At 38.9% G+C, this 57671-nt stretch carries 59 protein-coding genes (2 of these 59 running past the window's edge); 48 read left to right on the top strand and 11 right to left on the bottom strand.

Annotated elements, in window-relative coordinates:
* The 22 genes from MKY65_RS17995 to MKY65_RS17890 form a co-directional block, all read left to right on the top strand.
* On the top strand, window positions 1-845 hold the 3' portion of the coding sequence (locus MKY65_RS17995) for an HNH endonuclease (protein ID WP_339179235.1). The gene continues 4 nt to the left of window position 1, outside the view; only the last 845 of its 849 coding nucleotides appear in the window; the start codon falls outside the window, past its left edge; the stop codon is at window positions 843-845.
* 112 nt (window positions 846-957) lie between these two features.
* Entirely contained in the window at window positions 958-1266 is a 309-nt protein-coding gene (locus MKY65_RS17990) for a P27 family phage terminase small subunit (protein ID WP_339179231.1), read from the top strand.
* On the top strand, window positions 1263-2894 hold the full coding sequence (locus MKY65_RS17985) for a terminase TerL endonuclease subunit (protein ID WP_339179229.1): 1632 nt from the start codon (window positions 1263-1265) through the stop codon (window positions 2892-2894). The genes MKY65_RS17990 and MKY65_RS17985 overlap by 4 nt, the downstream gene beginning before the upstream one ends.
* 185 nt (window positions 2895-3079) lie before the next feature.
* Window positions 3080-4222, top strand: a complete 1143-nt coding sequence (locus MKY65_RS17980; RefSeq protein ID WP_339179227.1) for a phage portal protein — start codon at window positions 3080-3082, stop codon at window positions 4220-4222.
* A 61-nt stretch (window positions 4223-4283) separates the two neighbouring features.
* Complete coding sequence (locus MKY65_RS17975) at window positions 4284-4991, top strand: head maturation protease, ClpP-related (protein ID WP_339179225.1); 708 nt, start codon at window positions 4284-4286, stop codon at window positions 4989-4991.
* A gap of 20 nt (window positions 4992-5011) precedes the next feature.
* Complete coding sequence (locus tag MKY65_RS17970) at window positions 5012-6169, top strand: phage major capsid protein (protein ID WP_339179223.1); 1158 nt, start codon at window positions 5012-5014, stop codon at window positions 6167-6169.
* Window positions 6170-6247: 78 nt separating this feature from the next.
* The gene (locus MKY65_RS17965; protein WP_339179221.1) at window positions 6248-6748 is read left to right on the top strand and encodes a phage tail protein; all 501 of its coding nucleotides are present in this window, start codon (window positions 6248-6250) and stop codon (window positions 6746-6748) included.
* Window positions 6749-6750: 2 nt separating this feature from the next.
* Window positions 6751-7050 carry a phage gp6-like head-tail connector protein gene (locus tag MKY65_RS17960; protein ID WP_339179219.1) on the top strand — a complete coding sequence of 100 codons (300 nt, stop codon included), beginning with the start codon at window positions 6751-6753 and terminating at the stop codon, window positions 7048-7050.
* Window positions 7043-7414, top strand: coding sequence for a phage head-tail adapter protein (locus tag MKY65_RS17955; RefSeq protein ID WP_339179217.1), 372 nt, complete (start codon window positions 7043-7045; stop codon window positions 7412-7414). The genes MKY65_RS17960 and MKY65_RS17955 overlap by 8 nt, the downstream gene beginning before the upstream one ends.
* Complete coding sequence (locus MKY65_RS17950; RefSeq protein WP_339179214.1) at window positions 7411-7803, top strand: HK97-gp10 family putative phage morphogenesis protein; 393 nt, start codon at window positions 7411-7413, stop codon at window positions 7801-7803. The genes MKY65_RS17955 and MKY65_RS17950 overlap by 4 nt, the downstream gene beginning before the upstream one ends.
* Complete coding sequence (locus MKY65_RS17945; protein ID WP_339179212.1) at window positions 7803-8186, top strand: hypothetical protein; 384 nt, start codon at window positions 7803-7805, stop codon at window positions 8184-8186. Before MKY65_RS17950 ends, MKY65_RS17945 begins: the two co-directional genes overlap by 1 nt.
* Before the next feature lie 38 nt (window positions 8187-8224).
* Entirely contained in the window at window positions 8225-8830 is a 606-nt protein-coding gene (locus MKY65_RS17940) for a major tail protein (protein ID WP_339179210.1), read from the top strand.
* A gap of 114 nt (window positions 8831-8944) precedes the next feature.
* Window positions 8945-9265: a hypothetical protein gene (locus tag MKY65_RS17935; protein ID WP_339179208.1), complete on the top strand. Its 321-nt coding sequence runs from the start codon at window positions 8945-8947 to the stop codon at window positions 9263-9265.
* Between the two features lie 240 nt (window positions 9266-9505).
* Window positions 9506-14782 carry a peptidoglycan DD-metalloendopeptidase family protein gene (locus MKY65_RS17930; RefSeq protein ID WP_339179206.1) on the top strand — a complete coding sequence of 1759 codons (5277 nt, stop codon included), beginning with the start codon at window positions 9506-9508 and terminating at the stop codon, window positions 14780-14782.
* On the top strand, window positions 14782-15666 hold the full coding sequence (locus MKY65_RS17925) for a phage tail domain-containing protein (RefSeq protein ID WP_339179204.1): 885 nt from the start codon (window positions 14782-14784) through the stop codon (window positions 15664-15666). Before MKY65_RS17930 ends, MKY65_RS17925 begins: the two co-directional genes overlap by 1 nt.
* Before the next feature lie 17 nt (window positions 15667-15683).
* Window positions 15684-17522 (top strand): hypothetical protein, encoded by a 1839-nt coding sequence (locus tag MKY65_RS17920; protein WP_339179202.1) that lies wholly within the window; start codon window positions 15684-15686, stop codon window positions 17520-17522.
* Window positions 17523-17586: 64 nt separating this feature from the next.
* Window positions 17587-18828, top strand: a complete 1242-nt coding sequence (locus MKY65_RS17915; protein ID WP_339179199.1) for a hypothetical protein — start codon at window positions 17587-17589, stop codon at window positions 18826-18828.
* On the top strand, window positions 18825-21071 hold the full coding sequence (locus tag MKY65_RS17910) for a phage tail protein (protein WP_339179197.1): 2247 nt from the start codon (window positions 18825-18827) through the stop codon (window positions 21069-21071). The genes MKY65_RS17915 and MKY65_RS17910 overlap by 4 nt, the downstream gene beginning before the upstream one ends.
* Entirely contained in the window at window positions 21052-21258 is a 207-nt protein-coding gene (locus MKY65_RS17905; RefSeq protein ID WP_339179195.1) for a hypothetical protein, read from the top strand. Before MKY65_RS17910 ends, MKY65_RS17905 begins: the two co-directional genes overlap by 20 nt.
* Window positions 21258-21473: a hypothetical protein gene (locus tag MKY65_RS17900; protein WP_339179193.1), complete on the top strand. Its 216-nt coding sequence runs from the start codon at window positions 21258-21260 to the stop codon at window positions 21471-21473. The genes MKY65_RS17905 and MKY65_RS17900 overlap by 1 nt, the downstream gene beginning before the upstream one ends.
* A 91-nt stretch (window positions 21474-21564) precedes the next feature.
* On the top strand, window positions 21565-21999 hold the full coding sequence (locus MKY65_RS17895; protein ID WP_339179192.1) for a phage holin family protein: 435 nt from the start codon (window positions 21565-21567) through the stop codon (window positions 21997-21999).
* A 57-nt stretch (window positions 22000-22056) separates the two neighbouring features.
* A complete protein-coding gene (locus MKY65_RS17890) occupies window positions 22057-22854 on the top strand; it encodes a peptidoglycan recognition family protein (protein ID WP_339179189.1) in 798 nt (265 codons plus the stop codon).
* 22 nt (window positions 22855-22876) lie between these two features.
* On the opposite strand, the gene MKY65_RS17885 is transcribed toward MKY65_RS17890, so the two are convergent.
* From MKY65_RS17885 to MKY65_RS17865, 5 genes are all read right to left on the bottom strand, one after another.
* Window positions 22877-23164 (bottom strand): cysteine peptidase family C39 domain-containing protein, encoded by a 288-nt coding sequence (locus tag MKY65_RS17885; RefSeq protein ID WP_339179188.1) that lies wholly within the window; start codon window positions 23162-23164, stop codon window positions 22877-22879.
* A 13-nt stretch (window positions 23165-23177) separates the two neighbouring features.
* On the bottom strand, window positions 23178-23321 hold the full coding sequence (locus MKY65_RS17880) for a hypothetical protein (protein WP_339179185.1): 144 nt from the start codon (window positions 23319-23321) through the stop codon (window positions 23178-23180).
* Window positions 23318-23470, bottom strand: coding sequence for a ribbon-helix-helix domain-containing protein (locus tag MKY65_RS17875; RefSeq protein ID WP_339179184.1), 153 nt, complete (start codon window positions 23468-23470; stop codon window positions 23318-23320). The genes MKY65_RS17880 and MKY65_RS17875 overlap by 4 nt, the downstream gene beginning before the upstream one ends.
* Before the next feature lie 101 nt (window positions 23471-23571).
* On the bottom strand, window positions 23572-24123 hold the full coding sequence (locus MKY65_RS17870) for a DUF4428 domain-containing protein (RefSeq protein WP_339179183.1): 552 nt from the start codon (window positions 24121-24123) through the stop codon (window positions 23572-23574).
* Window positions 24124-24188: 65 nt separating this feature from the next.
* Window positions 24189-24392, bottom strand: coding sequence for a helix-turn-helix transcriptional regulator (locus MKY65_RS17865; RefSeq protein ID WP_339179180.1), 204 nt, complete (start codon window positions 24390-24392; stop codon window positions 24189-24191).
* A gap of 218 nt (window positions 24393-24610) precedes the next feature.
* Here MKY65_RS17865 and MKY65_RS17860 point away from each other — a divergent pair, with 218 nt between their 5' ends.
* The gene (locus MKY65_RS17860) at window positions 24611-25738 is read left to right on the top strand and encodes an FtsK/SpoIIIE domain-containing protein (RefSeq protein ID WP_339179178.1); all 1128 of its coding nucleotides are present in this window, start codon (window positions 24611-24613) and stop codon (window positions 25736-25738) included.
* Window positions 25680-26267: a replication-relaxation family protein gene (locus tag MKY65_RS17855; RefSeq protein ID WP_339179176.1), complete on the top strand. Its 588-nt coding sequence runs from the start codon at window positions 25680-25682 to the stop codon at window positions 26265-26267. Before MKY65_RS17860 ends, MKY65_RS17855 begins: the two co-directional genes overlap by 59 nt.
* 616 nt (window positions 26268-26883) lie before the next feature.
* Here MKY65_RS17855 and MKY65_RS17850 read toward each other — a convergent pair.
* The gene (locus MKY65_RS17850) at window positions 26884-28245 is read right to left on the bottom strand and encodes a PQQ-dependent sugar dehydrogenase (protein WP_339179175.1); all 1362 of its coding nucleotides are present in this window, start codon (window positions 28243-28245) and stop codon (window positions 26884-26886) included.
* 897 nt (window positions 28246-29142) lie between these two features.
* Window positions 29143-29286 carry a hypothetical protein gene (locus MKY65_RS17845; protein WP_339179172.1) on the bottom strand — a complete coding sequence of 48 codons (144 nt, stop codon included), beginning with the start codon at window positions 29284-29286 and terminating at the stop codon, window positions 29143-29145.
* 50 nt (window positions 29287-29336) lie between these two features.
* Here MKY65_RS17845 and MKY65_RS17840 point away from each other — a divergent pair, with 50 nt between their 5' ends.
* Window positions 29337-29582 carry a helix-turn-helix transcriptional regulator gene (locus tag MKY65_RS17840; RefSeq protein WP_339185298.1) on the top strand — a complete coding sequence of 82 codons (246 nt, stop codon included), beginning with the start codon at window positions 29337-29339 and terminating at the stop codon, window positions 29580-29582.
* Window positions 29583-29591: 9 nt separating this feature from the next.
* The gene (locus tag MKY65_RS17835; protein ID WP_339179170.1) at window positions 29592-29813 is read left to right on the top strand and encodes a hypothetical protein; all 222 of its coding nucleotides are present in this window, start codon (window positions 29592-29594) and stop codon (window positions 29811-29813) included.
* 75 nt (window positions 29814-29888) lie between these two features.
* Here the strand turns inward: MKY65_RS17835 and MKY65_RS17830 are convergent, their stop codons facing one another.
* A complete protein-coding gene (locus tag MKY65_RS17830) occupies window positions 29889-31202 on the bottom strand; it encodes an LLM class flavin-dependent oxidoreductase (RefSeq protein ID WP_339185296.1) in 1314 nt (437 codons plus the stop codon).
* A gap of 226 nt (window positions 31203-31428) precedes the next feature.
* Window positions 31429-32358, bottom strand: coding sequence for a hypothetical protein (locus MKY65_RS17825; RefSeq protein ID WP_339179168.1), 930 nt, complete (start codon window positions 32356-32358; stop codon window positions 31429-31431).
* A gap of 299 nt (window positions 32359-32657) precedes the next feature.
* Here MKY65_RS17825 and MKY65_RS17820 point away from each other — a divergent pair, with 299 nt between their 5' ends.
* The 21 genes from MKY65_RS17820 to MKY65_RS17720 all read left to right on the top strand — a co-directional run bounded on the left by MKY65_RS17820 (window position 32658) and on the right by MKY65_RS17720 (window position 55761).
* On the top strand, window positions 32658-33311 hold the full coding sequence (locus MKY65_RS17820) for a GntR family transcriptional regulator (RefSeq protein WP_042530443.1): 654 nt from the start codon (window positions 32658-32660) through the stop codon (window positions 33309-33311).
* A 307-nt stretch (window positions 33312-33618) separates the two neighbouring features.
* Window positions 33619-34737, top strand: a complete 1119-nt coding sequence (locus MKY65_RS17815; RefSeq protein ID WP_339179163.1) for a zinc-binding dehydrogenase — start codon at window positions 33619-33621, stop codon at window positions 34735-34737.
* 100 nt (window positions 34738-34837) lie between these two features.
* Window positions 34838-35671: an N-acyl homoserine lactonase family protein gene (locus tag MKY65_RS17810; RefSeq protein WP_193063509.1), complete on the top strand. Its 834-nt coding sequence runs from the start codon at window positions 34838-34840 to the stop codon at window positions 35669-35671.
* Window positions 35672-35759: 88 nt separating this feature from the next.
* Window positions 35760-37205 carry an aldehyde dehydrogenase family protein gene (locus MKY65_RS17805; protein ID WP_339179160.1) on the top strand — a complete coding sequence of 482 codons (1446 nt, stop codon included), beginning with the start codon at window positions 35760-35762 and terminating at the stop codon, window positions 37203-37205.
* 88 nt (window positions 37206-37293) lie between these two features.
* Window positions 37294-38421: a zinc-dependent alcohol dehydrogenase family protein gene (locus MKY65_RS17800; protein WP_339179158.1), complete on the top strand. Its 1128-nt coding sequence runs from the start codon at window positions 37294-37296 to the stop codon at window positions 38419-38421.
* Between the two features lie 397 nt (window positions 38422-38818).
* Window positions 38819-39670, top strand: coding sequence for a CoA ester lyase (locus tag MKY65_RS17795; protein ID WP_339179157.1), 852 nt, complete (start codon window positions 38819-38821; stop codon window positions 39668-39670).
* 33 nt (window positions 39671-39703) lie between these two features.
* On the top strand, window positions 39704-40855 hold the full coding sequence (locus MKY65_RS17790; RefSeq protein WP_339179156.1) for a CaiB/BaiF CoA-transferase family protein: 1152 nt from the start codon (window positions 39704-39706) through the stop codon (window positions 40853-40855).
* Between the two features lie 18 nt (window positions 40856-40873).
* Window positions 40874-41401, top strand: a complete 528-nt coding sequence (locus MKY65_RS17785) for a MaoC family dehydratase (RefSeq protein WP_042530453.1) — start codon at window positions 40874-40876, stop codon at window positions 41399-41401.
* Between the two features lie 65 nt (window positions 41402-41466).
* A complete protein-coding gene (locus MKY65_RS17780) occupies window positions 41467-42666 on the top strand; it encodes an acyl-CoA dehydrogenase family protein (RefSeq protein WP_339179154.1) in 1200 nt (399 codons plus the stop codon).
* 52 nt (window positions 42667-42718) lie between these two features.
* Complete coding sequence (locus MKY65_RS17775) at window positions 42719-44068, top strand: MmgE/PrpD family protein (protein ID WP_339179152.1); 1350 nt, start codon at window positions 42719-42721, stop codon at window positions 44066-44068.
* A gap of 65 nt (window positions 44069-44133) precedes the next feature.
* On the top strand, window positions 44134-44976 hold the full coding sequence (locus MKY65_RS17770; protein ID WP_339179151.1) for a fumarate hydratase: 843 nt from the start codon (window positions 44134-44136) through the stop codon (window positions 44974-44976).
* A 28-nt stretch (window positions 44977-45004) separates the two neighbouring features.
* The gene (locus tag MKY65_RS17765; protein WP_339179150.1) at window positions 45005-45568 is read left to right on the top strand and encodes a Fe-S-containing hydro-lyase; all 564 of its coding nucleotides are present in this window, start codon (window positions 45005-45007) and stop codon (window positions 45566-45568) included.
* A gap of 20 nt (window positions 45569-45588) precedes the next feature.
* A complete protein-coding gene (locus MKY65_RS17760) occupies window positions 45589-45951 on the top strand; it encodes a VOC family protein (RefSeq protein WP_339185294.1) in 363 nt (120 codons plus the stop codon).
* A gap of 549 nt (window positions 45952-46500) precedes the next feature.
* Entirely contained in the window at window positions 46501-47526 is a 1026-nt protein-coding gene (locus MKY65_RS17755; protein WP_042530465.1) for a TAXI family TRAP transporter solute-binding subunit, read from the top strand.
* Between the two features lie 316 nt (window positions 47527-47842).
* Complete coding sequence (locus MKY65_RS17750) at window positions 47843-49864, top strand: TRAP transporter permease (protein WP_339179148.1); 2022 nt, start codon at window positions 47843-47845, stop codon at window positions 49862-49864.
* Between the two features lie 105 nt (window positions 49865-49969).
* Window positions 49970-51412, top strand: coding sequence for an SLC13 family permease (locus tag MKY65_RS17745; protein WP_339179146.1), 1443 nt, complete (start codon window positions 49970-49972; stop codon window positions 51410-51412).
* Window positions 51413-51935: 523 nt separating this feature from the next.
* Window positions 51936-52727 (top strand): sirohydrochlorin chelatase, encoded by a 792-nt coding sequence (locus MKY65_RS17740; protein WP_339179143.1) that lies wholly within the window; start codon window positions 51936-51938, stop codon window positions 52725-52727.
* The gene (locus MKY65_RS17735; RefSeq protein ID WP_339179140.1) at window positions 52645-53133 is read left to right on the top strand and encodes an NAD(P)-dependent oxidoreductase; all 489 of its coding nucleotides are present in this window, start codon (window positions 52645-52647) and stop codon (window positions 53131-53133) included. Before MKY65_RS17740 ends, MKY65_RS17735 begins: the two co-directional genes overlap by 83 nt.
* Window positions 53130-53942 (top strand): formate/nitrite transporter family protein, encoded by an 813-nt coding sequence (locus MKY65_RS17730; protein WP_339179138.1) that lies wholly within the window; start codon window positions 53130-53132, stop codon window positions 53940-53942. The genes MKY65_RS17735 and MKY65_RS17730 overlap by 4 nt, the downstream gene beginning before the upstream one ends.
* A 227-nt stretch (window positions 53943-54169) precedes the next feature.
* Window positions 54170-55342, top strand: coding sequence for an IS200/IS605 family element RNA-guided endonuclease TnpB (gene tnpB, locus MKY65_RS17725; RefSeq protein ID WP_339179135.1), 1173 nt, complete (start codon window positions 54170-54172; stop codon window positions 55340-55342).
* A gap of 83 nt (window positions 55343-55425) precedes the next feature.
* Window positions 55426-55761 (top strand): hypothetical protein, encoded by a 336-nt coding sequence (locus tag MKY65_RS17720; protein WP_339179133.1) that lies wholly within the window; start codon window positions 55426-55428, stop codon window positions 55759-55761.
* 169 nt (window positions 55762-55930) lie between these two features.
* Here the strand turns inward: MKY65_RS17720 and MKY65_RS17715 are convergent, their stop codons facing one another.
* Together MKY65_RS17715 and MKY65_RS17710 are read right to left on the bottom strand one after the other, a co-directional pair.
* Window positions 55931-56479 carry a DUF6155 family protein gene (locus MKY65_RS17715; protein WP_339179131.1) on the bottom strand — a complete coding sequence of 183 codons (549 nt, stop codon included), beginning with the start codon at window positions 56477-56479 and terminating at the stop codon, window positions 55931-55933.
* Window positions 56480-56499: 20 nt separating this feature from the next.
* Window positions 56500-56862, bottom strand: coding sequence for a hypothetical protein (locus tag MKY65_RS17710; RefSeq protein WP_339179130.1), 363 nt, complete (start codon window positions 56860-56862; stop codon window positions 56500-56502).
* Between the two features lie 345 nt (window positions 56863-57207).
* Between MKY65_RS17710 and rfbA the strand changes: the two genes are divergently transcribed.
* On the top strand, window positions 57208-57671 hold the 5' portion of the coding sequence (gene rfbA, locus MKY65_RS17705) for a glucose-1-phosphate thymidylyltransferase RfbA (protein WP_193063530.1). The gene runs 469 nt beyond the window's last position; only the first 464 of its 933 coding nucleotides appear in the window; the start codon lies at window positions 57208-57210; its stop codon lies beyond the right edge, outside the window.

The raw sequence follows: 57671 nt of genomic DNA, 5'->3' as shown, positions 1-57671 counted from the left end.
ATAATAACACAATTGATGTTAATCAACAAATCATTTCTTTGCGCGAGGACGGATTGATGCAAAAGGAAATAGCGAACGAGTTATCAATCACCAGGGATAAAGTGAGATATGTTTTGAATAAAGCAGGAATGACAAACTATGAACGTAGTAAAGAGTGTTTGAATTGCGGTGAATCATTCCGAAGCGTAGGCCATCATGCCAGGTTTTGTAGTGGTAGGTGTAGAAGCAAACACCATAAACAAACAACATTGAAAAAAAGAGAGTGCAAACGTTGTGGTAAAAAGTTTAAGTCATACAAATCATTATATTGCTCTGGCGAATGCAGAAGGAAACCAGAGAAACATAAAGTAGAATATATTCCTAAACCAAAACACAAAGAGATATGTATGAACTGCAATCAAGAATATGAAACACATAAAACCACGAGTAAGTATTGTAGTTACGATTGTAGTTATGAGTACAAAGTTAAGCAGAAACCTGTTCATAGTTTAAGATGCAAAGAATGTAGTAAGCATTTTTCTTCTACGAATAAAAGAAAACTGTATTGCTCAACTGATTGTAATAATAAATTCTTTAACAGGAAGAAAGAAACTTTAAGGCGAGAACGAATAAAACGAAATGGAAAGGTTGATTGGGGAATATCAATAGAACGATTAATGAAAAGAGACAGAGGTATTTGTTATCTGTGTGATGAATCGGTTAATATCAATTTGGATTCTAATCAGGATTACTATCCAAGTATCGAACACGTCAAACCAATTGCAAAAGGCGGAACGCACACTTGGGATAATGTAAAACTCGCACACAGAAAATGTAATTACGAAAAATCCGATAAGATAATTTAAAATAGTCCCCCCGGTTCCGGACTTTGCTAAAATATTCTGACAATGAGACCGGGGAGAGGATTCGACTTCCGAGATTCACAGGAAAAATAATACACATTAGGGGGGTGAGTACATGGCGGTAAGTATTCCTAAACTAAAAAAGCAGCTGATGGAAAGAATAGATGTGGATGATTTAATGCAGGTTGAAAAAGTCGAAAGGTATATACAGCATGTGGAATCATACAGACGGATGGATGCAACAATCAAAAAAGAAGGGGAATCTGTTACGACGGTAAACGCCTCACAAACATTTGTGAAGGCTCACCCTCTGCTGACAGAACGTAACAAAGCAAACGCTGCTTTGTTAAGTATAGAAAAGTCATTTGGTTTTACGCCAGAGGTTGAAGAAGAACCTGCGCGCTCTGCTGACGATTTGATATGATTACGAACAAGCATGTGGAAGAATATATCAGCCTTTATATGGACGGTAAGATTAAGTTGAATAAAGAGCGCATTCTCTTAATCGAACATCTACAAAAACACGTCCTTAATAGGGATGATTTGTATTTTGACGAAACAAAAATTGAAAACTTCATAGCCTTTACTGAAAAATGGTATTTTCCTTTACAACCATTCCAGAAATTCATAGCAGCGTTTGTCTTTTTATTTTATAAAGACGGCGCTGTTTTTTATGAGCAATTTTTAATTATGATGGCGAGAGGCGGAGGGAAAAACGGACTTATTTCAGCGTTGGCGCATTTTTTCATTAGTCCACTGCATGGGATTGATAAATATAATATATCGATCGTAGCGAATAGTGAACTACAGGCGAAAACATCATTCCGAGAAATATATGATGTTATTGAGGGTGAAAAGGTTTTAGAAAATATGTTTTATCGTACAAAGGTTGAAATACTTGGCAATGATACGAAAAGCATTGTCCAGTACCATACATCCAACGCGAATACAAAAGATGGTCTAAGAGACGGTTGCATAATATACGATGAAATTCATCAGTACGAAAATTACGATACAGTGAATGTGTTTTCTAGTGGGTTGGGTAAAGTAGACAACGGCAGAGAGTTTTTTATTGGCACGGATGGGTTTGTTCGCGAGGGTTTTTTGGACAAGACAAAGGAACGCGCTATGAACATCTTGGAAGGCAAAGAATTAGAAGATCCGATGTTTCCGTTTATCTGTAAGATTGATGACCCGAAAGAAGTAGATGATTTTACTGCTTGGGAAAAAGCGAATCCGATGTTTTGTGAACCGATGAGTAGTTACGGCAAGGGTTTATTAAGGAAAGTTAAAACACAGTTCAAGCAGCTCGTAAACAACCCCAGCAATCGCATGGAATTTATGACAAAGCGAATGAACCTCCCGGAAGTTGACCCAACACAAACAGTCGCTTCATGGGAAGACATAAAGGCGACTAACAGACCGATGCCGGAATTAGAACATAAAACGTGTGTAGGTGGATTAGACTTCGCCAGTATTAAAGACTTTGCTGCAGTAGGATTATTGTTTAAAGTCGGCGATGATTACATCTGGAAAACTCATTCATTTGTCCGCAAAGGATTTTTGAATAACGTAAAATTAAAAGCGCCTATTTACGATTGGGAGCATGACGGGTTATTAACCGTTGTGGATGAGCCTGTTATTGATATCAAGCACATTGTTAATTGGTTTTGCGATATGCGAGAAAAATACGGGTTACATCGAATAGTGGCAGATACATTCCGTTTGGATTTAGTCAAAACAGCATTGGAAGCAGAAGGGTTTGAATTAATATATATTCGAAATCCTAAAGCAATCCACTCCCTCTTGGCTCCAAGGGTAGAGACGTTATTTGCTAATCATAATATCATTTATGGAGACAATCCATTAATGCGTTGGTTTACAAATAATGTATATGTAAAGATAAAAAAAGATGGAAATAAAGAGTACTTGAAAAAAGATGAGATTCGGAGAAAAACAGACGGATTCCAAGCTTTCATCCATGCCTTGTGGCAAGCAGATAATATCTTGGAAGAAGAAGAGGAATTCTTCTTAGATGAAATTAGTTTTTAAGGGGTTTGATTTTATGGAGACTATTTTTGAAAGGTTCGTATCCAAACAAACGCAGGAGGAACAGAAGCTCCTAAAGTCTTGTCCGGAGTATCGAGAAGCAATAAAAGAAACCTGTCGATATAATCAGTTCGCACTGAAAGAGTCAGTTAAAGATGTGTTCAAAGTGCTGGTAAGGAGGTGAGACATTGGGGTTATTTGATTTACTCAGGAAAAATAAAGAACTGGAACAGATGTATGACCTAGATTTAATCGATTCCACCTCCGAACGTATACAGCAAAAAAAGTTAGCTGTACAAACGTGTGTGGATTTTATCGGAAGAACCATCAGTCAGTCAGAGTTTAGGATTCGAAAAGATAAGAAAACTGTTAAAGATGAAATGTATTATAAATTAAACGTCAGACCGAATCAGAACCAATCAGCGGCTATATTTTGGCAGACTGTTATCCATAAGCTGATACATGACACTGAGTGTTTAATCATTAAATCGGATACAGATGATTTATTAATTGCGGATGATTACAATCGCATCGAATATGGGCTTGTGGAAGATTTATTTAAAGATGTGACAATAAATAACTTCACTTTTCAAAGGACGTTTCCTATGAGTGAGGTTATTTTTATTGAGTACAGCAATGTAAATTTATCAAGATTAATAGATACCGTTTATGATGATTACGGCGAATTGATTGGTAGATTGTTGGAATTTCAGAAACACAAAAACCAGATACGAGCAACTGTAGATGTAAGCACTACAGTGAGAAAAGATGAGGACGGGCAAAACCCTTTACAAAAATTCATAGACAAGCTTTATGGGTCAATCAAGACAAAAGCTTTTGCTATTGTCCCACAACAACAAGGTTTTAAGTATGAGGAGCATTCAAAGGGCGCTGTTGGTTCTGGTCAATCTGTGGAGGATGTCACAAAAGCCACGAACGACTTTATGAATCAAGTGGCAAAAGCATTGGGAATCCCTCCCTCTCTCATTCACGGGGAGATGGCTGATGTGGAGAAACAGACAAGAAATTTCATGTTTTTTTGTATAGACCCGATTATCGAAAAGATTAGCGATGAATTAAATAATAAATTCATTGAGAAAAAGGATTATTTAAACGGTGAGAATCTGGAAGTAGTCAGACCAAGCTATCGTGACATATTCGATCTAGCTACCGCCATTGACAAGATAATCGCTACTGGTGTCATGAATGGCGATGAAATGCGGGATAAATTTAAATTACCAGAAACCGGTGAGGAAATTCATTCTAGGTATGTGATGACAAAGAACTACTCCGAGGTTGTGGAAAGTAATGAAGAATCACAGGAAAGGTAGGTGGTCACTATCTCCTAGCTACAGGTAGTAGCCTTTGTATATTTGAAGGGGGTGAGAATAAGTGAACAAACCGGATATGAACAAATTAATTAATCTTAAAAGAGATATTCGTTTTGAAGCAAAATCCGATAACGAATATAAACTGTCTGTTTACGGATTTATTGGCGGGTGGAGAAACAGCGCTGAAAGTGTTTCAGAACAAATACAGCAAACCTCAGCAGAAAAAATTCACGTTCACATCAATTCAGGCGGAGGGTCTGCATTTGATGGCGTGGCTATCTGTAATATCTTAAAACAGCATGATGCAGAAATTATCGTGCATATTGATGGTTGGGCAGCAAGTGCTGCGTCTGTTATTGCGATGGCAGGCGATAAAGTCATTATGCCAAGCAACACAATGATGATGGTACACCAAGCCAGCACCATCGAATATGGTAATGCTGATGTGTTTGAAAAGACGGCTAAAGACTTGCGTAAGGTTGATACAGCATTACGTGCTTCGTATAAAAAGCGTTTCGTTGGTTCCGATGACGAATTAATCACATTGTTAAAAGATGAAACCTGGTTGACTGCAGATGAAGCTGTTGCATTAGGATTAGCCGATGAGGTAGCAGAAGAAATTGAAATTGATGATACACAAGAGGAAGAAGAAACCGTTGAGAATTTTAAAGATGATTTAGTATCGAAATACACTGCACAACAAAATAACAAACCACCAGAACCAGAGCCTACTCAAAAAAACATGAGTAAGCTCTTTTTAAATTTATAAAATAAGGAGGTCATTACCTAATGACAATTAAATTCAATAATTTTGAAGAAAAGAAACAGGCATTTGCTGATGCCACACAGAATGGAACTGAAAAAGAACAAGCAACTGCGTTAAATAATATGCTTGAAGCACTTGCGAACGATGTGCGCGGGCAGATTTTAAATGAAGTAAACATGCAAAATGCTGATGCTATGGTTATGTCTCAGCGTGGCCAAAACGTATTGACATCCGAAGAATCGAAGTTTTTCAACGCTGTAATTGAAGAAGGAGGATTTAAAGACACGGATACGCTTCCTAAAACCACACAAGAGCGTATCTTTGAGGATATCACGAATAACCATCCTCTTTTATCAGCAATCGGCATCCAGAACCTTGGAGCAGTTACGGAATTTATTTATTCAAATGATCCAACTGGACAAGCTGTATGGGGTCCGTTGTTTGGTGATATCAAAGGACAATTAAACGCAAGCTTCCGTAAAGAAAAAATTGAACAGCTTAAATTAACTGCTTTTGTACCAATTGCAAAAGACATGCTTAAATTGGGCCCTGCATGGGTTGAGCGTTATGTACGCACAATTATCGCGGAAGCAATGACTGTCGGTCTAGAGCGCGGATATGTTGAAGGAGGAGGTCCATCTCAAAATGAACCTATCGGTTTACTTAAAGAGGTTGGCACTAACGGAGCTGTTACAGATAAGGAATCTGCGGGTACTCTTACTTTTAAACCGGGTCGCACCACCATAAATGAACTTAAAGGCGTTGTGAAAAAGTTAGCTGAACGTTTGAAATCAGACGGTTCTATAGCTGACCGTCCACGTAACGTAGCTGGAAAAATCGTTATGGTGACTAATCCGTTTGATACGTTTGATATTCAAGCAAATGCAACGGTGCAGACTGCAAGTGGTGTCTACACTACTAATCTTCCTTTTAATCCGATTATGACGGAATCTGTATTTATTCCAAGAGGCAAAGCGCTGTTTTTTGTTAAAGATGAGTACGTTGCAGCCGTTGGTGGTGGCGTTGAAGTTAAACGGTACACTGAAACATTAGCGTTGGAAGATGCTGACCTGTTTACTGCTAAGCAGTTTGCTACAGGTAAACCAAAAGATAACAATACTGCACAATTGTATGATTTGGATGTAGATATCTCTAATGATGATGGTGAGTCGGGGGAGTAACAACCCCCGATATTAATAATGTCACGCCAACGACTGACGGGGCAGTCATTAATTTATCTTAAGTAAAGGAGGATTAGAATGCCTTTTAAAATTTATAGAGGTGATGAAGTGGTAACAGAGGGTGAAAGCCCTCTTAGCATCACCGGATTAGAATCAAATACAGAAGTTGCTGCTGGAGATTATCAAGCAGTCAGGGTAGAGGGTGATAAGGAATCCGAAAGAGTAAATATCCCTGCATTTAAGACGTTGCCTATTGATGTAACAGAGGTTTCATTATCTCCAAAGACATCCAACGCAGAGGCTGGCACAGCTGGGAATCGTCAATTAAACGCAACTGTATCACCAAGCAATGCAACAAATAAATCCGTATCATATGCGATTAGTCCGGATGCTGACGGTTTAGCTGTAAGCGGTAGTGGAAACATTACATGGACTGAAAGCACGCCAGCAGGCGAATATACGACCACTGTAACTACAGATGATGGTGATTACACAGACACTCATGTACTGACTTTAACGGAACCACCAGAACCTGACCCAGATCCAGAAGAACCGGGAGACGGCGAAGAAGGTGAATAAACATGATATCAGAGGAATTTTTGAAACGTTTTAAAGACAGAATGATTATATCGCATAAAGCGGAGGACAACAGATTAAAAGACTTGTTGTCCTCTTCTTATGTGTATGTGTCTAGCAGGTGCGGTGAGTTTTCACTAGATGGTGATTCTGAAATAGATATTAGAGGTCAAGAACTCGTCTTGGAACGATCACGCTATGCTTTTAATGATGCTGTGGAATACTTCGAAAACAATTTTCTAAGTGATATCACAGCACTTGGGATTGACATGGCGTATCCAATGGAGAGTGATACTGATGCGTGATTTTAAGTATAAGCCACCAAGAGTACACAGCGGGCAATTACGTACACCTGTGACGTTTTATGAATATGAGCCTAACGACGGCCCCGAACCCGGAGAAAAACCAAAGAGCGTGTTATATGAATGCATGTGTAAGGTGGACAGAGTGTGGTTGAAAGACCTCGAACTTGCTAAATCCAACGGTACGTTATCGGATTTAACTATCACTATACGCGACCCACAGGCTGACTATAGACCTAACAACATGCATTATTTAGAGATTGATGATGTGGATTATAAAGGATTAGCATATAACATCGTCACCTCTCAGCCTAACCTGCAGGACAGACGTTTTATTGATATTGTCGCAAAGGTGGCTACACAATGAGCGTCAAAGTAAGAGGGGAAGCACAACTAATAGCCGAATTGGAAAAACGCCTTGGTAAGTCTGCTATGAATCGTATTAGTGATGATGCATTAAAAAAAGGCGCTAATGTTTTTGTGAAAGAACTACAACGCCAATTCTCCAGTTGGAAAAAGACTGGTGCGAGTCACGACGAGATAACAGCATCAGACATTATTGTTGTCAAGGGTGTTCGCACAATCAAAATACACTGGCGTGGTCCAGATAACCGTTATCGCATCATCCACCTTAACGAATGGGGGACGGTTAAAAACCCTAATCCTTCTGGTAAAGGCGCTGTTGCAAGGGCTATGCGCAATGCACAGGACGAATACCGCAAAGTCATAAAAGAAGCAGTTAGGAGGGGTATTTAATGCTTGATTATATGCATTCTCTTTTAATTGCTGATGACGTGATTAATCAGTATGTGGGTAATCGGATTAAATATTACGAATATCCTCCCACCGGTGATTTTAGCGGCACTTACGTTGTATTTGATCCGATTGATACAAATCAGATTGGCGATTATGCAGACGGTATTTATTTAACGGAGGATAGTCTTGTGCAAGTGGATATTTGGTCAGATAACCGAAAAACAAGGGATTTGGTCGCTAAACGTATCAGAAAGATATTAGTTGATGACAACGGATTTTCAGAAACTACCGGTCCCGATGAATGGGATAAGGAAACAAAGATTTTTCGTATCGCCAGGCGGTATGGAATGAAGGAATATAGAGAAGATTTAGACAGCCTTTGAGCTGTCTTTTTTATTATTAAAAATTAGGAGTGATTAATTTGGTAAAACAAGCAAAAACGCCTATGGCATTTGTTAACGTAAAGGATTTAGGTTTTGCAATTCAGAAAACGGACGAGAGCGGAGCGTTTGAATATGATGAACCGTTACAAACAAAAGGTCTCCGCAACATCGGAATTGAATCCGGAGGCGAATTAGTTTCCGCTTATGCTGATGGGGTTATCATTGAGTCGGCCAAGTCTGATGGTGAAAGCACAGTTAGTTTAGGAATGCATTCTTTCCCGGAAGAAGTCAGAGAAGAAATTTTCAACGAAAAACCGGATGCAGATGGGGTTTATTCTGAAAAAGCAGGGAAGCAAAACCCATACGTTGCCGTGTGGTTTAAACACGAACGAAAAGACGGGTCATATAAATTAATCGGATTAACTAAGGTAATGTTTAATGATCCAAGCATGGAAGGCGCTACGAAAGAAGCAAGTATCGAATTCGGGGAAGAAACAGCAGAAGGAACTTCTTTGCATAGACAAGCAGATGAAGTAAGAAAAGTCACAGCTGATTCTAAACATGAAGATTTCAGTGAGGATAAGTTCTTTCAAGCATTGTTAGGAAAATCTTTAAACGAAGATGACGGTGGCACGGGGGAGTAATTAGCCCCGAGGTTGAAGCAGTCAACCCTACAACAAGCGGGGCTGAAATAAATTTAAAATAATCAAAGAGCAGGATTAATTTCTTGCTCTTCTTATACATTAGGAGGATAAAAAATGGCTAAACAAATACAATTAATGATCGACGGAGAAAAGAAAAAGTTTTTTCAACCACAACATGTTGACGGAGACGCAGCTTTAGATGCCTTAGACTTGGGCAAAGAAATGGAGAAAAAAGGAGACGACATAGAACGTTCGGATTTTGAGCGTGTAGCCGAATTCATTTCTGAAAAATTATATAACAATAAATTTTCGAGAGATGAACTAATTAAAGGCACACATGCAGCTTTGTTATTCGATACTCTAATGGACCAATTGCGGTCGGTGATGACTACCAACAATGAATCGGGGGAGTCATCCAAGGAGAAGAAAGACTAACTGATGAAGACTTCTCCTTTACTAAACAAAAAGAATATTTCGACCTGTTGGTTAAAGATTTATTAGAAAACGGATGGAAAATGAATGAAATCATGGACTCTCCTATTTTTTATCTGATTGAAGTTTCAACGAAGAAAAGAAAATTATCTGAAAGTCAGCAAGAATCAATAATAAATGCACTATAGTCCTTATCCGAGTGATAAGGGCTTTTTAATTCCCTAAGAAGGGAGGTTATATATATTGGCGGAGCTTTTAAAAGGATTAAGTATAGACTTAGATCTGAATACAATAAAGGTAGACAGAGGACTAAAAGGCGTTAAGGATAGTGTAAAAACTGTCAATAGCGAGATGAAAAAAAATATGTCTGCTTTTGACCGTGGTGATAAATCAGTTGAGAAGTATGAAACAAGGCTTTCTGGATTGAACAAGAAATTAGAAGTACAAAAAACTGTTGTTAAAGAGGCAAAGAATGAATATGAAAAGATGGTCTCTGAATACGGTGCGGGTTCGAAGCAGGCAGAGAAGGCGGCAAGAGAATACAATAACCAAGCTGCATCTCTAAATAACCTTGAAAGATACGTCCAACGTACTAAAAACGAACTTACGAACTTGAAAAAAGAGCAGGCTATTGCTGATAGTAATTGGACTAAGGCTGGAAACAAGCTAGTTGACTTTGGGAAAAAGTTGGGAGGCGTTAGTACCAACTTAAGAGACGTTGGTAGTCAGTTAACCAAGAAAATTACTACCCCTGCAGTAGCAGCAACGTCAGCATTAGGAGGCATAACCCTTGTAAAAGGTTTTGATCGTCTTATTGGAATAGATACAGCACAAGCCAAATTAAAAGGTTTAGGACATGACGCAGAAGGCGTTGAAACGATAATGGAATCAGCGCTTGATTCTGTTAAAGGCACATCCTTTGGCTTGGGAGAAGCAGCAACAACTGCAGCTAATGCGGTAGCGGCAGGAGTTGAACCCGGAAAAGAATTAACCAAATATTTGTCCACAACAGGTGATGCAGCTGCCATAGCCGGTTCATCGATGGGCGAAATGGGTTCTATCTTGAACAGGGTTAAAACCTCAAATAAAGCCTATAATGGTGAGTTACAGCAATTGTCTGATAGAGGATTACCTGTGTATCAATGGTTAGCCGAAGAAGCAGGTGTTGCAGCCGAAGAAGTAACAAACTTAGCAGCAGAAGGTAAAATATCATCTGAAATGCTGATGAGCGCCATTGAAAATAATATTGGTGGAGCAGCACAAACGATGGGACAAGAATCATTTACAGCCGGCATAGCTAACATGTGGGCTGCAGTCGGACGTCTTGGTGCATCCTTTTTAGATGCCGGCGGCAAAGGCGGAGGATTCTTTTCTCAACTTAAACCTTTAATTGTTGATTTTACAAACAACCTAGATACTATGGGAGATTTTGCAGAAAATGCAGGAGTTAAGTTTGGAGAATTTTTTGCAAATGTTATTGAAAAAGGGAAAGCGTTGAAAGCAACTTATGATGGTTTATCTCCTTTTCTCCAAGATATCGTTAAAAAACTCGCCTTGGTTGGATCGGTAGGAGCGGTAAGTTTAGGGCCGTTACTAGTTGTTTTAGGGACAATAGGCGGGTTTGTATCTAAAGTAGCAATAGGTTTTGGAGTGCTAAAGAAAGCAATAGGGAAAATAGTGGGACCTGCCGGTGGTCTAAGGAAATGGTTAGGTAAACTAACAAAAGGTTTTGGGTCAGTTGGAACGAAAGTCGGGGTATTATCTAGAATTTTAGGTGTACTAACTGGACCTATCGGATGGATTATTACAGGGATAACAACGCTAGGCTCAGCATTTGTTATAGCATATAAAAAATCCGATACTTTCCGAGAAGGCGTAAATAAAATTATAGATACCGTTAAATCGGTATTTGGCTATATCAAAGACTTTATATCAGGCATTAAAGGTCTTTTCCATGATGATGGACAAGCCGGAAGAGATATATTAGCCAGTCTTGGTTTCTCAGATAAATTCATTGAGACAGTGGACTTTATTGCACTCAAATTATCTCACTTAAGAGGTTTTGTTACTAACTTCATCGATGGCATTAAAGGATTATTTAAAGATGACGGGCAAGGAGGCAGAGACCTTTTAAGCAGCATCGGTGTATCCGATAAAATGATAGCTGTTTTAGATGGTATTGCATTGAAGCTTGTTATTTTTCGAGACAATGTCCAAAAGGCATTTGGTGCAACGGTCGATTTTGTTAAAAACGCCTGGTCTAGTCTAACGTCATGGTTTAGTTCTACTGGCGAAAGCATGGTCGAAAAGGCAACAAGCATCTTTGGCAGCATAAAAACTGCAGTTTCCGCAGGAATTCAAACCGCCGTTGATTTTGTGAAAAACTTATGGGGCGGTTTAATAAACTGGTGGAATGAAAATGGAGATAGAATTTTAGCTAAAGCACAGTCTGTTTTTAATGCTGTGAGAGACAATGTCTCCTTAGCCATTTCTGCGGTTGTTAGCTATGTGAAATCTATATGGTCCAGTCTTACTGATTTCTGGAATCAGCACGGCGAAATGATTTCTCAAGCTGCACAAAACGTGTGGAGTTTTATACAATCGTTTGTCCTTGGAGCAGCTAATATAATTTGGACAGGCATTAAAGGATTTGCTACCGGCATTTATACTGCAATTAAATGGGCGCTAGATAATATAGCGGCTGGTTGGGCTGTAGTTTGGCCACACATCAGGGATATAGCAACGGGTGTCATAAATGCTATATCATCAGCTGTTCAATTTGTTTTTCCGTATATCGTAACGATCATAAAAGGTGCGATGAATGTTATTTCTAATATTATGACCTATGTATGGCCGGTCATAAAATTTATTGTCATCGAAACATGGAATGCCATTAAAGGTACGATAGACGGCGCCCTCAAGGTGATAACTGGATTAATACAATTTTTCGGCGCACTTTTCACTGGAAATTGGTCGGCGTTGTGGGATTCTGTTAAACAAATTTTAGGTGGAGCGGTACAATTCATCTGGAATTTTGTCCAGGTATCTTTCTTCGGTCGAATTATTAAAGGCGGTGTTCTATTCGTTAAGGGCTTTGCTGGATTATTCACTACTATGTGGGGTGGAATAAGAACGCTCTTTTCAAATGTTATAACTTGGATAGTCACGTTTGTCCGGAATATGTTCACCGGAATGAGTAATACGATAGGGTCAATCACTCAAACAATCCGAAATGTGGTCACAACAATTTGGAATGCAATCTGGTCGTTTTTTAGCAGAATTATATCGACAATTGTCACGTTTATCCGAAATAGATTCACTGCGATGCGTGAAACTATTAATTCTATCACTACTAGAATAAGAGAATTGATCTCTTTATTATGGAATAATATTTATACGTTTTTCCAAACGATTATCCGAAATATAGTTGATTTTGTTCGAAATCGCTTTGTTTCTATGCGAGATTCAACTTCAAATATTTTCACCACAATTCGCGACACAGCGCAGCGTTTATGGAACGCAGTCAAAGATAAAATCTGGAATCCAGTAAAAAATGTTGTAAAAAATGTTAAAGATAGATTCACGACTTTAAAAGATAATGTATCAGGAATTTTTTCAAACATGCGTGATAATGTCGCTGACTGGATTGGTCGGATGGTAAAAGCCGTAACAGATATGCCAGGAAAAATGGCGTCCGGATTACGGACTACTGCAAGTAAAATCGGTGACGCTCTGGCGTCTGTAGGTAACACAATGCTTGGTACTTTAGGAAAAGGCGTAAATGGTGTAATTGCTGGAATCAACTGGGTTCTTGATAAATTAGGCATCAGTAGCAAGATATCCGAATGGAAAGTCCCAACTGTCGGCGCAGCAAGCAGCGGCTCAAAAATGTCAATGAAAGGTGTGCCGGCAGGCATTGCAGAATATGCTCATGGAACAGATGGACATCCGAAAGATGGACCAGCATGGATTGGTGACGGTGTTGGAAGTAATGCCGGACGAGAGTTAGTGCGGCTGCCTAACGGCAAAGAGTTTCTTTCGCCAGCTACACCGACATTGATGCCTAATATGCCAAAAGGCACGCACGTACTTTCTGCGCTTGATACAAAAGAATATCTCAAGGCGCCGCGTTACATGTTTGGTACTATCGGCAACGGTTTTAAGAGCGCTTGGAATGGTATACAAGCAGGCGCATCTTGGACGTGGGACAAGACAAAACAAGGTGCTAATGCTGTAAAAGATACTGCACTGGATGTATGGTCATATGTTGATGACCCATCAAAATTACTAAACAAAGCATTGGATGCTCTTGGTGTCTTTCCAGAAAAAATGGTTGGAGCATTTAAAGAGTTGCCGGTAAAAGGATTCAATAAAATCAAAGACGGCGGGATTGATTTTCTAAAGAAGAAAATTGATGAATTGTTTAGTAGCGATGGTGGTTTTTCTGGGTTCAGTTTCCCGTCGCCTTTCAGACAATCATCTGGTTTTGGTCCACGTAGTTCTCCAGGTGGCATAGGAAGTACAAATCACAAAGGGATTGACTTTGCAGCACCAACAGGTACACCCATACCGGCGCAGGCGCCAGGGACAGTATCTTTTTCTGGCTGGTCAGGCGGTTACGGTAATCTGGTTAAAACCAGAAGTGGTCCTTTTGAATATCTATATGGTCATAACTCTAAAAATCTTGTTAAACAAGGCAATACAGTTAAAAAAGGACAGATAATCGCCGAGGTTGGTTCAACTGGTAATAGTACTGGTCCGCATGTTCATTTCGAAATACGAAAAAATGGAACTGCTATTAATCCGAACAGCATAGTTAGTGGTGGATCTAGTGGAAACTTGAGCAAATGGATTGGTGCAGGGATGGCTAGAGCAGGTGTTAGCGGCTCAAGTTGGAGAGACGGTTTAAGCTGGATTATCGGCAAAGAATCGAGCGGAAGGCCTAGAGCGGTAGGTGCAAACACAAGCACAGGCACAGCAAAAGGGCTTATGCAGCTGAAGGACTTTAACTACAGCGGTGACCCGTTTGACCCGGTTAATAACATCTTCCACGGTATAAAATATATCAAAGGTCGATATGGAAGCATTGGAAAAGCGTTAAGCTGGCATCGAAAGAACAATTGGTACGGTACAGGCGGCAGGATTGGTGCTGACGGTCTTTACAGACTGTCGGAAGAAGGTCATCCGGAATATGTCATTCCTACAGCTCCGAATAGACGTACCGAAGCTATGAAACTATTGGCTTTGGCGGGTAAAGAGATTTCGGGTAATAAACGTCCACATCAGTTGCCTAATGTTAGTGGTATTGATAACAACCGTAAAGATAGTGATAGAGCGGAAGAAATTTCACTGCTCAGGCAACAAGTGGAATTATTAACTCAGCTTGTCTTATCAAGTCAAAACATTGAAGCTAAGCCAGTTCTAACAGAAGGTGACATTAAACGTTCTTATGACAAAAGAGATTCAAGGGAATCAGCTAAACATGGTATTTTCACAGGAAGGCCAGGAGGTGCGTATTAATGCAAGATTACTTTAAAATATATGATTTAAACTTTAATCCAGTACCTCTCCCTGTGGATGATATAGGCTATGGATTAAGAGGTTTGGATTTAACAGTGTCTTCTGTCGGTCAAGAAATCACAGAGCATAACATTCCCGGACGCCCTGGCACCATTATTACAGGCGTTCGGGACAACGATAGAGACATGAGTATAAGCGCAAGAATCAAAGCAATGAACGCAACAGACTACAGGTTGAAACGTGACCGGGTCTTTGCGTTTTTTAAGTCTTTAGGTGCTTTTTATGTAACGGAATCTCAACAAGGAAACAAACTAATGAAAGTAAGAGTGGTAGATAAATATACGCCTGAAAGACCAGATAATATGCGGACTTACGCATTTTTAGATATTCCGTTAAAAATAGACGGTCATCCATACTGGATTAGTCGATTTAAAACAATAGATTTGCATAACAGCAAAGGCGTTCCTGCAAACGGCAATTGGAGTTATGGAATGAATTTAGAGGTTTCTCCTGATAATTTGATTTATCAGTACGAAAACGTTACTGAGTTCAATATTTATAATGCCGGCAGATTATTAAAAACAGTCCAAGAAAAAGGAAATTGTGAAATCATAATTGAGATAAAACAGAATGTCACTAATTTCACACTGTATGATGCAGCTGGTGGCAGATGGGAATACAATCCAACAAGGAATAGCGATTGGGCTTTAAGTAATGGCAATGTCATTATATTTAATGGTCATGATGTAAGGGTTAATGGAACGACGATTATGGAGCGAACGAATCGTTATTATCCGGTTATAAAAGAAGGAAACAATAACTTTATAATGGATGGTTTATCTAATTATAAAATCACGTTTGATTTTAGATTTAAGTATGACTAAGGAAAGGATGTGAGCCGATGGCTAGAAAAGAAATAAAGGGTCCTATTAATGATCAGACATTGAACAATACGAATTCCAATTTTATAGAGCTGTATAAAGAATATATAGAGGCTGGACTAAATGCTGCGGACGCACGCAAAAAAGCAACGAGGGCTGTAGCAGATTCAACGATAGCTAAAGATACAGCAGAAACTACAAGAGAAGAAATGCTGGCTATTATTCGTGAGCAAACACAGAATGGTGACCTCGCTCCAGAGATTGCTCAAGCTCGAGGTGGAGAAGCTACTTTGGGAGAAAGATTTAATTCAGTTGATTCACAGTTGGCACAAACTGAGACGAGTTTAGAATCGATCGAAAATGCCAACGCGCAGGTTGTTCTACCCATGAAAAATTACCTTGGTAATTATGAGAACATCCATCCAAAAGTATTGCACTTTAAAAATGGTTGGAATGGTTACAAATATTGGATGGCTTATACTCCATACCCATCAGGTGCAACACAACATGAAAATCCGTGTATTTCAGTATCTAATGATATGAGAAAATGGGGGACACCAGAAGGGATGACAAATCCGTTAGCTTATGCGCCAAATAATGGATATAATTCGGATACACATTTACTTTATCGGGCTGATTTAGATAGGTTAGAAGTATGGTGGAGACCGGTTGACGATTTAAATAAAAAGTATTATATCGTAAGAAGTACATCTTTAAATGGTGTTGATTGGACAGAGTTGGAGACTATCTACACTGCCGACAGTCACGCAGAAGACATGTTAAGTCCAGCCGCGATTTTTGAAGATGGAAAATATAAGGTATGGTATTGTGCTGGCTACGCAGAAGGAGTGAAATACGCCGAATTGAACTCATCAGCTTCCGAGTGGTTGTTTACGAGAGAAGACGTAAATATAGATTGGGGTAATTTAAGCGCATGGCACATTGATGTCATTAGAACAGATAAAGGTATAGAAATGGCGGTTTGTGCGTACCCGCCCGGAGGAAACGGAAGTTCAGCGGATTTGTATTATGTACTTCAAAGACCAGATGGCACGCTTACGAAACCAAAACTAATGCTGAAAAGGAGCAGTAACCCCAATGCTTTCGATAGCAAATCTATTTACCGGAGCAGTCTTTTGAAAGAAGGTAATAATTACTATTTATTTTATTCGTCCATTGCTAACGACAACAGGCGTGCTTTGTCACTTTCTTATGGCATTGAACCAACAGCATTAAACGGCATAAAAACAATAGACAGATTTGAGACAACTCCAAGTTCAAAATTTGTATACATTACAGCTCCTGCAGCATTAACAAATTATGATGTAAGTAATATTGACGATATTTTTGTAATCGGAAACGGAAAAGTTACTATAAATTCTTTGAAAGGCGCATACCGCGGAAAAAAAGTTAGTCTCATAGTTAATGGCTCGAATGTAGAAATTGAATTAAAGCACGGCAGTAATTTCTATTTACCCTATCAAAAAGATTATTATATGAGCATTAAAGAAGATATTGTTACTGATTTAATTTGCATTACAGATGACGGAGATTCTTGGAGAGCGGATGTGCGACACAAAAACAAAGAAATATTTGTTAGGTCTAACCTAAATGACTATGATGTTAGGGGAATCGACGTGTTGTTTTCATCAAACTCTCTAACTGTCAATTCCTTAAAAAATGGAAGGATTGGTCAACGAATAGACTTTGTATTACAATCTAGCGCGACAATTATATTTAAGTATAGCGACAAGTTGATAACGCCTAATTTACAAGATTACACATTGGATATTAGTAAAGTTGGAGTTACCCTTATTTGTACTAGAGAAGGCGAAAATGAGCAATGGAGAGTTTTTTAAACAGTCTATTGAATAAATTATAATGTAAAACTATAATGAAGAGAGGTGATAAGGAGGAAGTAACTTGAAAAATATATTTTCTTTATTTTTATTTGTATTATTTTTAGCAAGTGGGCTTTACATGACCGATTTATTTAACGACGTAGCTTTATTCGTTATCCTTGCATCAACAGTTGTTTTGATTTTCTTTTTGCTATTGCTTAAAGAAAAGGAATTAAAAGTTAATCTGTTACTGTTTACGCTAATGTCTTTGGTGTTTATATCTATTGTAATAAGCGCTCTGATTAATAACGATATTAGCTTATTTTATCAAGCGTTAGTTATTTATTTTAGTTATTTAGGTTTGGCGATTATGCATAATCGTATCTATTTAAAAGACGGATTGGGAAAGATGTTTAAGATAGTTTTAATAACCCAAACACCCTTAGTTTTTACGGTATTTTACGGCTTCGATTTTCCTTTACAAGGGATTTTTTATAATCCTAATTCTATGGGATTAACCGCAGCGACGGTTTACGTAATTATTTTAACTTATTTGCTGGCAAACTTAGAACAGGAGCTTATCCAAAACGGAAAATTTTTAACCGCAAAAAACTTATTTATTACGATGCTATGCATGTTTCTTTTCTTGGTAACAGTCGGGTCGGAAAGTAGGACAAGTTCTGTTACGATAGCGGTTGCTACGGCTTTAGCGGTAGTCGTTATTCTTTTCAAAGGATTAACTTCCAAAAGATATAAATCGACGTTTAAATCTATATTCGCAACATTACTTATGCCCTTTATTTTGTTTTTAGTTTACAATTTCCCCCCATTAAAAACTTACTTGTATAATAATATTTTGTACAAGTTTGAAGCTAGAGCAGCATCAGATAATATGTTAAGTACAAGAGACATCGCCTGGCAAAAAACCATAAACGACGCAACTATGTTTGGTAATGGTAGAGAATATTTCGATCAGCAGGTAGGAATCCAAGCGCACAACACCTTCATAAGTTTCCTTGGTCAATATGGATGGATTACATTAATATTGTTTATTTTGTTTTTATTAGTTTCAGCTCGATATGCTTTGATATTTGCTAGAAGGGATCAGAGCAAATATAAATATACACCTTTATTTTTGATATTATCCTTTGTTTTATTATCAACGGCTGAAATTATGACGCATAAAGCATTAATGTTTGCGATGTTTAGTACTATTGGGTTTGTTTCGATTAAATCTCATAGAAAAACAGCACGGGATGAACAAAATATCAAAATTCAACCAATTAAAAATAGTAAATATAACGCTCCTGGAAACTATGTTTGATCAAAGTCGGAACAAAATGCAACACAGTGAATTTTCGAACAATTAATAAAGGCATCTCTTTGGAGGTGTCTTTTTCTTTTGGAAATGAGGTGATCAAAATCAACGGACAACCATCATTATTCTTACGGGATTTAACAGGAAAAGAATACCCGGCAATGGCTGAAGTAAATAGAAAAAAACGAGTAAATGGACAGCGTGAATTATCGCTGTCCTTTTTGTATGACGAGATAAACCAAGACTTTATGCACGACATTGAATTTGGATGGCAGATACTTTTTAAAGGGGAATGGTACACAATCACCAGTCCATCTTATGCTTTGGATGGTGACAAATTCTCAGTTGGTGCAGATGCTGTTTTATCTTTCTTTGTGGATTTAAACGGACATTATTTACAGGATGAAGTGGAAAACAAATCATCTACACCAGCCAACTTTTTCAGGGATTTATTTGATGGAACAGGTTATAACTATGTATTGGTTGACAATCTAACTGCCAACACACTTAGTTATCAAGCAAACCAAAGCAAGACAGAGCGCTTCCTATATGGGGTTGATCGGTTTGAAGGTGAATATGTCATTAGAGGAAAATTAGCCTATATACACGGTTTAATTGGCTCTGATAAAGATGTTATTTTGCATGAAGATTTAAACATCCAGGATGTATCCATCGAGGTGGACGGAAATGGATTTCACACATGGGCAAAAGGGTTCGGTGACAAAGACGAAAATGAGGAAGACAGTGACTATAAATTAGAGGTGGAAGAACACATCCCTGCGTTAGTCGAAAAGCACGGTTGGATTGAAGGTCCTGCAATTAGAGACGGTTCTTACAAGCTTGGGGATAATTTGAAAAGCGCTGTAAGGAAGCAGATAGAGAACAGCTTTCAAATATCTACAACCATTAATGCAGTCGATTTATCTAATAACGGATACTCAGAAATGCAATTTGAAGAAGGTGACCGTATTTGGTTATATGTTACCGATTTAAAACAGAATCAACAGGTCAGAGTCGTTGAGATTGATGAAACCTTTGATTGGGAAGGAACAATTATTTCATCTCAATACACCGTCGGAAACGAAGGCATTGCTGCACGATATAAAACACAGCAATACAGCACATTAAAAGATTTTCGTGATATTGCATCCGGCAGAAAGAAATTAGAATACAATTGGCTCCCAGAAGCAATACAGCGTGCATCCAATATTATAAACGGAAACCTAGACAGTCATTTTAAATATGGCGCTGGTGAAATTATTGGTATCAATAAAAGCAATCCAAATGGATATATGCGGTTTAATACAGACGGCATCGGATTTAGTCGTGACGGTGGTAAAACGTATCGCAGTGCTATGACTTATGAAGGTATTGTGGCGGATGCTATAACCGCCGGAACGCTTAGAGGTATTGTGATTGAGGGTGTCGATATTTTTGGTGGATATGTTCAAAGTTTAAATAATGATAATACTTTCTGGGACTTGGGTTCAGGTTTGCTCACAATGGAAAACACTGAATTTCAGTTAGGTGGTGGCGCCGATATCCAATTCCTAGATGGAGCAAATAGATTGTACTATCAACGTAATGATTGGGCTTCCGGTTTCGGTGTCGGGACATCAATAAACAACACTTATCCTTTTGCATCTTTAGGTGTTAGTAAAGGCGGGAAGCCGCATGCTAACGATTTATCAGATTTTAGCGGTTTCATTGCTAACGCAAACGACAGAGAAGGAGTTGATGATATTGGTAACTCTGCTGTCGGAAACAGATTCCACGTGAGAGATAAAGCTATTGGATTCATAAAAGGGTTTTTATTTAATATAAACGTCGAAAGACCTTACTTTTCTCCGATTAACACTGGAACAGTTGGGTATGATTTGGGTTCCGAAAATAATAAATGGGGTAATGTGCATGCATGGACTTATCACGGTGGTATGGCTCAATCGTCCACGCATGCATCAAAGACAGCCATTGAAGATATCGACCCAAGAAAGGCGTTTGATTATTTCGACATGATGCATCTCAAATCTTTTTACTACAAAGAAGATGACATCACAAATAAATATAACCGCCGAGTAAGTCCAATTATAGAACAACTGGACCCAGTTCTAGAAAATTTATTTAAAGCATCACCAGATGAATTAGATTTTAATAGTAACTTTTTCTTACTTGTACAAGCTGTAAAGCATAAATGGGAAGAATTTAACGAAAGATTGGAGATGTTAGAACGTGGAACAGAAACAGCCTAATAAAGATTATATAAGTGGTTCATTGCAACAACAACTTTCTGAAATGAATTTTAAAGTGGCAGAAAGAGAAGCAGTGATTATAGAGCAACAGGAAAAAATTGTTGAACTTGAAGCGAAGATGGAAGAACTCCGTAAAGAAGTTGGAGAAAAAGCTAAGTCAACCACAAATAACAAAGGGGCGAAGTAATGTTTATTTCCAAGAAAAAACTAAACCAATTGCTTAACGATGCTAAAAATGAAGGATATTCAGCAGGTTATGAAGATGGTTACTCTAAAGGGAATGAAAAAGGATATTCAGCTGGTTATCATAATGGACTGATTGCTGATAAAAAAGGTATAAGGTTCACCGGCAATGGAATTTATTTTTTTGAGAATGGTATTGAGAAAGCAAGCGCTAAATAAGCGTTATTTTTTATGGTATTTCATAAAGAGAAGTCTTTTTAAATAATGGATTAGAAGGGGGATAATTAAATATGGATAAGGAGATGAGAAGATGGGCGGTGTTAATTTGGAGCACTTAGAGGTAGTTCGGTTTTATTTATTTGGGGATGTGAAATTCTTGCATCTCCTTTTGTTATTGATGGCATTAGATATTATCACGGGGCTTGTGAAAGCGTGGAAGAATAAAAATTTATGGAGCAGAAAAAGTCTGTTCGGTTTTGCGCGTAAAGTATTGGTGCTTGTAGTAATTATACTTGCCAATGTGATTGACCAGATACTTGGTTTAAACGGAGCGGTGACTTATGCAGCAGTGCTTTTTTATATCGCAAATGAAGGATTAAGCATTATTGAAAACCTTGCAGATGTTGGTGTACTCGTACCACAAGAACTGGCTGAAAAGTTACGATCCATTGATGGAGATAAATCAAAAAATAAATCAATTGGTAAAGAAATTAAAGATGAATTCACAAGTAAGAGCAAAGAGTAGCTACGGCTGCTCTTTTTAATTTATAAGGAGGTTTTATATATGGCAAAAGTAACTGATTTGCGAGGGAAAGTAATGGGCGGCGGAGATAAGCGTTCTAGGATAACTAAAATTGCTCGCCATCATTCTGCGACAACTTCTGGAAACGTTAATTCGTTTCAGAACCATTGGCGTTCATTAGGCTGGAAAACAGGTGGATATCATGAAATTATTTTACGTGACGGCACCGTACAACTCTGCTACGACAGCAATGTTGTAACAAACGGCGTGTATGGTCATAATCAAAATACGTATCATATTTGTGTAGTAGGCAATGGCTCGTTTACTGCAGCGCAAGAAAAAGCGTTTGAGGAACGAGCGAAATACAATTTAAACCGGTTTGGATTAAAAGCGTCTGACGTATTAGGTCATCGGGAATTTTCTGGAGCAAGTACATCTTGTCCTGGCATCAATATGAATACGGTTCGGAGTCGTTTGAGCGGCAGCACATCTAATTCAACATCTAGCAAGCCTTCCAAGCCAAGCAGTGGTCTAGCTGTAGATGGTAAATGGGGTAATTCAACTACTCTTGCGTTACAAAAAGCGCTAGGCACACCACGGGATGGGATTATCAGCAAACAGCCTAGAAACTCTGTTACTCAATCCTTGTATGGTAATACAGTGCAATTTGGTAATGGGGGCAGTAATGTGATTGTGGCATTGCAAAAGAAAGTTGGCGCTACGGCAGATGGAAAACTTGGACCTGCAACTATCAGAGCGTTACAAAAACATCTTGGAACTCCAGTAGACGGCGCATTAAGCCGCCCATCTATGGTGGTGGAAGAGATGCAGCGCAGATTAAATGCAGGTACGTTTTAATTTTAAAAAATAAGCCCTCACTTCATCGTGGGGGTTTATTTTCATTTATGAATTGATTAAAATCGGAAATATAATCCTCTACACTTTCAAAATATTTATATCCAGATTTATTAAAAAGCCAATCCATCAGCGTGTTATCCATATATCTTGCGAATGTGCAATACTTGACTAGATTTATCTGAGCCGGATCAATTATTTTCATTATAAGTTCCTGTTGCCCGTTAACGACATAGTAATGCTCTTCTTTATTGTCTACATAGTAACAAAATGTTATTTTCCATTCCTTGAAATAATTATCATGAACACTCATTTTATATCCTCCATTATTTAAACAATTTCCTTATCGTTTTCCCAGCGGCACGACCCGTCACACGTCTGCCAATCCTTTTGCCGACTGTTCCTTTTCTCACACTATCCACATCATTCCAGATGCGGAGAAACTTATATATGCTTGATTTAAGACTCATCGTTCATCCCCCTTTTGATTTTCTCTAATGTATTTTTCTATCCAGTTGCGAATCAGTGCAGATTTATTTACACTATTTTCTTTAATAACTTTATCGAACTCATTTAGTAACTCTTCATCAAGTCTAATCGTTAATCCTTTTTGTTTCATTTGATTAATCCTTTCGTTTTGATTTATTAATTATATATTATCATACATTGCAATACAATGCAATACGTATTGTAAAGTTTTTGCAAAAAAAATAAAAAGCCTTAACTATCAAGGCTTTCATCATCCATCCTATAAAATTTATTAGTAAAATCCACAATGTATTCTTTCATTGTTTCCTCATCAATTTTTCCTTCTTTATATGCTTGTTCGCATTCTCTGATAAAAGCAATAAGATGGTCTTCGGGGGAATTGATGGAATCATGTTGCTTATTTTTCTTTCTCTTTTTGATGACTCTATACCCGATATATAAAGGAGGAACCCAGACGGCTGCAGTGGTGTGGTAACCAGCTCTCCTGATTGCTTTGCTTTTCTCACCTAATTTTTCTCCGAAGTTAATCGATTTATCACCCGATTCAATTAACTTTTCGCTAATCTTATCCCACTTCGATTCCGGTTCGGGCATGTTGTTATTTTCTTCAATCTTATCCTTTATTTCTTCCACAGTTAAATCTTTATCGTTATTTTTAATTTGTTCTTTGAATGAAAAAGCAGTCACATAACAGTCGTTGCAGATAAAGTCACCATCTTTTATTTTTCTTCTGGTTAATTTACTTGTTTTTTTATCACATACAGCACAAGTTTCTTTTGCCATAAAAAATCACCTCTTAATTTTATGTATAATCAAATTATACCGCATTTAGTACACAAAAAACATATTTAATCATCATCAATCCATTCATACAATTCATCAACTTTACAATTTAAAATATTAGCAAGTTTAAAAAGCTTTTCTACAGATGGTTTTCCTCTGTTGTGTATCCACCTTGAGATTACAGTAGGAGCAACTCCAATCTGTTCTGCAACCCATCTGTGTTTTAACCCCTTGCTATCAATAACTTCTCCGATTCTGCTTTTTATCATTTTTATCACCCATATTATATATTCTACAAATATTTTTATTTTCCTTCTCCCCTCGCCCTCCCCTCCAGAAACCTGGCACTCATTCTTCGTATTTGTGTACTTAAAAAGTAATCAATTTAAGAATCTCTGCATATAGATATATCAACAAACGAATATGCGTACGAATACTTAACCGCACGAATACCAAAGCGCATAGTCGTACGAATAGGGGTGCGAATATGGATTTATTGATTGGTGGAGGCTTGGCTGCATTCACGATTTATGCAGCTGCAAAATGGAATAAATCTGATAAAGAAAAAATTCAGCACACGTTTAGGAATTTAAATTACAAAGTAAAGGAAAAGGAGCCGAAGCATTTTAAAACTCACAGGACAGATCAATACACTTTATACAGTTATCATGTGCCATATGGTTTGGTGGACGATGAGAAATTGCAAGTGTTAGAGAAGGTGCTTAATAAGCCGGTGAAGGTATCTTTTGTCAATCAGAAGTTGCACATTAAAGTATATAAACAAACGTTGCCTAATGAGGTTAAATACGATTGGAATAAGACAGAAGGGTGGACTTTGCCTATTGGAACGTCATTAGATGGTCCAGTTACACATGATTTTGATAAGATCCCGCATATGACAATTGCCGGGATGACCAGGCAAGGAAAGTCGGTGTTATTAAAATTAATATTAGGGCACTTGATTAATAACAATCCGGATGACGCTGAATTTTATATTCTTGACTTAAAAGAAAAATTAGAGTTTGGTCCTTACGAAAATCTAAAACAAGTAAAAGGTGTCGCTGGAAATGTGTATGAATCAAAAGAAATGTTGGAAGTCGTATTGAAAGATATTAAATCAGATATGGCTGTTTTCCGAAAAAAAGGATACACAAATATCCTTGACACAGACATCAAGAAAAGAAAATTTATTATAGTGGATGAAGCTGCGGAACTTGCTCCTCCATCTTTTGCAAGTAAAGATGACAAAAAGCCGTATAAATACTGCCAACACGTATTATCAGAAATAGCTCGCATTGCTGGAGCGTTGGGGTACCGATTAATATTCGCTTGCCAATATCCCACAGCAGAAAACATGCCAAGACAGATAAAACAAAATGCTGATGCTAAGATTAGTTTCCGTTTACCAACAGAAGTTGCCAGCCGTGTGGCGTTGGATGAGCAGGGCGCAGAGGCGTTAAATAATGTCGGGAGAGCTATTTATCGCACAGCAGAGAAACACGTCATACAGGTGCCAAACGTGGCTGATACGGATATCAAAAGGAGGTTTGTTGACTATGTTAGCACAGCAAAAAAGACAACAGAGAGACGAATTGATTCTGTTGAGTTTGGATAATCTTACGTATGCCACAAGAGAGCAACTACAGGTGATAAATAATCTTGGTGGCGACAGAAATGCACAGCGTATTTTATCCAGAATGGAAAAAGATAAATTATTACTTGCTGCACGGATGGAGAAAAAAATATATTATTTATCCAATAAAGGAAAACAGATAATCGGATCAAACCAAGGGAAATTAAATAAAAAAGAAATCACGCATGTGTTAATGCGTAATGACTTATACATTAAATTAGGGATGCCCTCTGACTGGAAAAAAGAATGGCCAGTTAAATGGGGTGAAAATAAATTAATTCCAGATGCCACTTTTAGAAAGGCGGGGGAGTATCATTTTATCGAAATAGACAATCAGCAAACGATGGCAACCAATATCGAAAAGATAAAAAAATATAAGGAACTGTCTTATGTTATTTTCCAGCAATACAATCATCGGCCGACTGTCATTTGGTATGCTGCATCTGAATTACGGAAAAAGAAGTTAGAAAAGCTTTGTGTTGAGTATGGATTGAAGTTTCAAATTCATTAAAAAAAGGAGAGGATTTTACCTCTCCTTTGGCAACATTTTTGGCAACAAACCAATAAAAATAATTGTTTATTGGATGGCATAGCCCATGCCTTAAAACGTTGAATAATAAGCATTTATGGTGGTTTGTAAACATCAATAATATACCTTTAAACGACTCCCTCCGTCTCCATTTTAGTTTTATCAAACAATTTCATGAAGTTTCAATGAGTGTCAAAAACCTTGGTTTGATAGGGTTTTTGACACTTTTTTTATTTCATTGAATTTAAACGTAACGTGGTCAACGTAGTTAAATACAGCGATAAGGAATTTTCCGTACATCGGGGCACCCCTCATAAGCCAACAATTTAAATCCATTTTTCGGATCTCCACAGTCGTGAAATTTTTTCACTTCTTTCGAAACGATTGGACGAATTCTAGAACGGTGCTTTTTCTCAAAACAATCCCAATGACCATGATCGTCAAAAAATATACGCTTTAAAATATTAGTCTCCATATTAAAAAATACCATGAACACGGGGGCCATGGTATTTCTAATTTTTATGCTTTCTTTAATATTGTCAAGCGCCTTAAGTTAATGACATTGACATAGGGTCGGGTGCTTTTAGAGAATAATAAATTATTCCGCGTCATCGTCTTCATCAGTATCAACATCGTCTTCTTCTGTGCCTTCACCTGCAGCAGTAATCTTATAAATCAGACCGCCATCAGTGATTGCAACAAGCGCGCCATCCTCAGTCACAAGAATATCCCGGAAACGTTCGCCTTCTTCCGTTAATAGACGTTCTTCTCCAACGATGAGGTCATTTTCAATAACGACACGTACAATATAGTTCGGCGCTAAACCACCGATGAACATGTTGTTCTCCCATTCAGGAATTGCATCATTATCGTAGAATGACATACCACTTGGTGCACTTGTTGGATCCCAATAATATACTGGTTCAACAAAGCCATGTGCGTCGTGTTCTGAAATACCATCATTGATTAATTCACCAGTGTACTCGATACCATAAGAAACAATTGGCCATCCATAGTTAGAACCTGGTTCAATAATATTCAGTTCATCCCCAGCTTGTGGACCGAATTCAACTATCCATAGGTCTCCTGTTTCAGGATGGAAGTCAACACCTTGAATATTACGGTGACCGTAGCTGTAAATACCATCTAGTGCGTCTTCATCTTCAATAAATGGATTCGTATCTACTGCTTCTCCATCTTGTGTAATGTGAATTACTTTACCTAAATAAGCATCTAGGTCTTGTGCACGTTCGCGAATTGGATCATCAGACCGCTCACCAGTTGTTAAGAATAGGTTGTCATCATCATCAAAGATAATACGTCCACCATAGTGTAAGTCACCATCATATGCTGGTACTGCTTGGAAGATTATTTCAAAATCTTCAAGTGAGGCTTCATCTTCTGATAAAACACCTTTACCGACAGCAGTTACAGTACCATCTTCAATATCTTGAGCAAACGTCATAAATACTAATCTTGATTCGTCAAAATCAGGTGCAATGGTTACATCAAGTAAACCACCTTGACCTTCGTTATTTACTTCTGGTGTACCTTCGACTGGATCTGAAACAGAGCCATCTTCAAGGTTTATAATAAGAAGTTCTGCTGAATCTCTTTGCGTAACAAGTAAGCGGTTTGTATCAAACTCTTCCATACCCCAAGACACGTCAAGGCCCTCAACAACAACTTCCACATCAAATTCTGCTTCAGTCTCTACTTCAGGTGCTCTTGTTTGTTCTGGAAATGCTGGTTCAAACTCAGTAACTTGTGGTTCAGATTCTGCGTCTGTATCTGTATCTGCACTTTCATCAGCGTCCTCGTCAGCACTTTCCTCTGTTGCAGTATCCGAGTCATCAGTGGATTCTTCGTCTGAAGTATCACCATTGCCACATGCAGCCAAAGCCAATAAAAAGATCAGCATTGTAAAGAACATTAATCTTGACCACGAAACTTTCATCATTGTTTTTCCTCCCCATTTTAAAAATATTAAACTGAATATATATTAAAGTTCAGTCTCCCGAAACTCAGTATCAAAAATTGGTTAAGACTTTCACAACACCACTAAATAATGAAATTCCTTTGAAAATAATGTTATCACAATTATCTATTATATTTCAAATAATTTGAATTTTTTTAATTGTAATTATTACAATTTTAGTGGCGCTTATACTTATGAATTACATATCTTATGAGTCAGAGGGCGGTTTTTCGGAAGAACCTCATATTTATATTTTTATCTTGCCCTTATTTATTGTGTTAATAATTGGTTGGAAAGAAAATAATAATAGTAAACAAAATGGAATAGCGAATAGAGAGCAATGAGATTAACTCTTATTACAAAAAAGATTTCTGGTGAGCTGTTGCCAAATCATAGAGAACAGCGTATCAGCCTTCGTAATCTTTATATACGTGGCGGGTAGGGAAGTATTTGATGACCTGCTATTCTATTGACGGAAAAAACATCTTATTACATATTAATAATCAGGTGGAAAAAAGTCATAAATTAAGCGGTTGGGAAGGAGCTCACGGTTTGGAGCTCAAGATGGACCTATAATTATAGGTAAAGGTAAGGACGTGATGCACTACATATGCTTGTGTGGTGAATTTAATTAGCCAAGCTTGTATAGATATACGGATACTACACTCATTTATATGAGGAGATATTAAAGATATTCGTTCTCAATAAAAACAAAAGACATATTGTACTTTTGTTTTTTATTTTTTGCTCAGGGAGAACTATAGCCGTTGCTATCCTCTTTATATGAGAAAACAAGCCCTTCCCCAAGTTGAAGGGCTTCTCAATTAAATTTCTTGTTTTTCAATGTTGTTAAACTCTGAAGTGTCGCGTATCGACCAATTAATTATTCCCGGTCCAGCCATAAGGCTCAGAGTAGATGATTTTCTTTTTGGGAATATTTTCAAAATATTCATTAGCCTCTTTTTGAGAGTTAGCAACCACCGTATGCTGTACCCCGTCTGTATAAATATCGAATGCTTTCATTTTAAATTCCCTCCATTATTTTTTCTCATGTTTAAAAACCAGTATTATCAATCAATCAATCAATCTATCAATATATTAAACAACCAATAATAACAAGAAATAATGTAAAGTTAACAAGAATATCCTTCCCCAAATACTCGCAGCAAGAATTAGCAAAAGAGATTGGCGTTTCCCGTCAGACGATGAACCTTATTGAAACAGAAAAATATAATCCTTCCATTAAGATTTGTCTTCTATTATGTAAGGCATTGGGTGCGAACCTGGATGATTTGTTCTGGTATGAAAATATGAAGTAAGGGAGTGATATGATGAACAATATCTCCATCACGAATGTTGTAATCGTTGTAGTTATTTTGGCTGTGAGGTTGTTGTTTTATAAATGGAAGGAAAAGAGAGGAGATTATCCCAATACTGATAACGATGATAAGCTTAAACTAAATATAAGAACAGAGCGTGGAGTATATAAAGAGGAAGACAAGCACAGTGTATCTGCCCATATCCCCCCCTTTATTCCAATCTATTTATAAATCTGTTTTGCTTCTTCATTCATTAAACGCGTAAAAACGCAGTGTTACAAATGAAGCATCGAATATAATCTACCCTTATCTGGCAACCCCTGTCATAGCACAGTGTCTTGGAATACGCAGCCCAAGATTTTCACGCAATGTATTTGCTTCATAGTTCTTTCGGAAAAGGCCCCGTTCCTGCAGAATAGGCACAACTTCATCAATAAAGTCTCCCAGATAACTTGGCAAATTAGCAATAATGATAAACCCATCAGTCGCACGTGAATCAAACCATTCTTCCATCAGGTCCGCTACTTTTTCAGGCGTTCCCATAAAAAGCGGCCGGGGTGTTGCTTCACGTAAAGCTACTTCACGCAGCGTAAGGCTTTCTTCGATTGCATCCTGCTTGATGCGGTCTGTATCACTTCTAAAACTGTTTTTCCCTAGATCTCCGACATCAGGGAAGAGTTCGTCTAGCGGATATGTTGAAAAATCATGAAATTCAAACAGTCTGCTGAGAAATGCCAGTGCCTGGTCTATCTCTACTAAACGAGCGAGTTCTTGATATTTTGCCTCAGCTTCCTCATCTGTTTTGCCGATAATAGGTGAGATTCCTTGCATGATAAACACATCTTCCGGATTTCTTCCATATTGTTTGACGCGCTGTTTCAAATCATGGTAATAATTTTGAGCTTTTGTTATTGATGGGATGATTGCAAATACGGTATCCGCTTTTTTCGCTGCTAAATCCTTCCCATCAGCAGAAGAGCCTGCCTGAAAAATCACTGGTTCACCTTGTTTAGAGCGGCCGATATTCAACGGTCCTTTAACCGAGAAAAACTCTCCAGCATGGTTTAATTCATGCATTTTTTCCTTATCTATAAATGTTCCTGTTTCTTTATCCCTTATAAACGCGTCATCTTCCCAGCTTTTCCATAACCCTTGCATCACATCGATATATTCTGATGCCTTTCTATAACGCGCCGCATGATCAGGATGATCTTTTACCTCTTGGCTAAAATTCAAGGCTGTTTTTTCAAGGCCTGATGTGACCACATTCCAGCCCGCTCTGCCACCGCTGATCATATCCAGAGAGGCAAACTGGCGTGCTGCTGAAAAAGGCTCGCTATAGGTTGTTGATAATGTGCCAACCAATCCAATATGTGAGGTAACAGCTGCCAGCGCAGATAAAATCGTAAGCGGCTCGAAACGATTCAAATAATGTGGATTAGAATGCTCATTAATGTGTAACGCATCCGCAATAAAAACAAAATCAAATTTACCTTCTTCAGCCTTTTGCGCCTGTTCTATATAAAATTTAAGGCTGACACTTGCATCTGACGGTAGCTCAGGATGTCTCCAATCAGACATTTTTTCTCCTACACCATGAATCATCGTCCCCATTTTCATTTGTCGTTGCACTTATCTTCTCCCCTTCCATTTATTTGTGACGTGATTCACAAATAAATACGAATTTATTGATATAAGCGTAAATTGATTAAAACTACTGTCCTGGCAGTTGAGTATAGATAGGATTACGCTTTATTATACAATAAAAAAATCAAAGGGAGAAGTATTTGCAGAATGACTTGATAAAGCTGGCTAACCAGCCTTGTCAAGTTATTCCATGCAAGTCTCAAATCGTATTATGAAGCGCAGTATCCTTCTCTTGCTGCCGTTTTTTCTTTTTACGCCATCCTCTAATCATGGCAAATACGGAAAATAAATAAAAGCCGATAAAAAAAGTATATAAATTCAAAAAGGCAGGCCAGATTTCGTTGGCACTTTTCGTAGCGATAAAGGTATCATCTACGTTATTATTACGATAAATCAGTGGAATACTTTCACCCAAATCATATTTATTATATGTCGTACCGGTGACTGCTTTTTTGGTTATGTAATCGTTCCCTTCTTGATCTTGAAAATGAAGGAATAGCTCATATGTTGTGTAAGAAGCACCTCTTTGTGATCGTGTTTCATTATAGTCTCCGCCTAAAACAGCCGCTGTTACTTCTGTTTGATTCCATGGATTTATTTTATGAAAAATATTTGTTGTTATTAGTGCAATGAGAATTAACCCTGTCAGAAGATAGAGCCCTAAAAGCGTTAAAAGGCTTGTCATAAATATTTTTTGCACGATGTTTTTATAGGACAGCTTATTTTTAATAAATGTTGTATTTTTCACTAAGCCAGCACCAAAGATGAACACAACTAGATATAAAGCAATAAGAATCGGAATCCCTAATAGTTTTTCAAACTGAATGTCTTTTTCTGTTACAAAGGTATCTTTGTTTTTCATGTATCCAGAAATCGTATCTCCTGCTTCAATCGATTCAAATTGCTCTTTAGATACGGTGCTTGGCCGATCTGAATTGGAAACAAGGATTTCATAACGCGGGTATAAATACAATCCTTTTTTGCTGTATTTTAATTCAATCGTTTCTTCCACTGGTTCATCTTTAATGGTACTGCTGAAATGGATATACAGCCATGTAAAACCGATTGTTATGAAAAGAAATGTGATCAAAACAAAAATACTTTTAGAATTAGTTGGTATTTCGCCCATAATTCCACCTCGCTTTCTATAGCTATAATAACGTTCTAATGATAACATAAATTTCCTTGGGATTTGGGAAAGTGTGGGAATTTTTCGTTGAGTATTATTGGAGATTAAGATGCTCTGTTAAGATTTTCTGATATGTACGAGAACGAAGATTTCACAGTGGAAAACTTAATCGTTGTTTCATTTCTTTTATTTAATTTTAGTTTAGTAAATTTTTAAAAAAGTAAAATCTTTTATTTAGATTCTTCATTTGCTATAATATGTGGATACAATATTCAAAATGGAGAATAGGAGATAAGCTTATGCCTGATCATATAAATTTAGAAATCGGTGATAGAGAAATGCTGCATAATCGTGTATGCAGTGTGTTACGGCAAGCAATCCTTAAAGGAGACTTTAAACCGGGAGAACGTTTGGTGCAAACCGAGCTTGCTTCACTTATTGGGGTAAGTCGTATGCCAATTAGAGAGGCGCTTCGAACACTAGAGCTGGAGGGACTTATTACCATGGAGCCGCATAAGGGAGCGGTCGTCCGGGAGATAAAGAAAGCAGATATTCAAGAGATATATGAATTACGCTCCGTTCTAGAAGCGTTGGCATTAAAGAAAAGTATGGAGCATTTTACCCAAGCAGATCTGAAAACCTTATCGGAATTTCATCAATCGATGCTGAATACTGCATCCAATGAAGCCTATGTCGAAAATAATGCGAAATTTCATAAAGTGTTGATCAGCCGTTGTGACAGCTCCCGCTTAGTAAGCTTTATTGATACCATTTCCATGGGCTTTGCATTGGATACGCCGCAAATCATTCCCGGTCAAATTCAAAAATCAAATAAAGAACATGCGACGATTTTAGAAGCAATTGAAAACGGAGATGCTGAAAAGGCTTCGGACGCACTTGCAAAGCACATTCAACGGACTGGGGAAGAGCTGCTTGCTATATTGGAGAAATAAAATAACAACATTTATAAAAGCATGAAATCAGAGCCATTAATAGATTCAAAGAGTGGAGAATATCAGAGAGGATAAACTTCACTCTTTTTTGTATTCAAAGAGAATCGTTTGCCATAGAGTAAAATAAAAACAAAAAATTCAAAAGATAGTTTACAAATCAAATAATATATCATAGAATTTAATTGTATCCAAAGTTACAATATCCAAAAAGTTTTGTTGTTTGTAAATGAAAGCGCTTCAAAATGGAATACCTGTTTTATTAGCAGTTATGAAGTAAATTCATCTATTACAAAGGAGGATATGAATAATGGGACAGGAATCGGAGGAGCAATACGGAAGAGTAGCTGTGATGGAAGAGCCGGAAAAGTTAAGCTATAAGGAATATAAGCTTCCAAAGGTAGAGAAAGGAGCGGTTTTATTAAAGGTACGGCGGTCCAATATCTGTGGTTCTGAATTGCATATATGGAAAGGGCTGCATCCGACGAAGAAACGGGGCGTGCTCGGGCATGAAATGGTTGGGGAAGTATATGCGCTTGGAGAAGGCGTGGAAACGGATTATGCAGGCAGTCCCGTAAAAATAGGTGACCGTATTGTTTCCGCCTATTATATTACGTGTCTAAAATGCGCTGCCTGCCGGGAGGGACACTTTCATTTATGTGAGCATGCCTATGATTTCTGGAATATGCAGCCAGAGGCAATGCCGCATTTCCATGGTACATTCGCGTCCCATTATTATATTCATCCGAATCAGTATTTTTATAAAGTCCCTGACGATGTATCCGATGCCGCAGCTGCAAGTGCCAACTGTGCCTTATCGCAGGTTTATTTTGGCTTAGATAAGTCTGGTATTTCCTTTAATCAATCGATTGTCATTCAAGGGGCTGGAGGACTTGGTTTAAATGCGGCAGCTGTTGCAAAAGAACGGGGAGCAACGGTGATTGTGATAGATGGAGTAGAGAGCAGATTACAGCAGGCAAAGAAATTTGGAGCGGATTATACAATAAATATAAATGACTATGAGACGGTGGAAGACCGAACGAATGCTATTTTAGATTTAACCAATGGAATAGGAGCTGATGTTGCTTTAGAAGTCGCCGGCGTTCCTGCCGCCTTTGCAGAAGGTATCCACTTTATCAGACCAGGAGGTAAATATGTCACGATTGGAAATATAACACCTGGAAAGCTGGTCGAGTTTGATCCAGGTCTGCTAACCAGAAAATCGATTCAGATTATCCCTGTTGTCAGGTATAACCCTTGGTATTTAAGTAAGGCTCTGCTATTTCTTTCACAGACAAAGGATATATATCCTTTTGATGAATTGCTGGATGCCGCGTTTACATTAGAAGATATCAAAACAGCATTGGATAAATCGGCAGCAAGAGAGGTAACGAGAGGAACCATTATTATGGGTGGTGATAGCGGCTAAATATAAATGTACTGCTGGGTTATGAGTCTGGATTTTGGTTTTAACAGTCAACAGAATCAGGTGAGAAATAAAAATCTATTTAACACATGGAGGGTGACTTATGAGTAAACCAAAGTTATTTGTTTTGGACACAGGCACCATGAAAATGGATAAAAATTATATGATTGCCATGCACAATCCGGCAAGTGTGGATAATCCCAGTCCGCCAGCCGAGTTTGTGGAATTTCCAGTATATGCAGTGTTAATTGATCATCCGGAAGGTAAAATCCTGTTTGACACGGGATGTAATCCGGACGGTATGGGAGAAGAGGGTCGCTGGCCGGAGGGCGTGCAAAAAATGTTTCCGTCCTTTCAGGATGAATCCTGCTATTTAATCAACCGGTTAGAACAATTGAACACCCGACCGGAGGATATTAAATATGTAGTTGCTTCGCATTTACATTTAGACCATGCAGGGTGTTTGGAATTATTTACAAATGCAACCATTATCGTCCATGACACAGAGCTCTCGAAAACCATGAAGCAGTATGCGATGACCAAAGACATGGGAGCTTACATTTGGGCAGATATCAATGCCTGGATTACCAATGATTTAAAATGGAAAACGGTTATGCCGAATGAAGATGAACTGGAGCTGGCGAAAGGGGTTAAAATTCTGAACTTTGGTCCCGGACATGCATGGGGCTTGCTTGGCCTGCATGTAGAATTACCGGGTGAGGGAGGAATTATTTTAGCTTCCGATGCAGTCTATACCTCGGAAAGCTTTGGTCCTCCTGTAAAGCCGCCAGGAATTATTTATGATTCAGTCGGATATTTAAATGCGGTAGAAAAAATTAGAAAATATGCGGAAAGGACAAATTCTCAGGTCTGGTTTGGGCATGATGCCAAGCAATTTAGGGAGTTTGTAAAATCGACAGAAGGATTTTATGAGTAATCGATAATCGGAATAAACAAGCCTTATGACCTGTATGCAGCAACGTCATGAGGCTTGTTTATGAAAGCATGGCAAGGAGGGGACGACGATGATTGATATCCATGAAAATGTTGCCGGGTCCATCATTAATGGAGAAGAAAGAAATGGAGAAAGAGAAGAACTGGCTGTAACCAATCCATATAATGGGGAGGTTATTGGAAAAATAGCATGTGCAACCACAGAGGATGTGCATGATGCCATTGATACTGCACAGCAGACTTTTGTTCAAATTATGAAGAAGATGCCGGCACATGAACGCTCTGCTATTTTGCGGAAAGCTGCTGACCGCTTGGAAGAACAAGAAGGAGCATTTGCTGATATATTGACGCTGGAGGCTGGGAAACCAATCAACGAAAGCCGCGGGGAGGTTATTCGGGCGATTCAAGTGCTGCGCTTTGCATCAGAAGGGGCAAAGTCGATTTATGGTGAACAGATTCCAATGGATAGTGCCATTGGCGGAGAACATCAAATCGGGATCACAAAGCGTGTACCGCTAGGGGTAGTTGCAGCAATTACTCCCTTTAACTTTCCATTAAATCTTGCGCTTCATAAGATTGCACCTGCCATAGCAGCCGGGAATACAGTCGTTCTTAAACCAGCAGAAAAAACACCGTTATCTTCGGTGATGCTTTATCACGTATTGGAAGAGGCAGGGCTGCCAAAAGGAGCGTTGAATATTGTGATGGGGCCGGGACAGCAGCTTGTAGAACCGCTGGTAACCCATAAGGATGTAAAAAAAGTGACGTTTACGGGAAGCGGAGCAGTCGGCTGGAAAATTCACGAAATGGCGAAAAAGAAAAAAGTAACACTGGAATTAGGATCCAATGCTCCCAATATTATTTTTGAGGATGGGGATTTAGATATTGCTGTCCAATCCATCCTGCAAGGCGGTTATACCTTTGCCGGCCAGGCATGTGTTTCTGCACAGCGGGTATATGTCCAAGAAAGTGTCTATCAGGCATTTACAGAAAAATTAGTTGCAGCAGCAGAAGCTCTAAAGCTTGGCGATCCACGTGAAGAGTCGACAGAATTAGGCCCGATGATTACAGAAGAAGCAGCAGAACGGGCGCAGTCATGGATAGAGGAAGCTGTGGCACAAGGCGCGGCATTATTAACCGGAGGACATCGAAAAGGAGCAGTTTTAGAGCCGACAATCATTGGAAGCACTACTCCCAATATGAAGGTCGTTTGCATGGAAGTCTTTGCTCCAATTGTAAGTGTCATTCCCTTTTCTAGGGAAGAGGAGGTTGTTGCCTGTGCAAATGATACGGATTTAGGGCTGCATGCCGGCGTGTTTACACGTGATATCAACCGTGCCATGCGCATGGCGGATGCTATTGAAACAGGAGGAGTCTGGATTAACGAAGTATCCGTCAGGCGTTATGACCATATGCCATATGGAGGCGTCAAAGATAGCGGGATTGGAAAAGAAGGAATTAAATATGCGATAGAAGACATGCTGGATACAAAATTTGTTGGTATAAAGCTCTATTGATCTTTATATAAACGATTTAATCCATCACAGGCTTATTTAATAATGAAATGATGTTTTGCTATAAAAATAGGATAAGGAGTAGATGATCATGAATGTGAAAACAGCTGTATTACGAACCTCCGGAGCTGAAACACCCTATGCAGAAAGCAAACCGATTAAAATTGAAACAGTTGAATTAGATGCTCCAGAATTAGGAGAAGTATTGATTCAAATAAAAGCGGCCAGCCTTTGTCACTCTGATTTATCGGTTATTAACGGCAGCAGACCAAGACCATTGCCGATGGCGCTGGGGCATGAAGCGTCCGGTGTTGTTGTAGAAGCAGGAGAAGGGGTAACAGATTTAGAAGCAGGGGATCATATCGTCTGTGTCTTCGTCCCCAGCTGTGGCCACTGTATCCCTTGTAAGGAAGGCCGTCCGGCATTATGTGAACCTGGAGCGGAATCCAATACAGCAGGAACCTTGATTGGCGGAGGAATTCGCATGCACGAAAAGGAAGAAACCATCCATCATCATGTTGGCGTATCCGCTTTTGCCGAATATGCCGTCGTATCAAGAAATTCATTAATTAAAGTCCCTAAAGAGATCCCTTTTGAAAAACTAGCACTGTTTGGTTGTGCTGTGATTACCGGCGTTGGTGCTGTTGTCAATACGGCCAATATTAAATTAGGGAGTACTGTTGCGATTATTGGTCTTGGAGGAATTGGATTAAGTGCTTTGCTGGGAGCAATCTCTGCAGGTGCGAGCAGAGTGGTTGCTGTAGATATCAATGAATCCAAATTAAAACAAGCGAAGGAGCTGGGTGCAACGGATACATTTAATTCGAAGGATCCTGATGTCATCGAACAAATCCGTGAAGCAACGAATGGTGGACTGGATTTTGCATTTGAAACCGCTGGAGCCGTTCCGGCGATGGAGGTGGCTTATGGAATAACAAAACGCGGCGGAACGACAGTTACAACAGGATTACCGCATCCGGAGCATCATTTTTCCTTTCCGTATGTGAGTTTAACTGCAGAAGAAAAAAGTATTAAAGGATCCTATGTAGGAAGCTGTGTTCCAGATCGGGATATTCCGAATTATATTCGCTTATTTAATCAAGGGAGGCTGCCGGTTGATAAATTGCTTACTGATATTATTAAGCTGGAAGAGATAAATGAAGGATTTGATAAGCTGGCGAAAGGGGAGTCATCCAGAATTATTATTAAGATAGAATGAAGTTTCCATAAAACGAAACTTCATTAGTGGGAGTTTTTGTTCTTCTCCGTGATAAAAAGTTTACTATTAAACAAAAATCCATTTAGTTTATTGCATATATCATGATAAAAGCAGGGACAGAAGCAGCGTTAAAGGATAGATGAACGAAAAAGTTCAACTCTGTTCTGTCCCGTATACATAATCAGACTTGAATTTCTTATTGCTGAAAATTACAGGTATGCTTGAATAAGAGAGAGAGTATAGTGAGTCGTTAACATAGACTTAAATTTTAAAAAAATCAAAAAATACATTTACAGAAAGCATTGTATATATTATTATTAAATTGTATCCAATATCCAATATAGAAAATGCTTATTTATTAGTTTCCATGAAACATACGTGGAAAGGAGAGATTCTGATGTACAGATCTTGGCTATTTGTTCCGGGGAATCAAGAAAAAAATCTGAACAAAGTAAAGGATTTGCAGGCCGATGTGATTATTTATGATTTGGAAGATGCTGTACCAGTGAATGAAAAAGTAATAGCCAGACAAAAAGTGAAAGAAGCAATTTGTAAGATAAGTCAACAAGTGAATTTTGTACGTGTGAATGATTTAACTACACCCTATTTTATAGAAGACTTAGATGGAATTATCGCAGAGAATCTTTCTGGAATCGTTCTGCCTAAAGTGAATAATCAACACGATATTATCATCGCAGCTTATTTGCTTGGACAAATGGAGGAAAAGTATGGTTTAGAAGAAGGCTCGCTTGCTATCGTACCATTAATTGAAACCGCTTCCGGAATTCAGAATGTCCAAGAAATCGTCTGTGCGAGTAATCGGATTTTATGTCTCTGTTTCGGAGCGGAGGATTTTATGCTTGACCTTCATATCGATGCAGGGGAAATGGGAGAAAATTTAATGTATGCCCGAACACAGCTGGTGATTGCTTCCAAAGCGGCGGGAAAAGAACCGCCGGTTGATTCTGTGTTTGTCGATTTTAAAGATGAAGCAGGATTAGAAAAGGAAACGGAACGTGCAAAGTGTGCTGGATTCCAAGGGAAGCTGCTTATTCATCCAAAACAAATTGCGCCTGTACATCATGCTTTTTCACCTACACGTGAGCAGGTGAAAGAAGCAGAAAAAATTATTGCTTTGTATGGAGAATCTTTAAAAAATGGAAAAGGTGCGCTTGAGATAGATGGAAAGATGATTGACGCTCCCGTGGTTGAACGGGCAAGAAAGGTACTATCACATGCTGACATGTAATGAACGAATGTATTTGAAATGGGGGAGAAGGATATGTTGCCATTAGAAGGAATCACCGTTGTTGCTTTAGAGCAGGCAATAGCCGCTCCATTTGCTACGAGGCAATTGGCAGATTTAGGAGCGAGGGTTATTAAAATAGAAAGACCGGATGTCGGGGACTTTGCCAGGGGCTATGATTCTACGGTGAATGGAATGTCCAGCCATTTTGTTTGGTGCAACCGTTCAAAAGAGTCAATGGAGCTTGATTTGAAATCAGATGAAGGAAAAGAGATACTTGGCAGTTTAATAGAAAAAGCGGATGTATTGATTCAAAATTTAGCTCCTGGAGCAATTGAAAGAATGGGCTTTGCACCGGAAGAGTTAACTGCGAAGCATCCCGAATTGATTGTGTGCAGTATATCAGGATATGGAAAAGGCGGTACTTATGAACAGAAGAAAGCATACGATCTCTTGGTTCAATGTGAGGCGGGACTTGTTTCAATAACTGGCAGTGAAGAAACACCGTCAAAAGCGGGGATTTCAATCGCGGATATTGCTGCTGGAATGTATGCCTATACGGGCGTTCTGACAGCTTTATTTAATCGGATGAAAACAGGAAAAGGAACTGTTATGGAGGTATCGATGCTTGAAGCACTTGGCGAGTGGATGGGCTATCCTGCTTATTATGCGGCATATGGCGGAAAAGAGCCTCAACGGTCCGGAGCCAGCCACGCAACGATTTATCCGTATGGACCATTTCTATGTGGAGATAACAAAACTGTATTTATCGGATTACAAAATGAAAGAGAATGGAAGCGCTTTTGCGAGTTTGTTTTAGAAGATTCCGCTTTAAGTGAAGACGCTAGATTTATTACAAATACGGATCGGTCAACAAACAAAGACGAATTAAAACAGATTATTGAAGCAAAGTTTGAAGCATTTACATCCGATCAAATTATTGAAAGGGTAGAAGAGGCCAAAATAGCCAATGCACGGTTAAATACGATGAAGGATTTCTTCGCGCATCCACAGCTGACAGCACGCAAGCGTTGGAAGCAGGTCCAGACACCGCAAGGAGAAATTGCTGCACTAAAACCGCCGGTGACTATGGCTGGAATAGATTATGTGATGAATCCGATACCAGACCTTGGCGAGCATACCGAAGCTATTTTAGAAGAGCTGGGATTGGCACAATCAAAAATATAATAAAATGGAGGAATAACAATGAGTGTAAAGGAAGGCTGGAAAGGCAGATTTTATGAGGATTTTGAAGTAGGAGATATTTATTCGCATCCATTAGGAAGAACGGTAACAAAAACAGATAATATTTATATGACCTTATTGACACAGAATACAAACCCGATTCATTTTGATGATTATTATTCGGAGCAGACTGAATTTGGAAAACCGCTAGTCGATTCTACATTTACCATAGCTTTGGTAACAGGACAGTCTGTGACGGATCTCTCCCAGAATGCCATGGCAAACTTAGGCTGGGATGAAGTTCGTCTGCCTAATCCGGTGTTTGAGGGAGATACGATTTATTCCTATTCGGAAGTGCAGGATAAACGTGAATCGAAATCCCGGCCCAATGTTGGCATTGTCAATGTTAAAACAAGCGGTTATAACCAAAGGGGAGAAGTTGTGATTACATTTAAACGAACATTTATGATTTATAAAAAGGATTCTGCCCCGACAAGAGAGAATAAATTATTGGAACAGGTACTGGAAAAAGAACTGCAAAACAAATAGTAAGTATGGAGAAATAGAACAGCTGCGTTTCGATAGTCTGTAAAAGTATAAAGGAGATGTTCGGAATGATTGATGCAAAACAAACAGGTAAGCCGATTCAATTGAATGAAACAGAACGACAAGAATTAAGAGAATCTGTACGTGAATTATGCGAATCTTTCGGAAACGATTATTGGAGAAAATTAGATGTCCCTCATGAATATCCGCATGAATTTGTAGATGCCTTAACCAAAGAAGGCTATTTATCCGTATTGATTCCTCAGGAGTATGGCGGAAAAGGATATGGGATTGCTGAAGCAACCATTATTTTGGAAGAAATCCATCGGGCAGGCGGGCATGCAGCTGCTTGCCATGCGCAGATGTATACGATGGGAGCATTATTAAGACATGGAAGCCCGGATCAGAAGGAAAGATACTTGCCTGGAATTGCCAAAGGAGAACTTCGGTTACAGGCTTTTTCCATAACTGAGCCGGAAGCAGGATCGAATACGACCGGAATCAAAACCTTCGCTGAAAAAACAGAGGACGGCTACGTGATTACGGGCCATAAAAACTGGACCAGCCGTGTTTTACAATCTGATTTAATACTCGTATTAGCCAGAACAACGCCACTCGAGCAGGTAGATAAAAAATCAAATGGAATCAGCCTCTTTTTAGTCGATTTACGTGAAGTCAGAGAAAATCAGCCCGATTCCTTTGTCGTTGAACCTGTGCGTACCATGTTCAACTACGCTACCAATAAGGTATGGTATAAGGAGATGAAGGTTCCGCATGACTGTATTATCGGGGAAGAAGGAAAAGGTTTTAAATACGTACTTGACGGGATGAATGCAGAACGAATTCTGCTTGCTGCAGAAACGATTGGAGACGGTTACTTTTTCATTGATAAAGCGGTAGATTATGCAAACGAACGGGAAGTCTTTGACAGAAAAATCGGCCAGAATCAGGGTGTTCAATTTCCGATTGCACGTGCCTATGCATCTATTAAAGCAGCTGATCTCCTGCGTTATGAAGCTGCAGAAAAATTTGATTCTGGCGAAGTCTGCGGAGAAGAAGCCAATATGGCAAAGCTCTTGTCCAGTGAAGCAAGCTGGGAAGCAGCAAATGTTTGCATCAATACATTCGGAGGAAATGGTTTTGTTGATGAATATGATGTCGAGCGTAAATTCAGGGAGACGCGGATGTATCAGGTAGCCCCGGTGAACAATAATCTGATTCTCGCTTACCTTGGACAGCATGTGCTTGGAATGCCGAGGTCATATTAACCCCTTTTTTTGAATAGTAAGTGTGATAAATAAAAAGTAGGAGGTTATTCCTGTGGGATTAAGCGAAAAACTTGCAGACTATATTATTGATACAGATTATGAGGATTTGCCAAAGGAAGTGGTTGAATTTACCAAGCTATGCATCATAGATTACTTTTCGTCTGCGATTGCAGGAGCAAGCCAATATCCCGTGCAAAAAATCGATGAATTGGTAAAAGAACTTGGAGGAACGCCTCAGGCTTCTTTAATAACAGGTGGGGAAACATCAGTAACGCATGCAGCATTATTGAACGGAGCGGCAAGTCACATCATGGAGCAGGACGATATTCATAAAGCCTCTATTATTCATGCAGCTACAGTTGTCATCCCGTCTGCATTAGCAGTAGCGGAATGGAAAAATCTTTCTGGCAAAGATGTTATTGAATCTATCGTGATAGGCTATGAAGTATGCTACCGGATTGGGGAAGCGGTTACCCCGTCACATTATTATTACTGGCATAATACCGCAACGTGCGGGACATTTGGCGCAGCAGCGGCGGCAGCCAAATTACTGGGATTAGATAAAAAGCAAATTATTTATGCGCTTGGGAGTGCAGGAACACAGGCTGCCGGTTTATGGGAATTTATAGAGGATGGAGCGATGTCAAAGCAGCTGCATCCAGGGAAAGCTGCAATGAATGGTGTCATCAGTGCGCTTTTGGGAGAAAAAAACTTTACTGGAGCTAGTCAGATTTTAGAAGGGAAACGCGGTTTTTTTGAAGCGATGAGTGAGGAATATACCCTTTCAAACGTAACAGAGAGGCTGGGAGAGGAATTTAAAATCTTAGAAAACTCCTTTAAGGTCCATGCTTCCTGCAGGCACACACATCATGTGATGGATTTAATGATAGGTTTGGCTAAAGAACGGCATATTCGTTTGGAGGATGTGGAGAGTATCCGTGTCAAAACATATCAGGTAGCCATCGATATTACAGATAATCCTGAACCAGATACGATATATGCTTCTAAATTCAGCATGCAATTCTGTACAGCTTTAAGTTTGCTGAAGGGTAAGGGAAGTGTTGATACGTTTAATGAAGACGCCCTTTGGGATGAAGCGGTTCGTGCTCTGATGCAGCGTATCGAGGTAAGCGTAGATGAGGATATTCAAAATCATTATCCTGAAAAATGGGGAGCTATCGCAGAAGTGAATTTAACCTCTGGAGAAAGGATTCAAAAGGAAATCGACTTTCCAAAAGGAGATCCGGAGAATAAATTATCTGTAGATGAGATTCTAGAGAAATTTCGGTCCCTGACAACGGATTTAACAGAGAACGAGCAGCATGTTCTATCCACTAACCTATTACAATTAGAGAATGCTAAATCGATAGAGCATCTATTTGAATTCGCAAAAGTGAAATAAATCCATTAAAAAGGACAGCGAAATGATGCGAAACCGGATTGAAAATAAAAAGGAGTGGCTTGCTCTTGAGACAAATTCATTACCAAGAGATTGTTGATCGTGTAAAAGAGCTCTGTCAGGAAGCAAATTATGATTTAGGGCAGGATGTTATCCAGGCGTTTGAGCAAGCAGTTCAAACAGAATTCTCAGATATAGGTAAAGGTGTGCTGACACAATTAATTGAAAATGCCAATATTGCCAGTGAAAATCGCGTTCCAATGTGTCAGGACACGGGTGTTTCCGTATTTATTGTAAAGCTTGGACAGGATTGTCATATTGCAGGCGGCAGCTTATATCAGGCAATTAATGAAGGGGTTAAACAAGGGTATGAAGAGGGGTACTTGCGGTATTCGATTGTGGATGACCCTTTAAGCAGAAAAAATACGGGAGACAATACACCTGCTGTGATTCATATTGAATTAACAGAAGGAGACAAATTAGAAATTCAAATGACTGCTAAAGGCGGCGGAGCAGAAAATATGAGTGCACTTAAAATGCTTACACCAAGTGATGGGCTGGAGGGAGTAAAAAACTTTATCCTGGATACGGTAAAGCATGCCGGGCCGAATGCTTGCCCGCCTTTAGTGGTAGGGATTGGCATCGGCGGAAATTTTGAAAGCTGTGCGTATCTGGCTAAAAAGTCTTTATTTAAACCAGTTGGAGAACGGCATACGGAGAGAGAAATTGCTCAATTGGAAGAAGAATTAATTCAATCGATTAATGCATTAGGAATTGGACCTCAGGGGTTAGGCGGTAATACAACGACATTAGATGTAAAGATTGAAACAGCCCCCTGTCATATTGCTGCTTTGCCAGTCGCTGTTAATTTAAATTGTCATGCAAGCAGACATAAGCATTTGGTTATCTGATTCGTTATTTTTACTTAGGAGGGAGCGTATGGTTCCGAAAAAAATACGTGTGCCATTTCAAGATGAAACAATCATCCAATCACTGCAGGCCGGGGATCAGGTATTGCTGACCGGCACCATTTTTACTGCGAGAGATGCTGCACATAAACGGATGGCAGAGCAATTGGAGAAGGGAGAAAAACTTCCTATAGATTTAACCAACCAAGTTATTTACTATGTTGGCCCGACTCCGGCACGAGAGGGAGAAGTTATTGGATCGGCCGGGCCGACAACCAGCAGCAGGATGGATAAGTATACACCATCTCTGCTTGAAAAAGGATTAAAAGGAATGGTTGGAAAGGGTTACCGCAGTCAGGAAGTGATAGATGCCATTTCTGCTAATCAGGCTGTTTACTTTGCCGCGATAGGCGGATCAGGAGCTTTATTAGCCCAGCGCATCCGAGCTGTTGAATTAGTAGCATATGAAGACTTAGGTACGGAAGCAATCCGGAAATTAGAAGTAGAAGATTTCCCTTGTATGGTTATTAATGATGCAGAGGGAAGGGATTGGTATAAGGAATCACAAGCTGCATTTAAAAGCAGTGCCGATTAATCTGATGTTGATTAGCTCACCTGGTGCTGACTGTAAAGGATATTGATAAAACCAGTACATTTTACAGTCAGGTTCTAGGAATGAAAGTTATTACATTTGGAGAGGGAAGAAAAGCACTACGTTTTGGGGGACAGAAAATAAATCTGCATGAAGCTGGTAAAGAATTTGAACCAAAAGCAAAAACACCTATGCCTGGCTCGGCTGATTTATGTTTTATCACCGACGTGCCGGTTTCAGATGTGATGAAGCATTTAGAGAGTTATGAAGTGATCGTTGAAGAAGGTCCGGTAAAAAGAACAGGAGCTTTAGGAGCGATAACTTCTTCTTACATTCGAGATCCGGATAATAATTTAATAGAGATTTCGAATTATATAACCGAATGATTGAAATGGTCCATGAATTGATATGTAAAAGAAATTGATTTTAATTTCATGAAAGGATGAAGGCATATCAAACGGTGCTATAATAAGATTTTCAAGTTAAGTTAATAAAAACAAATAATTCTAAAAATAGTTTACAAAATAGTTATTATGCTCTACAATTAATTGTATCCAGTTCTACAATATCCCGAAAATATTTCCTGTAATAATGTAAGCGCTTTATATTATCAACTCTATTTTATGTATGAATAAAGGGGGAAATTAATAGAATACCATTTGAATGATGAAGAATGTTGAAATGTTTTAAGAGGTTAATCAAAAAGTCCTGTTGCCTGCGGACAATTTTTTGAACATGCAGTTTAAGTAAAGGATGCTTTCTTAGAGACCGCCATCTGATTCTTAAGATTTTCTAGAACTGGATTTCAAAGCGGAACGAAATAAATTGGAAAATTTATTTCGCAGTACATTGGAGTTAGCTGATAATGAAGAAGTATGACAGCCAGAGTTCTGGGTTTTTTGACAGAATATTTAAAAATATAAGGGGGATTTTTTATGAAAGGTTTGAAAAAGCTATATCTATTCGCATTTATATTAGGACTTATATTTTTAGCGGCATGTGGGGATGAAGAAGCAAGCGGTGAGGACAATGGAGAATTTGAAGAAAAAGATTATCCATCAACAGTTACCATTGGGACAGCCTCACAAGGCGGAACCTATTATATTTGGGGAGGCGGCTTAGCTACATTGCTGGAAAATCATCTGGATGTTACATCAAATGTGGAAGTGACAGGCGGACCAGTACACAATATTCAACTTTTGGATGTAGATGATGTTCAGCTTGGCATGGTTACAACCGGTCCATTGTTTGAAGGATATTATAATGAGGGAGACTGGGCTGAAAAAGAATATGATGATATCCGTGTTATCTTCCCAATGTACGATACACCATTCCATTGGTGGTCCAGTGCGGATTCAGACGTCACAAGCATTACAGAACATGAAGGAGAGCGGGTCGGTATAGGCCCTTCCGGCGGTACACCAGGCACATATAATCCATTGATTTATGATGCGCTGGGCATTGAAACAGGTGAACAGGTTGCAGCAGGAGCAAGTGATTTAGCATCTCAAATGCTTGACGGGCAGTTAGATCATATTGGTTTTTCAGCAGGAATGCCAATAGCTGCGGTAACAGAGGTAGAAACACAGATGGATATTAACATTTATGGTATCGATGGGGAAGAACGTGAAACAGTAAAAGAAGCACTGCCTTATTTCGAGGATTTTGTCATTCCAGCCGGTACGTACGATTCCTTGGATAGCGATGAGGAGACAATAGCTCAATTTAACTTTGGTGTTGTTCAAAAAGATGCGAATGAGGAATTTGTCTATGATTTGGTAAAAGCATATCATGAAAATATTGATCAAATGATTTCTACTCACGCATCTGCTCAAGAATCTGAAGATCCTGAAACAATTCTGCGAAATGAAGAGTATCCGATGCATCCTGGAGCAATTCGCTATTATGAGGAGATTGGTATTGAACTTCCAGAAGCTGTTTATCCGCCTGAGTGGGAATAAATACGGGCGAGGAAAAATAAGATATGAATTTTATTTATTGACACAATGATAACTAGCCTTTGTTATAGCAAATCTTAAACACGCTTTTATTGTAATAAGGTCTAAAACAATGATGAATTGAATGAAAGCGTTTTATCAGAAGGATTAATTCGCTTAAATGAAACAGTGGGAGCAGGGTATTTCATATACATGAGGGGATGGTGGGGCTACCAAGTCCCGCCTATATCCCTGCTCAATAGATAATATCCATTTGAATAAAAAGCTATCATAAAGTTTCAATATTATCATTTCGGCGTGTTAACAAGGAGGGCAATACATGTCAAAAGAGAAAAACCAAAAAAATTGGAATAAAGAAGGTGAAAAGCAGGTAGACAAGAAAGAGGAAATCGAAAACAAAAAAATAGATACCACGCTTGGAGAAGATGAAATAGAAACTTCTGAGCAGATAAGAAATCTATCTGGATTTGTCCGCTATCTATTTTTGACTATTGCTGTTATTGGAGCACTTTATCATTTATATATACTTAATTTTAATCCAATTGATCCTTGGGTATTCCGCAGCACGCATCTGGCTTTTGGCACCGTACTTGCTTTATTGCTTTACAAAGGCTGGAAGACAAAGTCAAATAAAGTGGCTATTATTGATTGGCTGCTGATTGCAGTTGCTATTTTTGTAGCTTTATATATTTATATTAATCTGAGTCAGCTTGTTTTCCGTTTTGGTGTAGCGCCTACTACGATGGACTTCATTGTTGCGCTTCTTGGTTTATTGTTAGTTTTAGAAATCACTCGCCGGGCAAGCGGCTGGATTTTACCTATATTGGCATTTGTTTTTATTCTTTACTGTTTTGCTGGGCCATATCTGCCAGGTATTTTAAATCATAATGGTTATTCAGTAGAAAGATTTGTAACGTATGTTTATGGACTGGACGGCGTATTTGGGGTAACGACAGATGTATCCTCTAAATATATTATTCTGTTTATTATATTTGGAGCGTTTTTACAAATGTCCGGTGTTGGTCAATATTTTATTGATGTAGCTTTTAGAATAGCCGGCGGACTTAGAGGCGGACCGGCAAAAGTAGCCGTTGTTTCCTCTGGTCTAATGGGAATGATTAACGGGACCTCGGCAGGTAATGTGGTTGCAACTGGTTCCTTGACCATACCGCTGATGCGGAAAACTGGATACCGTCCTATGTTTGCCGCAGCTACAGAAGCAACCGCATCTTCAGGCGGTCAACTGCTGCCGCCGATTATGGGAGCCGGAGCATTTTTGATGGCGGAAATTACTGGAATACCTTATTCTAGTATTATTATAGCAGCAACCATACCGGCGATTTTATATTTTGTGTCTGTTTATTTTATGGTAGATTTCCAGGCTGTGAAAAGTGGAATGGTTGGGTTATCTCGAGACCAGCTGCCTAACATGAAAAAATTAATGAAGAAATTCTATCTATTTACACCAGTAGTGTTACTTATTTTTCTATTAGTTAATGGATTTTCTGTTATTTACGCAGGTACTGTTGGAATCGTGGCTTGTTTTATTCTAAGCTTATTCAGTAAGGAAACAAGAATGGGCCTGATGAAGATCTTAGAAGCATTGGAATTAGGCATGAAAAATGCTATTCAACTGATTGCCATTGTAGCTACCGCCGGGATTATTGTGGGTGTCATTGCCTTAACCGGCGTTGGTCAGCGTTTTAGCTCGATGCTGCTCACAATTGCAGATAATAATCTTATTATTGCATTAGTTTTTGCCATGGCCATTTCGATTATTCTTGGTATGGGAATGCCGACAACGGCCGCTTACGCTGTTGCCGCTTCTGTTATCGCTCCGGGATTGGTGAATCTGGGGATTGAACCAATTATTGCTCATATGTTTGTTTTCTATTACGCTGTTATTTCTGCCATTACACCTCCAGTAGCGTTGGCAGCATTTGCGGCGGCAGGTATATCGGGAACAGATCCGATGAAAACAAGTGTCGAAGCATTTAAAATTGGACTTGCAGCTTTTATTGTGCCATTTATGTTCTTTTTCAGTCCAGAATTATTGCTGGAAAGCGGGACAACGGGCGCAATCATCTTAGCGGTCATTACAGCATTGATAGGAGTATATTTATTATCTGCTGCTGTACAAGGCTGGTTTTTTGGGAAAAAAGCAAGCTGGTATAGCAGAATTATTCTATTAGGTGCTGCCATCATGTTTATGCTTTCCGGAATTCAAACGGATGTGATTGGGATTATTCTTACCATTGTATTAATAGGAATTCAAAAATATATTAATAAATCCGAGCCGCCCCAGGCTGTGGTACAGGAAGATGTCAGTGCATCGTCCTGACAAACAATGAGGAACCCCGTGCTGTCATGGTACGGGGTTCCTGTTAAAATAGTTTTTAGCTCATTGAGATAGGAAAAATTAAAATGATAAAAGAAGGCTGCTCTTATGTTATTCAGGAAAAAAACGAACCAACCAAGAGGTCGAATCCATGTAAATGGAAAAATTATAACGTTTTTACTATCTACGATTATTTTTATCGGCTTATTGATTTTTTTGCCGGCAGAGATTCCCTGGTCTGCAAAAGCTACAATCAGCATCATGGTGTATGGAATTTTGTTATGGGCTTTTGAGTCCCTTCCGCTTGGAATGACATCTGTTCTTACCATGGTATTATTGCTATTTTTACACGCTGTCTCCATTGATGTTGTCTTAAGCGGCTTTGGGTCTCCGGCAGTATTTTTAATTGTGGCTGGCATGATGATTGCCAAAGGAGTAAATGAAACTTCTTTGATGGACAGGATTACTTACATATTGCTGGCTAAGTGGGGAGCATCTGCTAAAGGGATTTTTATGGGCTTGTTTTTACTTATGCAAATCCAGGCTTTTTTTATACCTGCAACTGCAGTACGCGCCTCGCTGATGGTTCCAGTTGTTCTGTCTATTTTGAAATCTGTAGGTGCGAAAAAGGGGAGCAACTTTAGCAAGCTGATGCTGGTAGGAACAGCTTATGCAGGGAATGTCAGCGGGACAGCCATTTTAACAGCAGCTATCGGGAATATTTTGACCATTGAAATTTTACAATTATATACAGGGCGCACCCTATCGTATTTAGACTGGCTGTTATATGCTTTTCCGATATGGATTTTATTAATTATCGTTATTCCGTATATTGTTTGGAAATGCTACCCGCCTGAAAATTTTTCTTTTGAAACCTTATCTAACCAAATGAAAGAGAAAAAGAAGGAATTAGGGAGCATAAACGGTGCAGAACTGAAATGTATGATTATCCTGTTGGTAACAGTTATTCTCTGGATGACAGAGCCGCTCCATGGCTATCATCCTACCGTCCCGGCTTTAATGGCAGTCGTTTTAATGGCAATGCCTAAAATAGGTTTTGTAGAATGGCGAAAGCTGGTCGGTGTCAATTTTGATTTAGTTCTATTAATTGGAGCAACGCTCTCTTTAGGTTTCGCCTTAATTGAATCCGGAGCCATTGAAATCCTGGAGGTGCTGATTACCTCGGAACAAATCGTAAATATATTTGCGAATCCATGGCTTGCGATACTTATCGTTATTTTAATATCGCAGATTTACCATTTAGGGGTTACGAATGTATCAACAGCGGTAGTTACATTACTTCCTGTGCTTATCAGTCTGTCATTTCAGGCAAATCTTGACCCGGTAGTGATTGCTTTTACTTCTGCACTAACCATTTTATTCGGATATGTGTTAATTGTAGAAACGATGCCCAACGTTGTCGTGCACGGAACCGGAATGATAAATCAACAGGACTTTTACCTGCCTGGTTTATTATCCACGCTTGCCAGCACGCTCATAACGCTTCTTGTTGCTTTTACGTGGTGGAAATGGCTGGGGTTTTGGCCTTAAATGTTCCTGTATGAGAATGTATTTATTATCCGCAAAGAGATGATTTGCATTGTATTTCGGCAGGGAAGAAATGCTTCTTTCCTGCCGAATATATGAAACACGATGTTAAACATATCTGTGTCCCGGAAATCAGAATGAAGCATCTTGCTTGTTTGGCAGCTGGCATTTTCCGCTGATTCACCCAACATTACTAAACCGGACACAAACTGTTCAAAAAATCAACGCAATTCAAAAATAGAATGTGCTACACTAACGGTGAGGGAGTTATTCTCTGGAAAGAAAAACTGGAAGGTATCTTTTTTTTAACTACATTTGTGAATTTATTCACAAATAATTTTACAGATTTAACAATGTATAAAGAATGTAAGGAATAAGCGAAATGATCTTGGCGGGACGTGTAATCGCGGCTAAAAAGCAGGTTGATAAATGTGAGAATATTAGAATACATGATGTAACAAGGATTCTATAAAATTGGAGAAGCGGATACAGCCAAAAATAAATCGAATAAATGGGAGGGATACACATGTTTGATGCAGTGGTTTATATTGGTCATGGAAGCCGTTGTGAAGAAGGAGAAGCTCAGTTTAAGAGATTTATTGAATCTGTGAAGGAGGAGGTTGCTTCTCCAAACCAGGAAATAGCTTTTTTGGAATTAACCGCTCCGACCATTGCAGAGACAATGGAAAAGTTAATTGCTGATGGGGCAAAGCGGTTTTTGATTGTGCCTGTTCTTCTTTTTTCAGCAATTCAACACCAATTAGATATTCCGGAGGAGCTGCGTGCGGTTCAAAGGAAATATCCCTTTATTTCGTTTGAAATCTCGGAGCCGTTTGGAGCACATCCATATATGGTTGATCTTGTGGTGAAACGTATCGGAACTGAAAAAAATGAAAAGGATACGGCAATTATGCTGGTTGGCGGCGGGAGCAGTCATCTCAGGCCTATTCAAGAGCTGCAGCAGATTGGAAAGAGCGTTGAGCAGAAATTGGATATTCCGGTGTATACAGCATTCCTGCAGCTGGGGAAACCCAGTCTGGAAGAAACATTGGAATTTCTTCCTTATCGATATAAAAAAGTTTATGTGATGCCATATTTGTTATTTACTGGTCTGCAGCTTGAAAAAATAGAACAGATTGTTTTCTCTTCAAAGGATACTTTTGTTATTTGCCCAAACTTAGAATTTGATGAGCTGATGAAAAAAACGTTAATCAAGCGAATGGAGGAAGCGTGTGATGGAGAAGATGTATCCGGTGATGATGAACCTCGACAGAAAAAGGGTGGCAATTATCGGGGGCGGGGAGACAGCTCTGCGTAAGGCAAAAGAACTGGCAGGAACAGGAGCTAAAATCACCGTAATCAGTCCGGGGATACGAGAGGAGCTATTTAAAATGCATGATGTGGTGTGGAAGCAGAAAAAATTTGAAGCACAAGATATAAAAAATGCACATCTCATTTTTGCGGCAACGGATAATCAAGCAGTCAACGCGTATGTTTGCCGATGTGCGGCAGATAACCAGTGGGTCCATGATACAAGTCAAAATGAGCTATCTAATTTTATTGCTTTAGCAGGGCTTAGTCAGGAAAAATTGACTGTGGCACTTTCAACATCTGACGCCGGCCTGGTACTTACCAAAGAGTTGAAAGAGGAGCTGGAAAAACAGGATAGAAGTAAGTCTGAGAATGCGATAGAATGGGATGCAAAGAGGAGGAACAAAAAATGATGGAGACCATAACCACTTTCAGTAACACAGCTGTTTCCAAGGTAAAACAATTGAATCATAGTAAAAGCAAGTATCTCATCATGACAATGCTGGCAGGATTTTTTGTCGGTCTAGGAATTATTTTAATTTTTACTATCGGCGGGATGCTTGCTCCGACAGAGTTTGCCGGAACATCGATTGTCATGGGTGTTTCCTTTGGGATTGCTTTGAGTCTGGTCATTATGGCTGGGTCTGACTTGTTTACGGGAAATAATATGATAATGACAATTGGTTTTTTAACAAAGAAAACAAGGGTTTTAGATGTGCTGCGGATATGGGTATTCAGTTATTTTGGCAACTTTGCCGGGTCTATTGTTGTAGCTGGATTATTCTTTTATTCGGGATTGGCTACGGGAGGAACAGCTGATTTCATTATTTCCTCTGCAAGCGCCAAGATGAGCGGACCATTTATGGAGCTGTTTGTTCGCGGGATTCTCTGCAATATTCTGGTCTGTCTGGCCGTCTGGTGCTCTGTTAAGTTAAAGGATGAAACAGCAAAGCTCATCATGATTTTCTGGTGTTTATTCGCTTTTATCACATCTGGATTTGAGCATAGTGTGGCCAATATGACCGTGCTGTCAACTGCTTTAATGATTCCGCATCCGGAAACAATTACTTTTGCAGGTCTTGCTGCTAACCTGATTCCGGTATCTCTGGGGAATATTGTCGGCGGAGCTGTTTTCATTGGTGCAGCGTATTGGTATGGAATAACGGAGAAAAAATCAACTTTGCAGTCAGCTGCGGATAAGAAATATAAGAGGGAAGCATAGATGTTGAATAAAAGGTATGATGCTCTTTGAGAGATGGGCGTCATGCCTTTTATTTATCAAAAAAAGGAGAGAAAACTCCCTCTTCAAGCGCGTAGAGGTAAGGGGGAGATGAATCTCCTATGCACAAAAGATTGCTTAGGAGTGTCTCACTTGTTCAATATAAAATCGAACAAGTGTTCCAAAATCATCCTTCTTCTGATATAATAGACAGGAGGAGGTAAGAAGCCATGAAAGTAAAAAAAGCATTTCGTTTTCGTATCTATCCGAACAAAAAACAAATCACCTTCATTCATAAGACAATCGGCTGCTCCCGCTTTGTCTACAACTATTTTACAGGAAAACAAAAAGAAAAAGACCACTATTGGCATACGGTGAATGAAATGGTACAAAATGGACAGCTTCTTCAAAATAATTGGAAAGGCGAATTTTTCAATAAAAATAAAGCGATCAAAGCGGTTCCAGAATTGAAGAAAAACTATCCCTTCCTCAAAGAAGTCGATAGTATTGCCCTTCAAAAAGCGGTGGAAAATGTGAATGATTCCTATACGCGCTATTATAAGAAGCGGAATAAGGCACCTCGTTTTAAATCAAAAAAGAATCCTGTTCAATCGTATACCACGAAACATGTCAATGGAAACATTGCGGTATTGGATAAACATATCAAACTGCCTAAGCTCGGATTGGTTCGTTTTGCCAAAAGTCGGGAAGTGGAAGGACGTATTATCAATGCAACGATCCGGCGCAATCCTTCTGGTAAGTACTTTGTTTCGATTGTAGCGGAAACGGAAGTTGCATACGATGAAAAGACAGGTTCCTCTGTAGGCATCGATGTCGGAATAACCGATTTTGCAACCCTTTCTGATGGAACGGTGTATGAAAATCCAAGGTTTTTCCGGACATTAGAAGAGAAATTGGCAAAAGCGCAAGTGATTCTGTCCAGAAGACAAACAGACTCAGCAAATTGGCAGAAACAAAAACGAAAAGTAGCTCGGCTTCACGAAAAAATTGTGAATAAAAGAAAAGACATGTTAGATAAAATCTCCACCGAGATAGTCAAAAACCACGATATTATCGGGATAGAAGATTTGTCTGTGATAAACATGTTGAAAAATCATAATCTTGCAAAAGCGATTAGCGATGTATCCTGGTCAACGTTCCGAACGATGCTGGAATATAAAGCGGCCTGGTATGGAAAGCAGGTTGTTGTAGTTTCGAAAAGCTATCCATCCAGTCAGTTATGTTCTCATTGTGGACACCAAAACAAAGACGTTAAAAACCTCGCTTTGCGTGCATGGACGTGTGATAGCTGTCAATGCCATCACCAAAGAGATAGGAACGCCAGCAGGAATCTTCGTAAAGAAGCATTACGATTAACCGCAGGAACTGCGGGGCTAGCCTAATCCATAACTGACCAATGGGTTGGTGTTCTTAGGAATCTCCTACTTCAAGCAGCCTATAAGGTTGATAAGTGGGGGTAGTTCAATTGGATCAATTTCTTTGGATAGAAGCATTGACTCAAGAAACCTCCGAAGCAACGAAATATTTTAATCAATGGTTTGAGTTTGGTACATCGCCAAAAGACTTTACATCAGAAACACCAGCTTTTGAAGCCTTGAATAATTTGCTGAGAGACCAGCCCAATGTGATTAAAAAGCAGTATCAGCACCGGTTGACAGAGCAATTTGCACCGATTGATATGGGGATTTATACAATAGAACAGGTTTTAATACGGACGATTTTTCATGAAGGCATGCATTTGCAGGCGATGATGGATATTAGGAAATGTATCGCAAAAGAGAAAGATAGCGTTCAACGATAGGCAGGTAAATGTAATACAAAGAGACGCAGCTTATGTGTACAATCCATAGGCTGCGTCTTTTTCTATCCATCTATAATAATGAAGGGAGGTATGGCAATTAATTCTAATATAAAACCACATTTTATCACGGAGAACCGTCCGTAAAACGCTCGTTGAGTGAAGTTTCGATTTATGAATTTAACCAGTTGATAGAATTGTAGCTATCTGCCAGATTATCGTGGTAGCCCCATCCAATACCGTTGGCGTTTTCTACAATGTTAAATAATCTGGGCTGCAGCTGTTTAAAAAGCTGCTCATCTTTCTCACAAGCAGCAATGACTCGATCATACATGGAATTCATACTATCATAAAATCTCTCGTCAATATCTCCATAGGTATTGGTGAATAAAGTGCCAATTTCAACATAATAAACCATTAATTCGATTGTTTTTCTCTCATCGTTTGTGAGTTTCTTAAAGCGGGATATGGCTTTTTTGGCATGGGATAGCCGCATTTTTCCAAACCCTCTGTCAGGAAAGAATTCATTGTTAATTTCCTGCTGTGCTTTTTCAAATAATGCTTGTATCTCCTCATCCCCGCCGTATTTAACTGATAAATATTCAGCTGCATCACTATTTAGCTTATATAACTCCGTAATTATTTGAATAAGTTCTTTTTCATCACACGTACGCAGGTGCTTTTTTAATTCTGGAATCTTCAGCTGCTTTGTTTTAGTCATGTACAAACTCCTCCCTCTTCTTATTTTGATTGTTTCATATAATGTGTTGAATATAATTTTTCCATATGCGGGTTTCCTGTTTTAGAGAATCGTAATGTCTTTTTTGCTCCTTTTCCCCACGATTGATAGACAGTCGTGGAAGGCTTTAACTGGTTCTCTTTAGCAATTTTTTTAAGGGTTTGAAGCAAATGATTCAATTTCCCCAGATTAAGAGAAATGACTTTTTCCAAATAAGGAATCCGTTTAAAGCGCCAATCCTCAGCTTGTTTCTTTGATAATTTCTCCATTTTCATCAAAACATCGATTGAACTGACATAACCTTTCTCTGTAAGTAACTCAGAGGCATATTTGTATATGTTTTTCTCTAATTGCTGTCTGTTCATTTAAAATCTTCCTTACTTTATCTATTTCTATTCTAGCTATTACTCTAACAGATTTCTGTTTGTAATAGTGCGTTTTAAATTATTCGCATACACATTTTTAGCAAACATAGAGATGGTTTATTATATTAAAAACAGGCACCTGCGATAAAATAAATCCGCATCATTTCCTGTTTCTATACAATTGTGGCAATTTCATGGTAAATCTGCAACAGCTTTTCTATTCACGAAATAAATTTGAAACAAGAATGTAAGTTTACAAAACGGTCTTTAAAGGAATAATGTAGATAATAACAAGACCTATGTTTTAAAAACAATAAAAATAAATTTTGATGGAGGGTGTGTATCATGAAAGGAATTATTCTGGCTGGAGGAAGTGGAACACGTCTGTCTCCGAGTACAGATAGTATGAATAAGCACCTGCTGCCTGTTTATGACAAACCGATGATTTATTATCCGTTATCTGTCTTGATGCTGGGTGGTATTAAAGAAGTGATGATTATTAGTACACCAGAAGATATCGCTCGTTTCGAGACATTACTGGGAGACGGATCGGCATTAGGTATTCAAATCGTCTATAAAGAACAGGCTGAACCAAAAGGAATTCCTGAAGCTTTTATTCTTGCTGAAGAATTCATCGGGAAGGATAATGTTACGCTGATTCTTGCGGATAATATTTTCTATGGCCAAGGGTTTACCACCTTATTGCGGAATGCGATAAAGAACCATCAGCATGCGACTGTATTTGGATATCGGGTTAAAGACCCCGAGCGCTTTGGTGTGGTTGAATTTGATCATCATCAAAAAGCAAT

Origin of the sequence: Oceanobacillus sp. FSL W7-1293, assembly GCF_037969815.1 — a bacterium.
GTDB lineage: Bacteria > Bacillota > Bacilli > Bacillales > Amphibacillaceae > Oceanobacillus > Oceanobacillus oncorhynchi.
This window is presented reverse-complemented; position numbering and strand designations above follow the sequence as displayed.

Bases quoted from the DNA above. Each gene is read 5' to 3' on its own strand.
- MKY65_RS17810 (WP_193063509.1), top strand. From the start codon at position 34,838: ATGAGTAAACCAAAGTTATTTGTTTTGGACACAGGCACCATGAAAATG.
- MKY65_RS17970 (WP_339179223.1), top strand. From the start codon at position 5,012: ATGACAATTAAATTCAATAATTTTGAAGAAAAGAAACAGGCATTTGCT.
- MKY65_RS17745 (WP_339179146.1), top strand. From the start codon at position 49,970: ATGTTATTCAGGAAAAAAACGAACCAACCAAGAGGTCGAATCCATGTA.
- MKY65_RS17885 (WP_339179188.1), bottom strand. From the start codon at position 23,164: ATGAGTGTTCATGATAATTATTTCAAGGAATGGAAAATAACATTTTGT.
- MKY65_RS17920 (WP_339179202.1), top strand. From the start codon at position 15,684: ATGGCTAGAAAAGAAATAAAGGGTCCTATTAATGATCAGACATTGAAC.
- MKY65_RS17785 (WP_042530453.1), top strand. From the start codon at position 40,874: ATGAGTGTAAAGGAAGGCTGGAAAGGCAGATTTTATGAGGATTTTGAA.
- MKY65_RS17895 (WP_339179192.1), top strand. From the start codon at position 21,565: ATGGGCGGTGTTAATTTGGAGCACTTAGAGGTAGTTCGGTTTTATTTA.
- MKY65_RS17710 (WP_339179130.1), bottom strand. From the start codon at position 56,862: ATGAACAGACAGCAATTAGAGAAAAACATATACAAATATGCCTCTGAG.
- MKY65_RS17870 (WP_339179183.1), bottom strand. From the start codon at position 24,123: ATGGCAAAAGAAACTTGTGCTGTATGTGATAAAAAAACAAGTAAATTA.
- MKY65_RS17805 (WP_339179160.1), top strand. From the start codon at position 35,760: ATGATTGATATCCATGAAAATGTTGCCGGGTCCATCATTAATGGAGAA.
- MKY65_RS17735 (WP_339179140.1), top strand. From the start codon at position 52,645: ATGGAGAAGATGTATCCGGTGATGATGAACCTCGACAGAAAAAGGGTG.
- MKY65_RS17740 (WP_339179143.1), top strand. From the start codon at position 51,936: ATGTTTGATGCAGTGGTTTATATTGGTCATGGAAGCCGTTGTGAAGAA.
- MKY65_RS17880 (WP_339179185.1), bottom strand. From the start codon at position 23,321: ATGAGTCTTAAATCAAGCATATATAAGTTTCTCCGCATCTGGAATGAT.
- MKY65_RS17825 (WP_339179168.1), bottom strand. From the start codon at position 32,358: ATGGGCGAAATACCAACTAATTCTAAAAGTATTTTTGTTTTGATCACA.
- MKY65_RS17960 (WP_339179219.1), top strand. From the start codon at position 6,751: ATGATATCAGAGGAATTTTTGAAACGTTTTAAAGACAGAATGATTATA.
- MKY65_RS17860 (WP_339179178.1), top strand. From the start codon at position 24,611: ATGGATTTATTGATTGGTGGAGGCTTGGCTGCATTCACGATTTATGCA.
- MKY65_RS17850 (WP_339179175.1), bottom strand. From the start codon at position 28,245: ATGATGAAAGTTTCGTGGTCAAGATTAATGTTCTTTACAATGCTGATC.
- MKY65_RS17830 (WP_339185296.1), bottom strand. From the start codon at position 31,202: ATGAAAATGGGGACGATGATTCATGGTGTAGGAGAAAAAATGTCTGAT.
- MKY65_RS17750 (WP_339179148.1), top strand. From the start codon at position 47,843: ATGTCAAAAGAGAAAAACCAAAAAAATTGGAATAAAGAAGGTGAAAAG.
- MKY65_RS17790 (WP_339179156.1), top strand. From the start codon at position 39,704: ATGTTGCCATTAGAAGGAATCACCGTTGTTGCTTTAGAGCAGGCAATA.
- MKY65_RS17855 (WP_339179176.1), top strand. From the start codon at position 25,680: ATGTTAGCACAGCAAAAAAGACAACAGAGAGACGAATTGATTCTGTTG.
- MKY65_RS17875 (WP_339179184.1), bottom strand. From the start codon at position 23,470: ATGAAACAAAAAGGATTAACGATTAGACTTGATGAAGAGTTACTAAAT.
- MKY65_RS17815 (WP_339179163.1), top strand. From the start codon at position 33,619: ATGGGACAGGAATCGGAGGAGCAATACGGAAGAGTAGCTGTGATGGAA.
- MKY65_RS17795 (WP_339179157.1), top strand. From the start codon at position 38,819: ATGTACAGATCTTGGCTATTTGTTCCGGGGAATCAAGAAAAAAATCTG.
- MKY65_RS17955 (WP_339179217.1), top strand. From the start codon at position 7,043: ATGCGTGATTTTAAGTATAAGCCACCAAGAGTACACAGCGGGCAATTA.
- MKY65_RS17900 (WP_339179193.1), top strand. From the start codon at position 21,258: ATGTTTATTTCCAAGAAAAAACTAAACCAATTGCTTAACGATGCTAAA.
- MKY65_RS17800 (WP_339179158.1), top strand. From the start codon at position 37,294: ATGAATGTGAAAACAGCTGTATTACGAACCTCCGGAGCTGAAACACCC.
- MKY65_RS17820 (WP_042530443.1), top strand. From the start codon at position 32,658: ATGCCTGATCATATAAATTTAGAAATCGGTGATAGAGAAATGCTGCAT.
- MKY65_RS17835 (WP_339179170.1), top strand. From the start codon at position 29,592: ATGATGAACAATATCTCCATCACGAATGTTGTAATCGTTGTAGTTATT.
- MKY65_RS17985 (WP_339179229.1), top strand. From the start codon at position 1,263: ATGATTACGAACAAGCATGTGGAAGAATATATCAGCCTTTATATGGAC.
- MKY65_RS17935 (WP_339179208.1), top strand. From the start codon at position 8,945: ATGGCTAAACAAATACAATTAATGATCGACGGAGAAAAGAAAAAGTTT.
- MKY65_RS17950 (WP_339179214.1), top strand. From the start codon at position 7,411: ATGAGCGTCAAAGTAAGAGGGGAAGCACAACTAATAGCCGAATTGGAA.
- MKY65_RS17755 (WP_042530465.1), top strand. From the start codon at position 46,501: ATGAAAGGTTTGAAAAAGCTATATCTATTCGCATTTATATTAGGACTT.
- MKY65_RS17845 (WP_339179172.1), bottom strand. From the start codon at position 29,286: ATGAAAGCATTCGATATTTATACAGACGGGGTACAGCATACGGTGGTT.
- MKY65_RS17765 (WP_339179150.1), top strand. From the start codon at position 45,005: ATGGTTCCGAAAAAAATACGTGTGCCATTTCAAGATGAAACAATCATC.
- MKY65_RS17730 (WP_339179138.1), top strand. From the start codon at position 53,130: ATGATGGAGACCATAACCACTTTCAGTAACACAGCTGTTTCCAAGGTA.
- MKY65_RS17965 (WP_339179221.1), top strand. From the start codon at position 6,248: ATGCCTTTTAAAATTTATAGAGGTGATGAAGTGGTAACAGAGGGTGAA.
- MKY65_RS17945 (WP_339179212.1), top strand. From the start codon at position 7,803: ATGCTTGATTATATGCATTCTCTTTTAATTGCTGATGACGTGATTAAT.
- MKY65_RS17780 (WP_339179154.1), top strand. From the start codon at position 41,467: ATGATTGATGCAAAACAAACAGGTAAGCCGATTCAATTGAATGAAACA.
- MKY65_RS17990 (WP_339179231.1), top strand. From the start codon at position 958: ATGGCGGTAAGTATTCCTAAACTAAAAAAGCAGCTGATGGAAAGAATA.
- tnpB (WP_339179135.1), top strand. From the start codon at position 54,170: ATGAAAGTAAAAAAAGCATTTCGTTTTCGTATCTATCCGAACAAAAAA.
- MKY65_RS17715 (WP_339179131.1), bottom strand. From the start codon at position 56,479: ATGACTAAAACAAAGCAGCTGAAGATTCCAGAATTAAAAAAGCACCTG.
- MKY65_RS17925 (WP_339179204.1), top strand. From the start codon at position 14,782: ATGCAAGATTACTTTAAAATATATGATTTAAACTTTAATCCAGTACCT.
- MKY65_RS17865 (WP_339179180.1), bottom strand. From the start codon at position 24,392: ATGATAAAAAGCAGAATCGGAGAAGTTATTGATAGCAAGGGGTTAAAA.